Origin of the sequence: Corynebacterium wankanglinii (assembly GCF_013601005.1) — a bacterium.
Lineage (GTDB): Bacteria > Actinomycetota > Actinomycetes > Mycobacteriales > Mycobacteriaceae > Corynebacterium > Corynebacterium wankanglinii.
Genome location: NZ_JABFED010000003.1, coordinates 112,016 through 169,347, shown reverse-complemented (window position 1 = coordinate 169,347; position 57,332 = coordinate 112,016). Strand labels below are relative to the sequence as shown.

Genomic DNA, 57,332 nt, shown 5'->3' with positions numbered 1-57,332 from the left:
GGTGAGGATCGAGCCGAGGCCGACATTGCCGCCGGCGTAAATGGCGAAGTTCACGGCGGCGAACGCGATGATGACCGCCAGGGTGATACCCGTCTTCGTCACCACGTCGTCCACTGTCATCGGGCGGGAGTGATCGATGTCGGGCAACTGCCCGGGCAGTGTGGCGGTCTGGCCAGCCTGGTAGCCGTAGCCGTTGTTCGCCTCCGCCTGCGGCAGGTTGCGTAGAACGGGGTTAGTGCTTCTCACGACGCACAGTTCCTTTCCAAATTTTGTATACCGTCATTGTCGGACCCGATTGTGTACCTGGGCCCAAAGACTTCACCGTCTATAACGCTACCGCCCCCGAAAAGGTTCCCACCTCTGAGATTACGGGCCGGCGTCGGCGATATGGTGGGCCCATGGGAGTGTTCGATAGCGTGCGGCGCGGCCCCCGCACCGGCGGAGACGCGGTGCGCGAGCACATCACGCAGACGACAGGCAGCGACGACGCATACGTGTTCTCGTACCGCAGCCTCGACGTTCACGCTTACGTGCTGGATCAGCCGGCCCCGCACGTCCTCTACATCACCTTCGGCAAATCCCGCGTGTCCTCGTCCCAGCCCTCAGCAGGAACGCAAGCGGAGCTGACCATGCGGGTGCCAGGATCCCCGGCGCTGCCGGACCAATGGCCCGCAGACCTCCTCGCCCGTGCCGCGCGCGACGAGATCGAACCAGGCCACTATCTCTCCCTGGAGCACCCTCGAGGAACGCTGACGGGGTTTGTGTTTGTCACCGATCCGATTCTCGGGGTGCTCGACGGCCCAACCGGGCTGATCCGCTTCACGTACGCCGTCGGCTTGGCTGGCGACGACGTGGAGCGCATGCTCTCGTGGGATCCCCTCAAGTTCGCGAAATTGGTAGGCGACCGAGTTCCGTTGGGCATGACCTCCACCAACAGGGATGCGTTGAGCGCGAATCCAGACGACCGCGCCTGGCTGGATCGGGTGGTGGGGGTCGAAGGCTCGTCGATAGGCGCGATGCACGCTCGCTACCTCGACGTGGATGCGGGCGGACGCGTGGACCTCGATCCGGCGGCCGCGCGGGCTCTAGTGCGAGCCGCACGGCATCGCCTGCTGCACCACCGACCCTTCGCCCTGCTCCGCGGCGACACGTGGCTGTTGCTGGACCCGCACTCCCCCACGACCGAGCTGGCGGACGACCACATCGTCGTCCCCGCGACTGAGGCTTTCGCCCACGAGATCCTTGCGGTATTCGACGCGATGCCGGGGACGTACCACCTACGCACCGCCCCGCTCGTGATCCGAGTGCTCGACCCGGCGTCCTAGACCCGACTACTTGAAGACGGTGCCCCACTCATCGCGCTTGTCAAGGAAAGCCTGCGCCTCGCGCTTCGCAGCCTCGAGGTCGTGGTTTGCGCCCCAGCCGCACTGCTTTTCGTTCGCGGCCGGAACCTCGTCGGCGTTGGTGATGTCGGTCAAGGTCTTCTCCACCAGATCCGCCACCTCAGCCTCCGACGGGTCGCCCGAAAGCATGAGATAGAAGCCGGTCTGGCAGCCCATCGGGCCGAAATCGATGACGTTGCTTGCGTGGTTTCGGGCGTGCTCTGCGAACATGTGCTCAAGCGAGTGCACCGCAGGCATTTCCAAGTGCTCGACGTTGGGCTGCTTGAAGCGGATGTCGTATTTCACCAACGTGTCGCCCGCGGGCAGCTCCTTGCGGTCCGCCAGGCGGATGAAAGGGGCGGATACCTTGGTGTGGTCGAGATTGAAGGATTCAACATTCATACGCTCAGTCATGGCTCCGACTGTACTGAAGGGAGGCAGACGTGCCCACTACCCCGAAAACACTGGTGTGGTTCCACGACGATTTGCGCGCCACCGACAACCCCGCCCTCGCATACGCCGCTTCTCGCTGCGAGGTTGCAGGTTTGCTTATCGACGACACCTCCGGCCCCCGCCCCCTCGGCCGGGCAGCGGCGTGGTGGCGGGAGCGCAGTATTGCGTCGCTTAGCGCAAAGCTCCCACTGATCCGCGAAACGGGCGACCCGCGCGAGATCGTGCCGCGGGTGGCACAGCAGCTCAACGCCGAGGTGGTGTGGAACCGCCGCTACGATGCAACCGAGCTCGACGCCGAAATCAAACGCAGGGTCGGCGCGCGCACCTTCCCCGGCTTTCTACTTGCGGAGCCGTGGGAAATCACCACGGGCTCCGGCACGCCGTACCGGGTGTTCACGCCGTTTTACAACGCGGTCCGGCAGCACCTCGTCGCGCACCCGCCAGAGCCGTTGGCCGCTCCCACGCTGCCGGGCGGACAAGCCTTCGACGCGCCGGAGGCCCCCGCGTGGGCCGCGGAACTAGACGCGCACAACACACCCGGGGAAGACGCGGCGCTCCAGCGCTTCCACGATTTTTTGGACGGGCTCGCCAACGGGCGCAGGTACGACAACAACGACCTCTCCCCCGGCGCGACCTCGGGGCTGAGCGCCCACCTGCGGTTCGGCGAGCCTTCCCCGGGCTACGTCTGGGCGGAGACGGCCTCGTTTGCAGAGCAGCACCCGGCGGCCGCATCGCACGCGTGGGCCTTCTTGCGCCAGGTGGTGTGGCGGGAGTTTGCCTGGCACCGCTACTACCACCTGCCGGACCTTGCCGTGCACAACGTCCGCGAGCAGTTCAACCACTTCGACTGGGCCTGGAGCGCACACGCGAAGCCCTGGGAGCACCCTCAAGCGTTTGCGGATCCCGCGATGGAGCCGGACGGCGATGCTGCACAGCATTTAGACCAGCTGGCGCAGTGGCAGCGTGGCGAGACGGGCGTGCCGCTGGTGGATGCCGGCATGCACGAGCTGTGGCGCACCGGCTCCATGCATAACCGAGTGCGGATGGTTGTGGGCTCCTGGCTGACGAAGAACCTGGGCATCCACTGGCGTCACGGTGAGGAATGGTTCTGGGACACGTTGGTCGATGCGGACACGGCATCGAACCCGTTCAACTGGCAGTGGGTGGCTGGATCGGGCGACGATGCTGCCCCGTACTTCCGCATCTTCAACCCGATCACGCAGCAGGAGAAGTTCGACCCTGCTGGCACGTACGTCTCGCGCTGGGCCCCGGAGGCCCTGTTGCCCAGCTACCCGGAGCCAATGGTGGATGTGAAAGCGTCACGCAAGATCGCTCTGGCTGCATACGACGACATCAAGGCCAGCAGGTAGGGTCGTCGGGGTGAAGTTCCTTTTGCGCAAGGTCGCGGTCACCGTTACCGCGTGTGCGGCCGCCATCGCAGGCGCCGCAATCCCCGCAGACGCCCAACCGGCCGGCAATGTCGTAGTGTTCGGCGATTCGTTCGCCTCCAACCCGGACCAGTATCGAGCCTCCCTCCTCAACATCGCCGGTAGCTCAGCCGGCTCCTCTGGCTCCTCTGCGCGGGTGCTCGACTCCTACCCCAGCCAGGCGGCCTGCCTGCAGGGCCCAGACAACTGGCCGCGCCAGCTTCAGGCTCGCACTGGTGTGAGCGTTTCGGATTGGTCGTGCACCGGACACAGATCCATCGATCTGCCCGGGCACGTCGACCACGCCATCCGCAGCGGGGATCTGAACGCAAGCACCCGGGCAGTCGCACTCAGCATCGGGATCAACGACCACTGGCGGCCTATCATCGATGCCCCCGGCACGCCTTACAACGTCGACGCGATCCGGAGCGCGTACTTCCGAAACATGAACGAGGCGGTTTCCAAGATTCGCGCGGCGGCCCCGCGGGCGAAGATCATCGTCCCGGGCATGCTCGCTATCACAGGCGGGCGCGACGGCGCGGTCTGCTTGCTGAACGTCGTGCCCAATATGCCTCTCGGCGTACCCGCCCCGCGGGTCCGGCAATGGGAACAGCGCACCCAGGACTACCAACGCGCCATGGCACACCAGGTGGGAGCAACCTTCATTGACATCCGGGCGCAGTCCGCCGGGCACAGCACCTGCGCCCGGGATGCGGACAGGTGGGTCGCCGGACTGATCGACACCACTACGCCCTCGTACAACATGGCACTGCACCCCTCCCGCGCCGGGTCCGCATTCGTCGCTGAACAGGTAGCTCGAGCACTGTGATCGAATTTTGCGGCGTATCCAAGACCTACGCGGGGACGCACACGCCTGCGGTGGAGGAGTTCTCCTACACCGTCGAGGAGGGCTCCACCACCGTTTTCGTTGGCCCGTCCGGCTGCGGCAAGACGACGCTGCTACGCATGGTCAACCGGATGGTCACGCCGACGTCCGGGCAGGTGCGCGTTCGCGGCAACGACGTCGCGGATGAAGACCCGGTTGAACTGCGCCGTTCCATCGGGTACGTGATGCAACACTCGGGCCTCATGCCGCACCGAACCGCGGTGGACAACGTGGCCGACATCGCCCGACTCGCCGGGGCGGGCAAGCGGCAAGCCCGCCAACGAGCCATGGAGATGCTCGAGCTTGTCAACCTTGACCCGGCACTGGCGGGCCGCTACCCCGGCGAGCTCTCCGGCGGCCAGGCACAGCGCGTCGGTGTCGCACGGGGCTTGGTCAACCGCCCGGACATCATCATGATGGACGAGCCGTTCGCCGCGGTGGATCCGGTTGTGCGCCGCAAGCTCCAAAACGAAATTCTGGCCATCCGCGACCGGCTCAGCACGACTGTGCTCATGGTCACCCACGACATCGACGAAGCGTTCAAGATGGGCGACCAGGTGCTGGTGCTGGGCGAGCATGCCGCGATAGAGCAAGCGGGCAGCCCAGAAGACATCATGGCCCACCCAGCCAACGCCCGGGTCAGAGACTTTGTCGGGCTCGACGGTCGCACACTCACCGTGGTTGACCGTGACGGCTCACGAGTACTTGTTGACGCGTCGGGCACTGTCAAAGGAATGCTGTCGTGAATTGGGGTTGGCTCGGCGCCAACAGCGGCCGGATTTTCCAGCTGGCTGGAGACCACCTGGTGATAGCGCTGCCTGCGGTTGCCATCGCGTTTTTCATCGCGGTACCGCTCGGGTGGCTCGCGCACCGCTCGGGCTCCGCACGGGAGGCGCTCGTGGTGCTGACCAGCTTGATTTACGTCGTGCCGTCTCTCGCTATGTTCATTCTGATGCCGCTGGTGTTGGGCACGTCAATCCTTTCGCCGCTGAACGTCGTAGCCGCCATGGTGTTCTACGGCATCGCGCTGATGGTGCGGTCGGCTGCGGACGCGTTTGACGCGGTGCCAAAGGACGTCCGCCAGTCTGCGAACGCGGCCGGGTACCCGCCGCTCAAGCGCGTCACCGCGGTGGAGCTTCCGCTGGCGGGGCCCGGCCTGCTCAGCGGCCTTCGGGTAGTGGCTGCCTCTACAATCAGTCTGGTTTCCGTGGGCGCACTCATCGGCGTGCAATCCTTAGGCACGCTGTTTACCGAGGGGTTCCAGCGGTCCTTTCCCACCGAAATCCTCGCTGGTCTGATCGGCACGATCGCGCTCGCTCTCATCGTCGATTCCGCCTTGGTGCTGCTCGGTCGCGTTGCCATGCCGTGGACGAAGGCGCGGTCCTAGCATGCAATTTCTCATCGACGCGCTGCGCTACCTCGCAGATCCCTCCAACTGGTCCGGCCCCGCGGGTCTCGGGGCGCGCATCACCCAACACCTCGGCTATACCGCGCTAGCGGTACTTGCGACCGCGCTCATCGCTGTCCCGTTGGGCATGTGGGTAGGGCACACAAAGTGCGGGGCACCCGTTGTCTTGGCGGCTGCTGGCGCGCTCCGAGCGCTGCCTGCGCTGGGGATGCTGACCTTCCTCGCCGTCGCTCTCCCCTTCGGCGTCACGGCGCCGCTCATCCCGGCTGTGATCACGCTGGTGCTTCTCGGCGTCGCTCCAATGGTGGCGGGCATTGTTGCAGGTTTTGATTCGGTGGATAGCCAGGTCGTGCTCTCCGCGCGGGCCGCAGGGTACAGCGAGCGCGACATTCTCACCCGCGTTGAATTGCCCCTCGGCGCACCAGTGATGATCGGCGGGCTCCGCTCCGCCGTGGTGCAAATCCTCGCCACCGCGACCGTGCTTGCGTTCATCGGCCTCGGGGGCCTTGGACGATTGCTTATCGACGGCCTCGCGGTCCAAGACTATCCCCGCATGGTCGCCGGCGCACTCGCCGTGACCGCGGTAGCGCTGGTCGTCGACGTGGTGCTCGCAGCCGCGCAACGTGCAGCCCGGCCGAAGTTGAGCTCGCGCAGCTAACATTGGTGTGCATGCATACGAAACGCATTACCCCAGCGCTCATCGCGGCCGCAGCTTTCACGCTTGCGGCTTGCGCGAGCGAGGATCCCACTGCCCCTGCGGGCGGTTCCGGTGATGCCCGCGACAAAACCGTCACCATCGGCACCGCGAACTTCCCAGAATCCGAAATCATTGGCCAGATATGGGCACAGGCGCTACGCGATGCCGGCTACGACGTCGACGTGAAGTCCGGCATCGGCTCGCGCGAGGTGTATCTTTCCGCCCTGCAGGACGGTGCGATCGACGTCGTTCCCGAGTACGCCGGCAACCTCACCCAGTTCTTCGGGGATCTGGAACAAGGCGCGGATGAAGCGAAGGTGCGGGACGCGCTCAACGACGTTTTGCCCGACACCCTGCAGGCCGGCGAGTTCAGCCCCGCGGAGTCGAAGGACGCGTACCGCGTCACCCGCGAGACCGCGGACGAGTACAAACTCTCCAGCATCGCGGATCTGTCCAAGCTGGACTCGGTGACCATCGCCGCCCCGCCGGAGTTTGCCGAGCGCCCCTATGGCCCGAAAGGGCTTACGGACGTCTACGGCATCGACGCCTCCACGGTCAGCGTCACCCCGATCTCCGACGGCGGTGGGCCGCTGACGGTGGCGGCACTGGTGCAGGGGACAGCGAACGTGGCCAACATCTTCACCACGTCGCCGGCCTTGCTGGACAACGGCGAAGAGGCCGACCTGGTCATCCTCGATGACCCAGAACACCTCATCCCGCCGCAAAACGTCGTGCCGGTTGTCCGCGCAGGCGAACTGCCGGACGGCGCACTCGACGTCATCAACAACATCGATGCGAAGCTGACCACGCAGGACCTCGTAGACATGAACCTACGCAACGTAGGCAAGGAACGGGCCGAACCGAAGCAAATCGCACAAGAATGGATGAATACACAATGAATTTTGTAGAGAAACTACTGGTCCCCCTCTTCGGCGGCGCGGGCGTGCTGCATTTTGCCAAGCCCGAGCCTTTCGACGGCATCGTGCCCGACGCGCTGCCCGGAAAGGCGCGCACCTACACCTACGTCTCCGGTGTCGCTGAACTCACCGCAGCCGCGCTGCTGGCGAATCCGAAGACGCGTGCAGCCGGCGGCACGTTCGCCGCGGCGCTGCTCGCGGCAGTGTGGCCCGCCAACTTCAATATGGCGTGGCAGTGGCGCGACAAGTCGTGGCCCATGAAGGCGCTGGCAATCGGCCGCCTCCCCTTGCAGGTGCCGCTCATCCAGGCCGCACTGCGGATGGGGCGTCGATGACGGAGGCTGCGACAGAGGCAACGGTAAAGGGCCCCCATCCGTATCAGACGAGGCCCGAATTGGTAGTTGTGCCCCCAGTCGGGCTCGAACCGACACTGGGCGGATTTTAAGTCCGCTGCCTCTGCCAATTGGGCTATAGGGGCGACGGGGATACATCGTACTTCCCCGGCGCCTCCGGGCGGGAATCGGCCGGCGATTTTCCGACGTGCGGTCCTTCTCCACCCGCCTTACACTTTCCGTGCAAATACTAAATTTTGCCTGAGCTGAGGCTCAGTTTCGTACACACTGCAAAGGTAGAGGCACGTGAACATTCAGCTCCCTCCCCCGCTTGACCAACTGATCAAAAACCTTAACTTCGAACAGATCATCGCAGCTGTCGCAAGCGCCTTCGTCGTAGGCGGTCTCATCGGCGGCGCAATCGGTGCCGCTGCGGGCGGAAGCTCGGAGGGCACTGGATCAAGCAGCCAGGCCGCTGCCCCGTCCACGACTGCCGCTGCCGTAAAAGGCCCCGTCTTGGAAGGCCGCGCGAAGCTCTCTGCGTTCTACCAAGCGCCTGGCCCGGACTCCGGCAAGGACGCTTTCGACGGCAACGGACAGACCCACCCGTTCAAGGGCCAGGTCATCCCGGGCTTTTCCGGCATGATCGAAAAGGGCGACGGTACCTTCTACGGCCTGCCGGACAACGGCTTCGGATCGAAGAAGAACTCTTCAGACTTTCTGCTGCGCATCTACACGGTGAAGCCGCATTGGGAGACCGCCGAGACCGCAAAGGACCCCAAGAACGTCGGTGGCATCGACGTGCTGGACTACCTCAGCCTGAAAGACCCGAACCACAAGATCTCCTGGGACATCGTCAATAACGACACGAAGGACCGTTTGCTCACCGGTGCCGACTTTGACCCGGAGTCCTTTGTCCAGGCCGCGGACGGCTCTTTCTGGATCGGTGAAGAATTTGGCCCCTACATCCTCCACGTGGACAATGACGGCACCCTGCTCGACGCACCGTACGCGTACCCGGGGGTGAAGAGCCCGTCCAACCCGACCCTCGGCGCTGGGGACACGCCAAACCTGCGCAATTCCAAGGGCTTTGAGGCGATGGCCACTGACGGACGATACCTCTACCCGATCTTCGAAGGCTACTTGGACAGCGCCACCGACAAGCGTGTGCGAGTGATCTCACAGTTCGACACCAAAACCGGTGAGTACACCGACAAGACCTGGAACTATCTCGCAGAGGGCGAGGACGCGCTCATAGGCGATGCGTTCCTTACCAAAGACGGGCGCCTGCTCGTGCTCGAGCGCGACGACTTCCGCGGCTCCGACGCCAAGCTGAAAAAGGTCTTCGAGGTCGAAGATTTTGCACACGCGGAGCCGGGCTCCACGCTGAGCAAGCAACTCATGGCTGACCTGCTCGACATTGCCAACCCGGGCAAGATCGGCATGGTTTCAGATGCCCGCGCGTACGGTGTTGGCGATCCGTTCCAGTTCGCGCTGCTCAGTGTCGAGACCATCGTCCAGCTCGACGACGGCCGCTACCTCACCGCGTTGGACAACAACTTCCCCGGCGACGACGGCCGCTACCGCGGCAAGCCGGATGACACCGAGATGATTATCTTCTCCGTGAAGTAGCCCGGTAAAGCGCAGGGGATTCGTGCCGGTACTCTTGCTCCCGCATCGCCGGAAATACTTGGACGGAGTTCTCACGTGACCAGGCAGTGGCTGTTCTTAGTTCCCTGCGCGCTCGGCGCACTCGGCCTGTTTCTCGCGCGCCGAGCCGGCGACGGTTCCGCCGGGTTCTACTGGGCCACCGCGTTTACCGCCGTGGTCTACGCGGTCGCGTGGTGGCTGTGGGGCAGCCGCACGGCGTTTGCGGGGCCCCGCAAGCTTCACGACGTCCTCCGGGGCGCCCTCATCGGCGTCGCGCTGGCGCTCGTATTCGTGCTGGGAGCCGTGGTGGTCAGCCGAATTCCTGCGCTCGCCGACCCGGCGGCGGAACTGTTGCAGACCCCAAACAAAGGCGGGTACTTCCTCACACTCCTGGTGCTCGTGGTCAACGGCATTGGCGAGGAGCTGATTTTCCGCGACGCGGTGCCGCGCCAGCTGCGCGCCATGGGCCAGTCGGTGGTGCAGGCCGGCGTGTGGTCCACGGTGATTTACTGCCTGGTCACGTGCGTGATGGGCGTGCCACTGCTGGTGTTTGCAGCGGCCATCCTCAGTGCGGTGACCTACGTCGAGGCGGTGAAGACCGGAAGGCTGTACTCCCCCATCGCGGTGCACCTGACCTGGAGCATCGGGATGCTGTTCATCCTGCCCCAGTTCTTCTAGGCACTACTCGCTGACCGAGAACACCTTCTTCTTCGGCTTCTCCTCCACAGCTGTCGAGCCCGCCACTGAAACCTTCGGCGCGTCCAGCATTTCGGTCATGAAGTCGGCCACCCACTGCAGCAGCTCCGTGTCGCGCAGGTTCGGTGCGTTCAGCGCGCGCTTGTTTCCGCCCTCACGCGGCATAGGAACCTGCAAGGTCTTTGCCGCTGCCCGGAAGTTCGCCCCCGGGAACAGCCGCTTCAGGCGGACCTGCTTAGAGTCCGGCAGTTCAACCGGGTGGAGTTTGATTCGGGTGCCCTGGGTGAGGATGTCGGACACGCCGACCTCCCGGGCCTGGTTGCGCAGCCGCGCCACCGCCATGAGGTGCTCAACCTCGGCGGGCAGCGCACCGAATCGGTCGACCATGTCGTCGGCGGCGGCGCGCAACGCGTCGTCGTCACGCGCCTCGGCGAGTTTGCGGTAGACCTCCAGGCGCAACCGCTCGGAGTTGATGTAGGTGTCCGGAATGTGCGCGTCCACCGGCAGATCGACGCGGATTTCCTTCGGGCCCTTGTCGGTGGCGTCGACGGGCTCGCCGCTCATCAGGCCCTTGAAGGTTTCCACGGCCTCGCTGACCAAGCGCACATACATGTCGAAGCCCACGCCGGCGATGTGACCGGACTGCTCCGCACCGAGCACGTTGCCGGCGCCGCGCATCTCCAAATCCTTTTGCGCCACGGCGATACCAGAGCCCAGGTCGTTGTTCTGTGCGATGGTGGCCAGTCGGTCGTAGGAAGTCTCCGTGAGCGTTTTGTCCTTCGGGTACAAAAAGTACGCGTAGGCGCGCTCGCGGGAGCGGCCCACACGCCCGCGCAGCTGGTGAAGCTGGCTGAGGCCCATGTTTTGGGCGTTTTCCACGATCAGGGTGTTGGCGTTGGCGATGTCCAGGCCCGTTTCCACGATGGTGGTGCACACCATCACGTCGTAGTCGCGGTTCCAGAATCCCTGTACCGTTTGCTCGAGGACCTGCTCGCTCATCTGGCCGTGGGCGACCACAATGCGGGCCTCGGGAACAAGCTCCCGAAGCTGGCGGGCAGTTTTCTCGATATCAGAGACTTTGTTGTGGATGTAAAAGACCTGGCCGTCGCGCAGCAGCTCGCGGCGGATCGCGGCGGCGACCTGCTTGTCCTCCTGCGGGCCGACATACGTCAGCACCGGGTGGCGGTCCTCCGGCGCGGTGGTAATCGACGTCATCTCACGGATGCCGGTCAACGACATCTCCAGGGTGCGCGGGATCGGCGTTGCGGTCATAGTGAGCACGTCCACGTGCGACTTTAGGGCCTTGATGTGCTCCTTGTGCTCCACGCCGAAGCGCTGCTCCTCGTCCACGATGATCAAGCCGAGGTTCTTCCACTGCACACCCGTCTGCAGCAGGCGGTGAGTGCCAATGACCACGTCGACCGAACCATCCGCCAGCCCCGCCATGATCTTCTTCGAATCAGCGGCGGAGGTGAAGCGGGACAGCTCGCGCACGGTCACGCCGAAGCCATCCATGCGCTGGTTGAACGTGGAGAAGTGCTGCTGAGCTAGCAGCGTCGTGGGCACGAGCACGGCAACCTGTTTGCCGTCCTGCACCGCCTTGAACGCGGCGCGCACAGCCACCTCAGTTTTGCCGAAGCCCACGTCGCCCACGATCACGCGGTCCATCGGCGTCGGCTTTTCCATGTCCGCTTTCACGGCTTCGATAGCGGTGAGCTGGTCCTCCGTCTCCACGAACGGGAAGGCGTCTTCCATCTCGTGCTGCCACGGCGTATCCGGCGCGAACGCGTGGCCCGGCGCGGCTTGGCGCTTGGCGTAGAGCTCCACCAGCTCGCCGGCGATCTCACGCACCGCGGCGCGCGCCTTGCGCTTGGTGGATTTCCAGTCCGAGCCGCCCATTTTGCTAAGCGACGGCTTCTCGCCCCCGGTGTACTTGCTCAACAGGTCCAGCGATTCCATGGGCACCCACAGCTGGTCCCCGGGCTGGCCGCGCTTGGCCGGCTGGTACTCCAGCACGATGTACTCGCGGCGTGAAGCTTCGTCGCCGGCTTTGACGGTGCGCTCCGCCATCTTCACAAACTTGCCGATGCCATGGGTGTCGTGTACCACGAAGTCGCCGGGCTGCAGCGCCAGCGGGTCGACCCGGTTGCGGCGGCGCGGAGCTCGTCGTTTAGCGCCTGCGATGTCGCCCACGCGGTTACCGGTGACGTCCGTTTCTGTGACCACCACAAGGTTCGGCCCGCCAAAGACGAGGCCCGCGTGCGACAGGGCCTGGTAGAGAGTGACCGCGCCCTCGACAGGTTCGAGTCCCGGTGTGGCCACGCGCGCGGAGATGCCGTGCTCGCGCAGCCGCTCAGCCATGCGGTCGATCGTGCCCTTCGCGGGGGCGACGAACGCCGCCTTGCCGTGGTTTTGCCCGATGTGCAATTTCAGCGTGGCGTAGAGCTGCTCGATCTCTTTCGGGTCGCCCTTGGGCGCGGGTGCCGCCTCGAACTCCAGCGGCAGGGTTGCCGCTTCGTCGGCGGTGAACATGCCGGGCGGCGCGAACGTCCACCAAGCGTTGCCGGCCTTGTGCGCCGAGATTTCCAGCGATTCGTAGGAGCGGTAGGACGACGCGGAGACGTCCAGGCCTTCCACCGCCACGGGGCCCTCCGCGCCCATGGCGGCCGCCTCCCAACCGGCCTCGAGGAATTCGCGGTCGGTGGCTTCCAAGTCCGCGATGCGGGCGCGAACCTTCTCCGGGTTGGTTACCAAGACGATGGAGCCTGCAGGCATGAGCTCAGGCAGGACCGCATACTGCGTATCCGTCAGCGCCGGGATGAGCGCCTCCATCCCGTCCGCCGGCTGCTTCTCCGAAATACGGGTGAGCAGCGAGGTCAGGGTGGGATTCGAGGGGAACTTTCTCACGAGCTCGTCGGCTTTGGCGGCCACGGTATCGTCGATAAGCAACTGCCTCGCGGGGTGCAGCTCGACGGCTCTGACCTCTTCGATAGTGCGCTGGTCCGCGACCGCGAACGAGCGGATGTCGGTGACCTCGTCGCCCCAGAACTCGATGCGCACTGGGTTTTGCGCGGTGGTCGGGAACACGTCGATGATGCCGCCGCGGGTAGCGAACTCGCCGCGCGAGGCCACCATGTCCACATGGTTGTAGGCGAAGTGGACGAGCATCTCCGTCAGCGCCTCAAAGTCCTGCTCCTGGTCCACGGCAACCTGGATCGGCTCCACCGCCGGCAAGACCGGCTGGCACACCGCGCGCGCCGCGGCGACAACCACCCGTGGCATATCCCACAGCACCTTCGACCGGCGGCCCACAATATCCGCGGCCGGTGAGAGGCGCTCGTGCGGCAACGTCTCGTACGCCGGGAACTGCGCGACCTTCTCCTCACCGAGGATGGCCTTGAGCTCCGCCGCCAGATCCTCCGACTCATGGCCCGTAGCCGTGACCAGCAACAACGGAGCCTCTCGGGCAATAGCGCCCGCAGCCCACGAGCGGGTCTGGTCAATGCCAGTCACGTGCAGCGAATCCTCGCCCACATGGGTGACAAGACCCTTCAACTTCGGATCCGTCAGCGCCGCAGTGAGCAGTCCGCCGAGAACGGGAGGGGTGCTTTCAGTCATGTCCTTTTACACTTCCTTTTCTGCGGACACCGCGGTTCCTTGCGGCGAAGGGTCTCCTGCGAACACTCGTGGCTGCGCCTCCATCCCCCGCAACCCGTTCCAGCACAAGTTGGAAATGTGCGCCGCGACAGTGTGCTTGTCCGGGGTGCGCTCATCCAGCCACCACAGCGCCGAGTTGGAGACAGTGCCAACAAGCGCCTGACCGTACAGCCCCGCCATCGCCTCGTCGAGTCCGCGGTGCTTAAACGCTTCTGCCAGCAGGTGGGACACCTCCGCCGTAACACGGTTCAAGATCGTGGAGTACGTCCTGCCCTCCCCCGGCAGCTGACCGTGGGCGAGAATGATGAACCCATCCGTTTCCTCCTCCACGTACGTGAGCAGGGCGTGCACACCACGCTCGATGCGCTCGCGCCACGGGCCGGTCTGGATGTTCGACGTAATCGTGCGTTCCAGCCGCGCCATCTCCAGCCGCACAACCTCCTGGTACAGGCCCTCCTTGCTGCCGAAGTGCTCGTACACCACCGGCTTGGACACCCCGGCGCGCGCCGCGATCTCCTCCATGGTTACGCCGTCGAAACCCCGTTCTGCGAATGCTTGGCGCCCCACTCCGACCAATTGGTCTCTGCGTTGGGGTGCTGTCATCCGCGTTCGAGCCATGCGCCCTAGCTTAGAGCGTCGGTTTCACCACCCCGTCTTTGGCAGCACACGGGTCTGGTCTACAATCAGCCTTGCTGTTCCCCATGGTGTAATCGGCAACACTACGGTTTTTGGTACCGTCATTCTAGGTTCGAGTCCTGGTGGGGAAGCTTTTTTATTGGAGGGGTACATGAAACGCCACGTTGCTTGGCTTCTGTCGTGCGGTTTGCTCGTGGGGTGCGCATCTACGCCTCCGCCTATCGACGAACCTTCGGCCCACCCCCACACCACAACCCCCACCGCCCAACCGGGTTCTGCAGCCGCAGCCGCAGCCGACAGCACATCCGCTGGTGGCGCTTCAACTAGCAGCACCACGCCTGCCGCTTTTCACTTCAAGAGCGGCACCCTCGAAATCGGCGACTTTGACCCCTACGCCCTCGGCGACAACCTTTTCGACCCCTGCACCGAGATCTCCCCCGAGGAATTCGCTGCCGCCGGCTTCGAAAACGTGGAGCCGATCCCCGAGGAGTACGCGGGACTGGCGCGGGGTATCAAGGTTTGCGATGTTTCGAAACATGACGATGTTCCTAGTGAGGGTTTCAGCAACAACAATGCGAATCAAAAGATCATCGAATCCCAAACATCCCTGATTACAAACTTCCGCTCCGAAAGGGTCCCCGAGATTTTCGTCTTCGGGCCGAAGAGTGGTCATAGCTCTAGCTGTTACGCCCAACTGGATACCCCACGTGGCGGTATTGTGTCTCAGGTTGCTGGATGGGACGGCGTTCACAGTCAAGAGCGGACTTGTGAGATTGCAGTTCGGAATCTGGAGGAACTTCTTTTGACTCATTCAAGATAAGGCTGTCCATTTCAGTGGACAATCCCTTTTCTCAGCGCAAGACCCCAGATACCGTCGTAGGCAGAAAACAACAATTTGGGGGCCTAATGCAATTGTTTCTTGATTCCGATGCTGTGAATACAGCGATTGATCAGCTACGCGCAGTAACTATTCGCTTATCTAAGGGTGTTCGAGCTGAAAATTTGTACTCCCTCTCCACCTTCTCCACCGCCAGCGGCCTGGATGAAGCTGGCGAGCGGCTCAGTCCGATCGGGGATGAACGCGCACCGGAAGCGAACCAGGCGATTGCGCTGTATCTCAAGCACACAGCCGATAACCTCTGGTTGGCGTTGACTAACACGCAGCAAACCGACGAATCGTTCTCGGGGATGATGGGGTCGATGCTGTCACCGCTGCGTAACACTGCAGCTACTCTCACTCCGCTGTACTCCGCTGGCTTCCAGCAGCTGAAAACTGCCGACCCGAAAACGAACACCTTTGACAACGCGGCCGTGTCGGGGGCGTCCGAGTCTTCACTTTTGTCAGCAGACCGCAAGCTCTCATCGACCGACACCGCGCTGGCGTATTCGGCGTCAGAATTCTGGACGGCTAACGCGCGGCTTATCGAGGACGCGATGGAGGAGCTCAACGGCGTCCATCATTCGTTGAGTTCATCGGCTGACACCATCTGGATCGCGGAAGCGATGAAAAAGGTCACTCAGATCCAAAACGCCGGTCTGGAATATGTGGCAAATTCACGCTCGTTGGCTAACCACACCGAAGCACTCGGCATGGCGGCAGATGCGGAAAGGATGATCGCGTCTGCTGCAGCGTCGGCCTATTTGGCCGCGGAAGACCCAGAGGTGAAAGCGCTCATCGAGTCCGACTATCTGTCCTCGTATGGTTCCCGGATGACGGGCAGCCTCAGCTCGGCGATCCCCAGCTTCAACCGCTTGCTCCCCGACGCGGGAGCGCTCCCCACGCTTCCGTATGCGAGTACGGATGTCCCCACACCAGCTGCTACCTCGTTCGAGCCAACGCCCCTGCCCGCGGGACTCCGGGACGCACTGACGCAGCGCGGACTCGGCGACCTAGCCCACGCGAAAACTCCCGCAGAGGTCATCCACCAATTCGGTCGCCCAACACCGGAGACGTTCGAGCGCATCGCTGCAGGTGCAGCGCCGACCCAGGCCGCTTCCGCGGTTTTGGCACCGCCAGCGCCAACGGCAGCAGGCAGCTTTGCTGTGAACGGGCCCGGAGCCGCTGCTTCTCCCTTCACCCCCGCCCCCATCGGCGGGTTCAGCCAACCGGCCGGTGGTGGAAGCACCACGGGAGCGGCCACCGCAATAGGAGCACCAGGTCTCGCACACCCAGGCAACGTTTCCTCTGGCAGAGCCGCTACCGGCGTCGGCGCCGCAGCAAGCCGCACCCCAGGTTCGGTATCCGCCTCGGGAACTGGCGGGGGATCTCGGTCGGGAACGGGTTTTGGCAACAGGTCGCAGACAGGTGTGGGCGCGGGCACGGTCAACACGGGCGCTGCACCTGGGGCCGGACGCGGTGGCGGCACTGTTGCAGGCGGCTTGGGAACCCCGCGCGGCGGTGCCCTCGTGGGTAGCGCAGCGGGGGCGGGAATGACTGGCGGCGGGATGAACCCGGCTCGACCAGGCTTTAGCGGTGCCGGATTCGGCAGCGCTGCGAACACCGGTTCCGGGCCGGGCTTAGGCGCAGGCTCAGGCGCTACCGGCGGGTCCGGCAACATCGGTGCCCACGGCGCTGGTACGGGCGCCGGAGTTGGAGCGGGTGCCCACGGTGCAGGCTCGTCGGGTACCAGTGGCACGTACGCTGCGGCCGGGACTGCCGGTGGAAATGCACAGAACGGCCAGGGAGTACGCGGAGGCGCCGTTGCGGCTGGCCCAATGGGAGCTGCGGGTGCAAACCGGAGCCGCGGGCGGGACAAGTCCAGTGCGAAGGTCCGCACCGTCACTAGCGCGGTGGAGCGAGACGGCAACCTCAAGGCACTGCTCGGCGACGCGCCGCTGCTGCTACCTTCCGTGATCGGCCACAACGTCCGCGGCTAAAACGCGCAAAAGAAGGCGCCCCGGTGCTGACATGCACCAGGGCGCGGACGTAGGGCTGGCGCCTATTCGCCGTGGATGTTCGGCAGTTTGAGGTTGGGCTCCTGACCCGGCTCAACCACCACGAACTGGCCCATCATGCCGGAGTCCTCGTGGTTGAGCATGTGGCAGTGGTACATGTACGCAAGGGTCGGATCCGGGTAGTAGCCGATGTCTACCAGCAGCGTCACGGTTGCCAGCGGCGGCACCTCAATTGTGTCGTGCCAGCCTGCAGTGAACTCCACCTCGCCGTTTTCCACGCCCTGGACTGCGAATCGCGCGTTGTGCACGTGGAAGTTGTGCAGCATGTCGTCGTTCTCGTTCGTCACATGCCAGATCTCCGGGCCCTTGTGGTCGACGGCGAAGTCCACACGCGTCATGTCCATGGATTTGCCGTTGATTTCCATGTTCTTCATCCGGAACTCGCGCTCCACTCCGGTGGGCTGGGGCAGCTCGAACGGCACGAGCTTATCCGCCAGCGCGGGCGAGGCGGGAGCATCCTCAGCCGGGGCAACGATCTCCAGCAGGTCGAACACGTCGGTGGCACCGAACGTTTCGGCGGTGTCCTTATCGGGCAGCCCACCCCAGTTGGGCAGCTTGTCGTCGCGCAGCGTGAGGTCCTTGCCCGGCTCGAGGTCGACCACGATCTCAACTCGCTCGCCGGGGCTGAGCAGCACGCCGTCGACTTCGACCGGGGATTCCAGGAAGCCCTGGTCCGTTGCCACCACGTGGAACGGCGCGCCCAGGGTGAGGTAACGGAAGCGCAGTACCGCGCCGTTGAGCACGCGCAGACGTACGCGGCGGGTGGTGGCCTCGAAACGGGGCTTGGTAATGCCGTTGATCAGCGGGGTGTCGCCGACCCAGCCGCTTTCCTCGTCGAGCTGGCCGTCTTCGGTGAAGTTGGCGTCGCCGATGATCACGGGGATGTCATCCACGCCGTAGTCGTTTGGCAGGCCGGGGAAGACGGAATCGTCGTCGTCAAGCACGATGCCACCGGCGAGCCCGCGGTAGGCGTGCAGCGCCGACTTCTCGTGCGGGTGCGGGTGGTACCAGCAGGTCGCGGCAGCCTGATCGACGGTCCACGACGGCGACCACGACTCGCCCGGATCGAACATCAGGGCCGGTCCGCCGTCTGCCGTGGCTGGCAGGTGCAGGCCGTGCCAGTGCACGACGGTCGCCTCCGGCAGCTCGTTGTGTACGGTCATGTCGATCTGCTCGCCGCGGCGCATGTACAGCGTGGGCCCGAGCCAGGGGCCGTTGAAACCCCAGGTCTTGGTCATCGTCCCAGGCACGATCTCAAACTCACCCTCCTGCGCGGTGAGTTCGAAGCGCCGAGTGTTGCCGTCAAGCTCGCCTTCGTACAGCGGCGGAATGGGCAGGGGCCGAGCCTCCGCATCAGCGCCACGTGGTTCGGGCTGGGTTGAGCACGCCGTTGCGCCAGATGCAGCAGCGGCGGCCGCTACCGCCAACACGGATCCTTTGAAAAACGTTCGTCTGCTCATCTTCATTGCGCCTCCAGGTTCGCTGATCATCCCTTTCGACCCTACTATCCGAACCATGCATAACGAGGAACACAATGCACGCCGCTTCATCTGGTCGAACGGTTTGCAAAACATCGGCGACCAGATCGTCGCCCCCAAGACCGTGCTGCCATGGCTATTCAACGCGGCCAGCGTGCCTGCAGTTCTGACATCGTTCCTCGTGCCAATCCGCGAATCCGGCTCAATGCTGCCGCAGGCGTTTTTGAGCCCGTGGGTGACTTCTCAACGCTCGCGCAAGCGCGTGTGGCTCATCGGGTCGTGGGGTCAAGCGCTCGCCGCGGCGCTGATCGCGGTGAGCGCCCTGCTTCTCGACGGAGCTTCGCTCGGCGCCGCCGTCCTCATCCTGTTGGCCGCCCATGCGTTATTCCGCTCCCTGTGCTCGCTTGCCGGCAAGGATGTGCAGGGCCGCACCATTTCCAAGGGCCGTCGCGGCGACATCACCGGACGCGCCACTGCCCTGGCCGGAGGCTTCACCCTGGCGATCGGCCTGATCCTTTCCTTCTTGCCCAATAACTTGCCCCAGTGGGCGATCGCGGCGCTCCTCGCGGTGGGCGCGTCCACATGGGCGCTAGCCGCGCTTGTCTTCAACGGCATCGACGAGCCGGAGGCAGAACCAGAAAATAAGGACGGGCAGAATCTGCGGGAGATGTGGGCGTTGGTCAAAAGCGACCACGACCTGCAGCGCTTCTTGATGGTGCGCTCGCTCATGTTGGTCACGGCTTTGTCCACCCCGTTCATCGTGGTCATGGCCGGCAACGAGGGCGCGGATTTGACGGGCCTGGGCGCCTTCGTCATTGCCTCGGGCGGCGCGTCCCTGCTGGGCGGGAGGATTTCAGGAAAGCTGTCCGACAAGTCGTCGAAACGCACGATGGCGTGGGCCGCGGGAGTGGCCTCCACCGTTATCGTTCTGCTTGTCCTCAGCGCCCGTATGGCTTCCAGCGGCGTGAACGCATGGGTGATGCCGCTGGGGTTCTTCCTGGTCAACTTGGCACACACTGCGGTTCGCGTGAGCCGCAAGACGTATCTGGTGGATATGGCGGACGGCGACAAGCGCACGATGGTCACAGGCGCTTCCAACACGGTTATGGGCGTGGTGCTCCTTGTTGTCGGCGCTATTTCGTCGGCTATTTCCGTCCTTGGCCCCCAGGCCGCGCTGCTGTTTCTCGCCGTCGTGGGCTACGCCGGTGTGGTCGGCGCGCGGAACCTGAAAGAAGTCTCGGCCGCCAGCTCCTAAGCGTTATGCTGGTTACCGACAAATCCGCAACTCCCAAGGAGCATTCGAGTGCCTACCCACTTCGAACGTGCCGTTGTCGTGCTCGCGGCCGGCGCAGGAACACGCATGAAGTCCGACCGCCAGAAAACGCTGCACGAAATCGGCGGCCGCAGCCTGCTGTCCCACTCCCTCCACGCAGCAGCCGGTGTGCACCCGGAGCACTTGGTCGCGGTGGTGGGCCACCAGCGCGATCAGGTGGCACCTGCGGTTGAGCAGATCGCCGAGCAGATGCACGTGGAGATCCGCCAGGCCGTCCAGGAGGAGCAAAACGGCACCGGCCACGCGGTGCAGGTGGGTCTGTCCGCCATCCCGGATTTCGACGGCACCGTGGTGGTCACCAACGGCGACGTGCCGCTGCTCACGCCGGAGACGCTGCAGGCGCTCGTGGAGCAGCACGAGGCGGAGCGCGCCGCGGTGACGGTGCTCTCGCTCGAGTTCGACAACCCCACCGGCTACGGGCGCATCATCCGCGGCGAGGCGGGCGACGTGCTCGAGATCGTGGAGGAAAAGGACGCTACCGACGAGCAGCGCAAGGTCCGCGAGGTCAACTCGGGCGTGTTCGCATTCGACGCGGCGGTATTGCGCAACGCACTCGAACGCGTCACCCCGGATAACGCCCAAGGCGAGTTCTACATCACCGACGTGCTGGGCATTGCGCGGGGCGACGGTCTACGGGTCACTGCGTTTACGGCCCCCGACGCCCGCGAACTGGCGGGCGTGAACGACCGGGTGCAGTTAGCGGAGGCAGGCAAGGAGCTCAATCGGAGGCTCGTGGAGAAGGCGATGCGGAACGGCGCAACCGTCATCGATCCTGCAACGACCTGGATCGGTGTCGAGGTGGAGATTGGCCGCGACGTGGTCATCCACCCGAACACGCAGCTGTGGGGCTCTTCCGTCATCGGCGACGGTGCACAGATCGGGCCGGACACTACGCTGACCGACATGGAGGTTGGCGCCCGCGCCAAGGTTGTTCGCACCCAGGGCGAGCTCGGCGTCATCGGTGAAGAAGCCACGGTGGGCCCGTTCACCTACATCCGCCCGGGCACCGAACTCGGTGCCCGTGGCAAGCTCGGCGGCTTTGTCGAGGCGAAGAACGCGAAGATCGGCGAGGGTTCCAAGGTGCCACACCTGACCTATATCGGCGATGCGACTGTGGGCAAACACTCCAACATCGGCGCAAGCTCCGTGTTTGCTAACTACGACGGCATTAACAAGCACCACACCACCATCGGCGACTACTGCCGCACCGGCTCCGACACCATGTTTGTCGCACCCGTGACCATCGGTGATGGGGCCTACACCGGCGCGGGTACAGTGGTCACCGAAGATGTGCCGCCGGGCGCGCTCGCCATCAAGGAGGGCCGCCAGCGCAACATTGACGGCTGGGTGGAAGAACGCCGCCCGGGCACGGAAGCGGCCGAGGCAGCAAAGGCAGCGAAGGCCGGCAACAACGCGAAGCGAGAGGGTTAATACATGACTGGTTACTCCACCGAAAGCCACAAAGACCTCAAGGTCTTCACAGGCCGCGCCCACCCGGAGCTCGCGGAGGCAGTAGCGAAAGAGCTCGGCATCGAGCTCGTGCCCACCACCGCACGCGACTTCGCCAACGGCGAGATTTTCATCCGCTTCGAAGAGTCCGTCCGCGGCGCCGACTGCTTTGTCATGCAGTCCCACGCCCAGCCGCTGAACAAGTGGTTGATGGAGCAGCTGATCATGATCGACGCGCTCAAGCGCGGCTCCGCGAAGCGCATCACCGCGATCCTGCCGTTCTACCCCTACGCCCGCCAAGACAAGAAGCACCGCGGCCGCGAGCCGATCTCTGCCCGCCTCATCGCGGACCTGCTCACCACCGCCGGTGCGGACCGCATCGTGTCTGTGGACCTGCACACCGACCAAATCCAGGGCTTTTTCGACGGCCCGGTGGATCACATGCACGCCATGCCGATCTTGGTGGACTACATCAAGTCGAAGTACCCGCTGGACAACCTCTGCGTGGTCTCCCCCGACGCTGGCCGCGTGAAAACGGCCGAAAAGTGGGCCAACGCGCTCGGCGACGCACCCATGGCGTTCGTGCACAAGACCCGCGACATCGATGCCGCGAATAAGGTTGTGTCCAACCGCGTCGTCGGTGAGGTCGAAGGCAAGGACTGCATTCTTCTCGACGACATGATCGACACCGGCGGCACCATCGCCGGCGCTGTGGGCGTGCTGAAAGAAGCCGGCGCGAAGTCCGTTGTCATCGCCTGCACCCACGGCGTGTTCTCGAACCCGGCCCGCGAGCGCCTCTCCGAGTGCGGCGCGGAGGAAGTCATCACGACCGATACCTTGCCGCAAAACACCGAGGGCTGGACCAACCTCACGGTGCTCTCCATTGCCCCACTGTTGGCCAAGACCATTCGCGAGATCTTCGAGAATGGCTCCGTGACCACCCTGTTCGAAGGCCAGGCATAAGTCGCAATATCGCGACAGCCGCGACAGCCGGGGCAGCTCCACCGCTGCCCCGGCTGTCGCGCATACGTGAAGGACGCACATGCACGACCGCTACGCACCGTCGGTGGAATTCACCCCCGACCTCGAACACGCGAAAGCCATGTTCGACAACGACGCCACTCTGGAGTACCTCGGCGCGACGATCACGCGGCTGGAGCCGGGCCTAGCGGAAGGCGAATTTACCGTTGAGGCCAGGCACGCCAACGGCTTCGGCGTCTGCCAGGGCGGTGTGTTGTTCACGTTCGCCGACGCGCTGTTCGGCGGCGCCGCCAACTCCCGCCGCACCGACCCGACAGTTAGCGCACAGTCCGAAATGATCTACCTCGCCCCCGCCAAAGTCGGCCGCACCATCCGGGGCGTGGCCCGCGAGCGCCACACGTGGGGGCGTAACGGCCTTTCGGACGTCACGCTTTACGACGGCGATACCGCCATCGCCGAATTCCGGGGCATGTCCCGCACCACCACCCGACCACCGACAGGAAACTAACGTGAGCCTGCAGGAACAGGGCCTCAATCGAGGCGTGAAGAGTAGGCAATTGATGATGATTGCCTTTGGCTCGTCGATAGGCACGGGCTTGTTTTTGGGCTCCGCGGGCTCGATCCAGTACGCGGGCCCGGCGGTGTTGATCTCTTTCGCCATCGTCGGTGCGGTCGTGTACTTCCTCATGCGAATGCTCGGGGAGATGGCGGTGGAGCACCCTGTCTCCGGCTCCTTCGCGGCGTACTCGCGCGAATACATCTCCCCCGTTGCCGGCTTTATTACTGGCTGGAATTGGTGGTTTACCACCGTCGTTGTGGGCATGCTGGAGCTCACCGCCATGGGTACGTTTCTTGACTACTGGTTTCCCGGGCTTCCGCACTGGGTCACCGCGCTGGTGACCCTGCTGTTGGTGGTGGGGCTCAACGTGCTGAACGTCCGCGTGTTCGCGGAGACCGAATACTGGCTGTCCTTGGTCAAGGTGGCCGCGCTGGTGCTCATGATCGTGCTGGGGTTCGCTCTTGTGACGGGCCTCGGGCCTGAACCGGCGATCGGCTTTGCCAACATCACCGAGCACGGCGGGTTCATGCCGAACGGACTGTCCGGCGTGCTCTTCGCACTGGTGGCCGTGACGTTTACGTTTGGCGGCATCATGTCCATCGGCACCGCGGCCGGCGAAGCGGACAACCCGGAAACTGCCATCCCGCGTGCGGTGAACTCGGTGGTCTGGCGCATCCTGGTGTTCTACCTGGGCGGCATCGGCACGATTCTCCTCCTCGCGCCGTGGAACGAGCAGGAGGCGAGCGAAAGCCCGTTCATTCGCGTGCTCACCGGCGTCGGGTTCGGACCAGCTGCGACGGCCCTCAACGTGGTCATTGTGGTAGCCGTGTTCTCCGTGCTCAACACGATGACTTATTCGGGTGCGCGCATGCTGCGCGACCTCGCCCGCAACGGCCAAGCACCTCGCGTCTTCGCCGAGACTAGCGCGAAGGGCCTGCCCACCAAGGCGTTGCTTTTCGACGCCGCGCTCATGGGCATCGTCGTCATCTTGAACTTCTTCTTTGAGGGCAAAATTTTCGCGGTCTTGCTGGCCATCATCGTGGGCACCGAACTCATCACCTGGGCAGGCATCTGCATTTCCCACCTGAACTTCCGCAAACGCGAGACGAGTGCGACCTTTCCAGCTCCGTTCTACCCAGTGGCAAATTGGGTGTGCATCGCGTTTTTCATCCTCGTCCTCGTGCTCATGGGTATTCTTCCGGAATACCGCATGGGCCTTGCCACGCTGACCGGCTGGATCATCGTCCTCGGTCTCATTTCACTGACCACGCAACGCAGGAGCCGCGCATGATCCGACCCGACCTTGAGTCGCTGCCAGCCTATGTTCCAGGTGCTCGCAATGAGCGCGCGATCAAACTTTCCTCCAACGAATGTGCGGAGGAGCCGCTGCCGTCTGTGCAGGAGGCAATGTCGCGCGCATTAGCCACCATGAACCGCTACCCGGATATGGGTGCGGTAGAGCTGCGCGCGGCACTTGCCCGGCACTTGGGGGTGGACGAGGCGCAAGTCGCTGTTGGCACCGGGTCTTCAGCCCTGTGCCAGCAGTTGGTCACTGCTGCCGCCGGCCCGGGGGACGAAGTGGTGTTCCCCTGGCGCAGCTTTGAGGCCTACCCCATCTTTGCCCAGATCGCCGGGGCGACGCCGGTAGCGGTGCCGCTGACCGCGGATCACCGCGTGGACCTACCCGCACTTGCAGCCGCCGTCACACAGGACACGAAGCTGGTCTTCGTGTGCAACCCGAACAATCCGACAAGCACCACCGTCACGGACGCGGAGTTCGCGGCGTTCATGGCGTCGGTCCCGGAGGACGTGCTCGTCGCTCTCGACGAGGCGTATTTCGAGTACAACCGTGCCGCCGACACGCCTGTCGCCACCGACGTGATCACCCGCTACCCCAATGTGGTGGGGCTTCGCACCTTCTCCAAGGCGTACGGGCTCGCCGGCGCGCGCGTGGGCTACGCGTTCGGGCCGCGCGCCATTATCGAGGCGCTGAACAAGGTCGCCGTGCCGTTCTCCGTGAGCTCAGTGGCGCAGGTCGCGGCGCTCGCCTCCCTGGATGCGCAGGACGAGCTGCACGCTCGTGTCGACGCCACGGTGGCCGAGCGGAGCCGCGTCGTCGAGAAGCTTGGGCTCTCGGAATCCCAAGCCAACTTCGTGTGGCTGCCCAGGGAGGGACAGGACCTAGCGGACAGACTGGCGGCAGAAGGCGTGCTCGTGCGCGTGTTCCCCGAAGGCATCCGCGTGACAGTCACAAACGCCGAGGAAACCGACGCACTGCTGGAGGCTTGGGATCGTGCGCAATGAACGACGCCGCGTCATCGCGGCAACCACCGTCGGCACGGCGATCGAGTGGTACGACTACTTCCTGTACGCCGCCGTCGCCGGCTTGGTGTTTAACAAGATCATGTTCGGCCCGCTCGGTCCGGCTGCGGCGACGATCGCCAGCTTCCTCACCGTCGGGCTTTCGTTCCTCTTCCGCCCGCTGGGCGCTGTACTCGCCGGCCACTTCGGCGACCGGTTGGGGCGGCGCGGCGTGCTTATGGTCACGCTGTTCACCATGGGCACCGCCACCGCGCTGATCGGCCTGTTGCCCACGTATGAGACAGCCGGATGGATTGCACCGGCCGCGCTGGTGGTGCTGCGCATCTTGCAGGGCACTTCCGCCGGCGGGGAATGGGGCTCGGCAGTGCTGCTGGCTGTGGAGCACGCACCGGTGAACAAACGCGGCCTCTACGGCGCCGGCCCCCAGGTCGGTGTCCCGGCGGGCCTCCTGCTTTCCTCAGGTGTGCTGGCGCTAATGACCGTGATCGCCCCCGGAGACGCTTTCCTGCAGTGGGGCTGGCGCGTGCCGTTTTTGCTCTCCATCGGCCTGACGGTTTTGGGCTGGTGGATCCGCACGGGCGTAGATGAGTCGCCGGTTGTTGAAGAGATGCGGGAGGTTGGGGCGCGCAACCCGGTCGGCTCCCTATTCCGCAACCATGCCGGTCTTGTACTGGCCGCAGCACTCATCTTCGCCGCCAACGGCACGGTGGGATACATGACCACCGGGGGCTACATCCAGAACTACGTCACCGACCCGGCGGGGCTCGCGCTGGAGCGCGGCGACATCCTCTGGGCCGTCACCGCCTCCGCCGCCGTGTGGCTGTGCACCACCGCGTTCGCGGGCTGGGTGTCGGACTACATCGGGCGCACGCGGACTCTTGCTATCGGGTTTGTGGTGCAGGCCGCCGGAGTGGCGGCACTGTTCCCGCTGGTGAACACGGGTTCCCTTCCGAAGATCACCACGGCGCTGATATTCCTCACCGTCGGCCTGGGGCTGACCTACGGTGAAATCGGCGCGTTCTACGCCGAGCTGTTTCCCGCCTCCATCCGTGCATCTGGTGCATCAATTTCCTACGCTCTCGGGGCAATTTTGGGCGGTGCGTTTGCGCCCACCATCGCCGCCGCACTGCGCGAGGCGACGGGCGGCACCGCCGCTATCACCGTGTACTTGATGGCGGCAACGCTGGTCGGCCTCGTCGTCACGCTTCTGGTGCGGGACCGGCGCGGGATACCGCTCGGCCACGAACACGAGGAGTTGCAGGCCACCGGGCATTTTGTGTGGCAGGACCGCCCTGTTACCCTGTAGCAGTCTCGGCGAGGGCTTTCGGGCCGTTATCGACGCGATTTGAGATCCTTTTGCGATCACTCGACGAGCACGCATCCGTTCAGTGGTCGCAGGCCCGGCCTGTGGCCCTTCACAGAAGAAGGAGTACACCATGGCTATTACCCCCACCGTTATCAAGGGTGAGCGTCGCGAGGAGTTCGGCAAGGGCTCCGCACGCCGTCTGCGCCGCGACGGCAAGATCCCGGGTGTCCTGTACGAAAAGGGCATCGACAATGTCCACTTCGCGGTCGACCGCATCGAGATGACCGCAGTCGTGCGTAACGACGGCACAAACGCCATCGTTGAGCTGGAGCTCGACGGCGAGAAGCTGCTCGCCATGGTCAAGCACATCGACCAGAACGTGCTGACCCTCGAGATCGACCACATCGACCTGTTCGGCATCAAGCGCGGCGAAAAGGTCACCGTCGAGGTCCCGGTTGTCACCGAGGGCGAGGCAGCTCCGGAAGCGGTTGTGCTGCAGGAGGCCGACGTGGTGGAGATCGAGATCGACGCCCTGTCCATCCCGGACGAGCTCACCATCTCCATCGAGGGCAAGGAGATCGGCGACACGCTGTACGCGTCCGACCTCCAGCTGCCGGCCGGCGCGGAGCTCATCTCCGACCCGGAGACCCTGCTGGTCAACGTCACCTACCAGGAGGTCGACGAAGACCTCGAGGCCGCTGCAGAGGAAGCCGAGGAGGGCGGCGCTGAGGCTGGCGCTGACGCCGACGCAACCGTCGAGATCGCAGACGGCGGCGAGGGCGACGAGGGCGAAAACCAGTAAATCCCTGCCCCCAACGGCCACAGGTGCCTCACCTGTGGCCGTTGTTTTATGCCGGTTATCCTCGTACGCGTGACTATTTTGATCGTCGGCTTGGGCAACCCCGGCCCGCAGTACGCCGCCACGCGCCATAACGCCGGCGTGTTCGTAGTCGAGGAGCTGCTGGGCCGCGCCACACCGATGCCCGCCCAGCTTGCAGCTCACAAGCGCACCAACACGGAGATCGCAGAGCTTGCGAAGGGGCGTTTGCTTGCCGACGACCATGCGGTCCTCGCCCGCACCCGGTCCTTCATGAATCTCTCCGGCGGCCCGGTGAAGGCATTGATGGATTACTTCAGCGTCAAACCCGAAGACCTCTACGTGGTCCACGACGAACTGGACTTGGAGCTCGGCGAGGTCAAGCTGCGCCGCGGCGGCGGCGACCACGGCCACAACGGGCTGAAGTCCGTCACCAAGTCGCTCGGCGGCAAGCCCTACAACAAGGTGGCGGTGGGGATCGGCCGCCCGCCCGGGCGCATGGCGCCGGCGGATTACGTGCTCAAACCATTCAGCGCGAAGGAACAGGTAGACCTGGCTATCGCGGCCGCGGACGCGGCTGACGAGATCTTGCGCGCGATAGGCTAGCGGCCATGAAGCTTGCCACGATCAGGACCGGAGACACCACCACTGCTGCACGCCTTATCGACGACGACAGGGCGGTGAAGCTCAGGGCGGAAGACGTGGGCGAGCTATTGCGCTGTGGCAGCTTCGACGAGGGCGAAGAATTCACCTTCGCAAAGGAGGACCTGGCACCCGTGATCCCGCGGCCCGGCAAGATCATCTGCGTCGGGCTGAACTACGCCAAGCACATTGCGGAGATGGGCCACGAGCGGCCGGATGTGCCCGCCTTGTTCATCAAGTACCCGGAAGCGCTGATCGGCCCTTACGACGACGCCGAGGTGCCCGGCTTCAACGCCGACACCCTGGATTTCGAGGGCGAGCTGGCCGTGATCATCGGCGCTCGGGCCCGCCACGTCAACGAAGCAGACGCGGCAGACTACATCGCGGGCTACGCCGTGATCAACGACTACACCCAGCGTCACTACCAAAAGCGCACGCAGCAGTGGCACCAGGGCAAGTCCCTGGAGAAGACCGCCGGGTTCGGCCCGTGGTTGGACACCGAATGGCAACCGTGCCCGGCGCTCACGACCACGCTCAACGGCGAGGTCATGCAGCATGCCCCCACCGACGACCTGGTGTTCACCCCGGCGAAGCTGGTGGAGTTCATCTCACACCTCTACCCGCTCGAGCCGGGCGATGTGATCGCCACCGGCACCCCGGACGGTGTCGGCCACGCCCGGGACCCGAAGCGCTACCTGCGCGACGGCGACACAGTGCGCGTTGAGATCGAGGGCCTCGGCGCGATCGAGAACACCACCCGCGTGGTCTAGCGGGCATGCCCCCGAGCGCCGATACTGCCTCCCAAATACGCTTCGATCTCTGCCGCCGGTGCGGCCATGAGCTCGCCGCGATCTGCCCCGACGAGGCAGTAGTCGTTGTCCTTGGTCATCGGGCGCAGGTAGGGGTAGGTGGGCGGCAAGTCCGGGTGGGCGCGGGTGAACTCGGTTTCCACCCCGCTCGCCCACCGTCCGGAAAACGCCCGCGAGACCACAGCGGGCGCACTTGAGCGCAGCAGCTCGCGGTTGCGCGGGCTCGTGCCCGCTTCATCCGCCAGCAGGAACGCGGTGCCGCACGCAACGGGCACATCTAGCTTGGCCACGTCCTCCGGCCCCCGCACCCCTCCCGCGGCGATCACCAGCCCGTTCACGAGCGCTAGCAGTGCTTCCAATGCACGTTGGTCCGGCTCGTTGTGTTGGTTCCACGTGCCGCGGTGCCCTCCGGCGCGCGGGCCTTGGACGATCACACCGTCGACTCCCCTGCGCTGCGCCTCTGCGATTTCGGCCGGGCTGGTTACCGTCGCCCATGCCTCAGAACCGACGGTATGCAGCTGGGCGATTTCGGCCTCGCTGAAACATCCGAACGTGGACGACACCACGGCAGGTGCGGCGTCAAGCACAAGGGCAAACTTCTCGGCGTAATCGGACACCACGTCCGGGACTTCGGTGCCGAGGCGGCGGGCGACCGTGAGGACGTCGTCAGGCAGAGGTTCAGGCTGCGGCACAAACAGGTTGGCGCCGAACGGCGGCTCGCTTTCCGCGAGCCAGGCGCGGGCCTGCGCCACGGTGCAGGTACCCAGCGCGATGAACCCGAACTGGACGGCGTTGACGAGCGCGGGCGTGGAGGGCCCACCGGCCATGGGTGCTGCGATCACACTAGGAAAGTCCATGGCTAGAGTATGCGCCATGTTCGGATTCTTCAGGCGCAAACGCACCCCGCAACTCCAGGCGGATTGGCTCGTGGTGGGCTTGGGCAACCCCGGCGCCAAATACGCTGCCACCAGGCATAACGTGGGCTACGTGGCGCTCGGCGAGCTAGCCGGCGGGCTGCAACCTGTACCGGGAATCAAAGCCCGCGTGCAGGTGCGTGACGGGGTGGCGTACGCGCGGTCGACGACGTACATGAACACCACCGGCGAAGCTGTCGGGCCGCTAGCCAAGCAGCTCGGCGTGGCGCCCGACCACATCATCGTCATCCACGACGAGCTGGATCTCCCAGCGGGGACGATGCGGGTCAAGCTCGGCGGGAACGAGAACGGCCACAACGGGCTGAAGTCAATCACCGAGCACCTGGGCACGCGCGACTACCTGCGGGTGCGAATCGGCATCGGGCGGCCACCGAAAGGGGTGACGGTGCCGGATTGGGTGCTTGGGCCGGTCGAAGGCGAGGTCCCGGTGGGAACCGCGGCGCAGGCGGTGCGCCTGCTCATCACAGACGGGCTGCAGAAGGCGCAGAACGTCATCCACGCGCGCTAGCTGGCGGCCTCTTCAAGATCGCTGAGCAGACGCAAGAGTGCTGCATGTTGGCGCTCGCGCGGGGCGAACGACCCGCCCTCGACGTCGTCGCCGAAGATGTGGAGCGCCACCTGGTTGCGGATGTCCACCATGGACAGGTTTGCCACAATCTGGCGCCAGTGCTCCACCGCGCGCACGCCGCCCTCGCCGCCGTAGCTGACAAACGCGACGGGCTTGCCGGCCCACTCCCCGTACAGCGAATCGAAGGCGTTTTTCATCGTCCCCGGCACGGAATGGTTGTACTCGGGGGTGACAAAGACGTAGCCGTCGCACGCATCCACAGCCTCGGACCAGCGGGCCACCACCGGGTCGTCGTACTGCTTGTTGGCGGCGCCCGACACAGTCTCTGCCACCAGGTGAGGAACGTTGAAATCCGCGAGGTCGAGCAGGCGGTACTGCACGTCGCGCTCGCCTGCGGCTTCGATCACCCAGGAAGCTACACTCTCGCCGATGCGTCCGCTACGGACCGAACCGAGGAACACTCCGATTGTTGTCATAGACACGACTGTACTTGGCCGAAGGTGCGTCGATAAGCTAGCTGCTCATGAGCACCGTTTCCGAGGCCTCCCGCCGCCGCACTTTCGCCGTCATCGCCCACCCGGACGCCGGTAAGTCGACGATCACCGAGGCGCTGGCATTGCACGCCCACGTGATTTCGGAGGCTGGCGCGGTGCACGGCAAGGGCAACCGCAAGTCCACGGTGTCGGACTGGATGGAAATGGAAAAGGAACGCGGCATCTCGGTCGCGTCCTCCGCGCTACAGTTCGAGTACGCACCAGACGCTCACGAGGGCGAGCCGTACGTGATCAACCTGGTGGACACCCCGGGCCACGCGGACTTCTCCGAGGACACCTACCGCGTGCTCTCCGCCGTCGACGCTGCAGTCATGCTTATCGACGCAGCCAAGGGCCTTGAGCCCCAAACCCTGAAACTCTTCCGCGTCTGCAAAGCGCGCGGGCTACCCATTGTCACCGTGATTAACAAGTGGGACCGCGTGGGCCGCGAGCCGCTCGAGCTTGTGGACGAGATTGTCACCGAAATCGACCTCCAACCCACCCCGCTGTACTGGCCGGTAGGCGAGGCGGGCGACTTCCGCGGCCTGGCCCACGTCGACGCCGAAGGCTCAATCGACGGGTACGTGCACTTCACCCGCACCGCCGGCGGCTCCACCATCGCGCCCGAAGAGCACTACAGCGTTGACGAGGCCGCCGCGAAAGAAGGCGACGTGTGGGACACCGCCGTCGAGGAGGCGGAGCTGCTGCTCGAAGACGGCGCGGTGCACGACCAGCAGCTGTTCGAGCAGTGCATCACCTCCCCCATCATCTTCGCCTCCGCGATGCTGAACTTCGGCGTGCACCAGATTCTGGACACGCTGTGTGCCATCGCGCCCGCGCCGGAGGGACGCGCGTCCGACCCCAAGGCCGTTGAGGCGTCCACCACGGCGATGGAGGAGCAGCGCGAAGTGGGCGACGACTTCTCCGGCGTGGTGTTCAAGGTGCAGGCCGGCATGGACAAAAACCACCGGGACACACTCGCGTTCATGCGCGTGGTCTCCGGCGAGTTCGACCGCGGCATGCAGGTCACTCACGCGCAATCCGGACGCAGCTTTTCCACGAAGTACGCGCTAACCGTGTTCGGCCGCAACCGCGACACCGTGGACACCGCGTACCCGGGCGACATCATCGGCCTGGTCAACGCGGGTGCGCTCGCGCCCGGCGACACGATCTACGCCGGCAAGAAGGTGCAGTTCCCGCCGATGCCCCAGTTCGCGCCGGAGCACTTCCGCACCCTGCGTGCGAAGTCGCTGGGCAAGTACAAGCAGTTCCGCAAGGCGCTGGACCAGCTGGACGCCGAGGGCGTTGTGCAGATTCTGCGCAACGACCTGCGCGGCGACGCCGCCCCGGTCATGGCGGCCGTGGGCCCCATGCAGTTCGAGGTCATGCAGGCACGCATGGAAAACGAGTACAACGTCGAGACCGTCACCGAGCCGATCCCTTACTCCGTTGCCCGGCGCACCGACGCTGAGTCCGCCCCCGAGCTTGGCCGTCAGCGCGGCGTGGAGATTTTCACCCGCACCGACGGCGAACGTATCGCCCTATTCGGCGACAAGTGGAAGCTCGCCTTCGTGGAAAAAGAGCACCCGGAGCTGACCATCGAGCCACTCATCGCAGACTAGCGCTTCGCGGTGAGGAACTCGCGCATCGCGGGCCAGTCGCGCTCCACCTGCGCCTGGCCGGCCGCGTAGTTCGCCCACAGTTTCTCCGCGTTGAGCTCGGTGGACTCCACTCCCATCGCGTCGGGAAAGAAGATGTAGGCGTTGCCGGCGTCGGCTTCTTCGATAAGCGACTGTTTCGCGGCGTTATAAATGCCCGGCCGGGCAACCATCGCGTCGGCGACCTTGGGCGTATTGCGCAACATGCGGCGTATCGCGCGCTCGCGTTTTTGCGGTCCTTTGACGTAGTCGCGGGGGCGGGTGAGCACCGCGAGGAAACGGGTGTAGCCGGCAGCGCGGGCGGCGTCGATAAGCAACCCGCCCGAGGTGCCCAGCGCACCGTCTACGTACGGCACCCCGTCGATCTCGCGCATCTTCATCAAAATCGGCAGCGTCGACGAGGCCCGCGCGGCAAGGGCGACGTCCTCCAAGGTGCGCAGGTCATCACGGTTAAACGCCACCGTCTCCCCCGTGTCGGCGCGCACCGCCTCAACGTGGACCTCCTCGGTGGTCCGGGTAAACGCGTCGAAGTCGAACGGCAGGACGTCCTCGGATTGCTCGTACGCCCATTCGCCGTTGATCAGGCCCTTGCCTCGCACCACAGAGCGCCAGCCGCCGAACTTGGGGTTGCCCACAAACTCCGTGAACGCGTTTTCAGAGCGTCACGTGTCGCGGGAGGCGAGGTTCAGCGCATGGACCGAGCCTGCGGAAATGCCGCCGACCCAGCCGAACTGGACCTCTTCCGCGATGAGCTTTTCCACCACGGGGGCGGTGTAGGAGTTGCGGGTACCTCCGCCTTCGAAGATGAGGGCGGTGTCGCGGGCGTCAATCATGCGTGCGAGCCTACGCGCACGGTCTCTCCAATCGCGTTCCAGGCGACCTCCGCAAATTCGGCCGCGTCGAGGCTCCCGCAGCCCTCGGGCATGTGCCCCCAGTACTCGGCGCCGGTGACCTCGGGCAGCTCCTCGACGTTTAAGCGGGTGGGCAGGTCGGGGACCTCAGGCATGGCGCCGCCGATGATCCCGAGCACGTCCAGGCCCCTCGCGCGGGCTTGCTCGCAGGTCAGCTCGGCGAGATTCAGGCTGCCCAGCCCGAGCGAAGTCACCACTACGAGCGGTGCGCCGAGGGCGCTCGCGATGTCGGCGAGGGTGTAGTCGTCCGCAAGCCGTACCAGCAGCCCGCCGGCACCTTCTACCAGCACAACGCGATCCGGGGCGTTGAGGCTGCGGATCCATCCGGTGACTTCGTTCAGGCTCGGGGTCTGGATGCCCGCCCGCCGCGCGGCGAGGTTCGGCGCGAGGGGCTCGGGGTAGCGCCACCGCTCGAACGTTGCAATGCCAGCAAGCTTGGCGACGGCTGACGCGTCCCCCTGCCCCGGCGCCTCCCCCGTCTGAATCGGCTTGGCGGCCACCACGTCGATGCCGCGGCGGCGAAGCACGCTGGCTATGGCGGCGGTGGCCACCGTCTTGCCCACATCTGTGTTTGTGCCGGTAACTGCGACGATCATTTCGCGCCCTCCTCCGTTGCTGTTTGTGTTGCTGCACGCGCGGCCGCGGCGATCCCCCGGCAGATCTGGGCGATGTCCTCGTCGGTGCAGATGTACGGCGGCATGGTGTAGATGAGCCGGCCGAAGGGGCGGACCCACACGCCCTCGGCCATCGCGGCCTCGGTTGTTGCGCGCATAGGCACGTCAGCGTCCATCTCGACCACGCCGATGGCACCGAGCACTCGCACATCCGCTACACCCGGTAGATCCGCAAGTGGGCGCAGGCCGCGCTCGAGTTGCGTTTCGATCCGGCCCACTTGGTCGCGCCAGGTACCCTCCGCCACCATCGCGACAGACTCCGCGGCGACGGCGCACGCCAGCGGGTTCGCCATGAACGTCGGGCCGTGCATCAGAGCCTGCGGCTGCATCCCGCGCGCGATCTCTTCGGTGGCCAGGGTGGCGGCGAGTGTGACAAACCCGCCGGTCATCGCCTTGCCTATGCACATGATGTCCGGCACGACCCCGTTGTCCAGGGTGGTGAACAGCTGGCCGGTGCGGCCAAACCCGGTGGCGATTTCGTCGGCGATGAGGGGGATGCCGGAGGCGTCGCAAAGCTTGCGTAGCCCAGCAACGAGCTCGGGGTCGTGGAAGCGCATCCCGCCAGCACCTTGCACTACGGGCTCGACGATCACGCCGGCGATCTCGGGGGTAATCAGCCGAGCGAATTGCTCGAGGTAGGCGTCTCGCTCGCGCTCCGACGCACCGCGGATTGGCGGGGCGGGCGCAAAGACCTGAGGTTTGAGCGCGTCACCCCACATCGCGTGCATGCCGCCTTCCGGGTCGCAGACGCTCATGGTGGCGAACGTGTCGCCGTGGTACCCGGACCGCCAGGTTAAGAATGTGGTGCGCTCTGGGTGGCCTTGACCGATGGCGTACTGCAGCGCCATCTTCATCGCCACCTCCACTGACACCGAGCCAGAGTCGGAGAAGAACACTTGGGAGAACGCGCCGCCGGTGAGTTCCAGCAGCCGCTGGGTCAGCGTAGCCGCGGGCTCGTGGGTGAGCCCGCCGAACATGACGTGGCTCATTGTGGCGATCTGTTTTTCGGCGGCCGCGACCAGCCGCGGGTTGGAGTGCCCGTGGATGACGGCCCACCAGGACGACATGGCGTCGATCAGCACGCGGCCGTCGTGAAGCGTAATGCGCGGCCCGGAGGCGTAAGCGACGGGGTACGTGAACTGCCCCGGCTCGGCGTACGGGTGCCAGATGTGGGCCGCGTCGATTGCGGCGATCTCGCGTTGGTCCATAGTTCATGGACGTTAGCAGCTCACGCCACGTTTTGAACGGTGTTCAGGCCTACGGGGTGAGTGCGCCCCCGGTCACCGCGAGGGTCTCGCCCGAGATGTAGGACGCGGCCTCGGAAGCCAGGAAAACGTACGCGCCGGCGAGCTCCGCTGGCTGGCCCGGGCGGCCGATATCGGAATCCTGCGCGAAGTTGTCCACCACCTCTTTCGGCTGCCCCTCCGCCGGCTGGATAACTGTCCAGATCGGGCCCGGCGCGACGGCATTGACGCGGATGCCCTTGGATGGCAGCAGCTCACCGGAAAGGCCCTTGGCCAAGTTGTTGAAGGCAGCCTTGGTCATGGCGTAATCCAGCAGTTCTTTCGACGGGCTGTACGCCTGGATCGACGTGGAGAAGATGATGGACGACCCCGGTTCCATGTGCTTGACCGCCTCTTTGGTCACCCGGAACGCGGAGTAGATGTTGGTTTTCATCGTGGCGTCGAAGTCTTCATCGGAAATGTTCAGCAGGCCGTCGTTCCACACCTGGCGCGACGCGTTGTTGACCAAAATGTCAATGCCTCCGAGGCCGTCGACGGTCTTCTGCACCGCCGCGACACAGTTTTCGCGCTCCCGTAGATCGCCCGGGATCGCCACGGCCTTTCGCCCGGCGTCCTCGATGAGCTTCACAATGCGGTCGGCGTCCTCCTGCTCCTCCGGCAGGTAGGCGATAGCGACGTCTGCGCCCTCGCGGGCAAACGCGACGGCGGTCGCTGCGCCGATGCCGGAATCACCCCCGGTAATGAGGGCGCGACGCCCCTCGAGTTTGCCGGAGCCGACGTAGGAATCCTGGCCCAGGTCAGGCTCGGTGGCCATCTTCACGTCCAGGCCGGGATTGTCCTGGCGCGGCTCGGAGGGAAATTCGGACTGGTATTTCGTGCGTGGATCAATGAGTGCCATGGCGCCACCCTACCGGCACCGTTGTGATCAACCGTCCAGAATTTCGTCGGCCGCGCGGTCGGTCCACCGGCGCAGCTGCAGGCGCCACGCCGCACCGTCATTGGACCGCGGCGGGGCCTGAATGCACCGGCGTGAGTCGAATCCTGCCTGCAGCTCCTTGGCACGCAGCACCTCGGCGTCGATCTTCACCCCCATGAGCAGCACCACGTTCATTGTCCACACGAGCACCAGCACTGCCAGGACGGTTCCAAACGCGCCGTAGGTGCTGCGCACCCCCACAAGCCGGAGGTACCAGCCGAAGCCCACCCAGAGCATGCTGGCAACCGCGAGCGCGAGCGCGGAACCGAGCGTGAGCACCCGGAAGCGTCCCGGGCGCACGTTCGGTGTGAAGTGGTAGAGCACGCTGACCAGGGCAACAGCCACCACGGCAATCACCGGCCCGCGCAGGTAATCCCACACTGGCAGGAAGATCGAGGTGAGGTACTCCAGCTCGTCCTCCAGCTGCAGCGGGCGCGCAACCGGTCCAAGGACGGCGGTGACGATGCCGTCGGTAAGCAGCGCGCCCAAGATGATCACCACCGCGCCGATGACAAGCACGAGGGTGACCAGCCACATCGTCGCCCACGTCACCACGATCGGGCGGCCCTCGACACGCCCGTACATGAGATTCGCGTTGCGCGAAAACGAGCGCACGTAGCCTGAGGCGGACAACAGCGAGATCACCACTGACACCACAAGGGCGATTGTGCTTTGCGACGGCGTCCCGACAATCGTCATCAGCAACCTCAACGCGTCCTCTTGGAGTTCCGCCGGCACGTACGTCTGGATCAGGTCCGCGAGCAGCGAGTCCGGCGCATCTTCCATGCGCGGCAGAAGCAGGCTGAAAATGGAGTACGCGGCCAGAAGCATCGGTGCTACAGATAGCAGCGTGTAATAGGTCATCGCCGCCGCGCGGTCCACCATGCCGTCGTTAGAGAAGTCCGCGAAGATACGCCGCAACACCGATTTCCACCCCGCTTTGGTCAGCCGGTTGCCACGGCCTAGCGGGGATTCGTAGTCGTGCGGGGTGACCACCACGTCGCCGGTGCCGTACGGCATGACCAGCTCCGCGCGGTAAGTGGTGCCGTCAGCCATCGCTCAACGCCGTCGGCGCGCCGAGGTTGTCGCCAATGCACTGGCCGTGGAGCACCCCGCGGGCGCGCGACATAAGTTCCATACCGGTCAACCTTATACACTCGGCTGCCATGGGACTTCTTAGCCGCGCACGCCAGCTCCTCGGCCTCGGGCACACGCCTCTGGTGGATTTTCCGGAGCAGTTCGAACCCGTGGACGTGGATAGGCTGCAGGTGCACACAGCGAAACTCTCCCCCGACACGGAGGAGAAGATGGTGATTGTGACCACCACACCAAAGGCACTGGAGCGCATCGCGGCCGGGGGCGCCGTACAACTGCGCCACCCAGGCGAGCGCGACGTGACGTTCGTGCCCGTGGGGCGGGATGCGGTGCCGGTGCTGGACCCCAAGCTCGGGTGGCTCATCCCCGTCAGCCCGGCGACCGCATCCGAGCTGGCAGCGCTGCCAAAAGGCCCAGGCGAGCACGAGTTGCGTTCGCTGCACCTGGGCCTGATTATTCAGCCACTGAACCTGCCCTAGACCAACCCGATCCAGTTCCAGTACGTCGCCGACAGCAACAGGATAAGCACGTAGCCCACAATGGTCAGCGGGATACCCGTGCGCAGGAACTGCTTTGAGGTAAACGCGCCCGTGCCGTAGGCGAGCATGTTCTGCGGCGCGGAGACCGGAAGCAAGAAGCCGAAGCAGATCACAAACTGCTGGATGATCACAAACCCGATACCGTTGTTCGGCACATCAAGCGTGGCGGCGAGTGCGATAAACACCGGGATGAGTGCGGACGCCAGCGAGGTCGCGGATGCAAAGCCCAAGTGGATCAGGATATTGAACAGGCTCACCAGGGCGATGGTTGCCAGGATCGGCATCGACGCCAGACCGATAGCACCGAACGTGGACTCAGACAGCCAGGTCGCCGCGCCCGTGTCCAGCAGGAATTTGCCCAGCGAGATGCCGGCGGCGAATACAACCAGGGTTCCCCAGTTGATGTGCTCTTGGGCGTACTTCCAGTCCATCACGCCGATGCCAGGTGTGAGCATGATGCCGACGGCGACGATGGTGATGGTGGCGGAGCTAATCGGGTGCACAATGCCCTCCGTCGCCCAGAACAGGAGCAGCGCAACGGCGATGGCGGTGAGGCGCTTCTCGGCGCCGGTCATGGGGCCCATTTCAGCCAGCTGCTTCTCGACGAGCTCACGCCCGCCCTCAATCGCCTCAGCCTCCGGCTTGATGGCCCAGCGCATGATGAAAAACAGCGCAATCGACATCAAAATCGACCACGGGGCGGCCCACAGGAACCACTGCCCCCAAGAGACGGTTTGATCCAGCTGGTCTTCGATGAAACCGACCGCCACCAGGTTCTGCGCTGCGGCGGTCTTGATGCCCACGTTCCAAATAGACACGGCTTGCGTCGCCGTAATCACCAGCAGCGCCGCCAGCTTCGATTCCTTGGCCAGGCCGAACGCGGCCACCATGCCCATAAGGATCGGCACCACGGCACCGGCACGCGCGGTCGCGGACGGCACGAAGAAGGCCAGGATGATGGAGATGACAATGGCACCGATGACGATGTTGGAGACCTTTTCACCCGCCATTTTCAGCACATAGAGCGCGAGCCTGCGGTGCAATCCGGTCGCCTGCATGGCCGTGGCCAGCGCGAGCGCCGCCGCGACGAGGGCCACCGCGGACGACGAGAACCCGCTCATCGCGATGCTCAAGCCTTTCGACGCACCAACGGCCTCCCCCGTCTCCGGGTCAGTGGCGAACGTGAGCATGATGGCAATAAGCCCGACAATCATCACCGCGCTAACGGGGTATGACACCGCCTCGGTCACCCACATGATCACCGCGAATGCGAGCATGCCCAGCGCGATCTTCGCCGGCATGGCAAGGCCCGCAATCGGGATGAGCAGCACCGCTGCCAGCGCTACAAACGCCGCGATGAACGCGAGAACCTTGCCGGTGGTTTTCTCCTCCCCCGCCGGTTGTCTGTCTTGCGTTGTCACGGGTGTTGCCGCCGTGGTCACGATGCTCCTCCTCGATTCGGTTGTCTTAACTCCGACGGTAGTCCTGCCTATAACGCCTGCAAAATGGGACAAGCGTACGGTGAGCCGAAGGTGCGTCGATAGGCAGGCGTAGCATCGGCACCATGAACTTGAGCTCGCAGCTGACCTACAACATGCACCACGGCGCGGAGGATCTGCGCATTCTGCTGACCACCGACATCACCAACAACTTCCTTCCGCAGTCCTGGCAGGCTTCGCTGCGCGACCTCAGCTTCTCGGTGGTCGGCCTGTGGGATTCGGTCGTGCGCGGCATTTCGGTGCTGACCTAGACGCCCGAACGGCCCCGGGGACCGGATCCCCGGGGCCGTTCTCTCGCGGTGATTTCCTGTCGCCCAGCGTCAACCGGAAGGTCTCTGGGCGCCAAGGCGGGGGGGATCGGTTTGCGAGGCGTCCCCTCTCCATATACGGAGGGTGAAAATGGCCCTGAGCTGGAAGTATAAAGAGTATAAAAGGCGTTTTCTGTATAAGGAGTATAAAGAGTATAAAAGCTTGGAGGTGCACATGCAGAACCCATTCATCCCCACATTCGGCGTTTCTCCCGTTGTGCTCGGCGGTGATGACAGTCTCATCCGCGACTTCGGCGCCGGCCTCGACGGTGGTCCGGGCGATCCTCGACGCACCTTGCTCATCTCCGGCCCTCGCGGCATTGGCAAGACGGTCGCGCTCAATGAGTTAGAGGACGAAGCCGCAAGACACGGCTGGGTCGTTCTACGCGCTCAGCCCTACGATCTCATCAGCCCGCTCGTCGCTTCCGTTATCCCCAAGACTCTCTCGTCTCTGCGGCAGAAGAATCCCGACCGCCGCAGAATCACTGGCGTAAATATCGCGGGCATCGGCGGGTTTTCCACCGAAACCCCATCCAGCGAGAAGCCCGAACCCTCGTTGATCGGTTCACTCAACGCACTCTGCGACGCGCTTCCGCAAGGCTCTGGCGCGCTGCTGACATTGGACGAAGTCCAAAGCGTCGATTCGAAGGAGCTGTGGCAGCTCACCGCCGCAGTGCAGGATCTACGCAGAGATGGGCGCGACGTCGCCTTCGCGGCCGCTGGGTTACCTGACGGGGTTGCAACGCTGCTCCAGCACCCAGGCACCACCTTTCTCCGCCGCGCTCAGCACACCGTGCTCGCCCCAATGACACCAACTGAGACGCTTACGGTGCTTGAGGAGACCGCGCTGCAGGGCGCGGTCCACATCCCGGCCGATGTATTGCACGATGCCGCAGCGCTCACACGGGGCTACCCCTTCCTGATCCAGCTCCTCGGCTACCACCTGTTCGAGCGCGCAATCCGCAGGGACCAGCTCGTCTCACACGACGATCTCGGGGCGGTAACCCCGGACGTATTGAGAACACTGGGAGACCTCATTCACCAGCCTGCGCTCTTACACCTTCCCACCGCCGAGCTTGAATACCTCGAGGCAATGGCCGAAGTCCAGGACGGCCAACAAGCTGTGCCAAGCGCTGCCATCGCGCAACGATTAGGCAAGAGCCTGCAGCAGGTGTCGATGGTGCGGCAGAAACTCATCGACCGCGAGTTGATCTATTCCCCTCGCCGGGGTGCGCTCAATTTTGTCATCCCCCACATGGGCTCCCACCTCAAGCAGCGCGCCACTCGCGACACCGGTTGGGACTAGCGGACCAAACGCAAATATTGCACATACTGCGCAACTTTGCATACAGTGTGCAACATGTCTGAATTCCTCTACCGGCTAGGCAGCTGGTCCTACAAAAAAGTCTGGCCATTTTTGGCCATATGGCTCATTCTTTTGGGCGCCCTTGGCTTCGGCGCTGCGAACTTTGCCAAGTCCCCCAGTCCGACATTTTCCATGCCTGACATGGACTCCACCGTTACGCAGGAGGAGATGAACGAGCGCTTCGGCACCGACGAGGACGCGATGAGCGTGCCCAGCGGCACCGTCGTGATCAAGGCGCCGGAGAGCAAGACGCTGAAAGACCCGGAGGTGATGGCCGAGGTCGACGCCATGCTCGACGAGCTGAAGGCCACCGGCAATTTCCGCAATCCGGACGCGATTGTCAACCCGGTGCTCGCCGCCGGTGGGATGGCCAAACAGATGGGCGAAGCCAAGGCGGCCCAGGGCATGCCGCAGGAGCAAATCGAGGCTGACCTCGCGGCGTTGTCTCCTCTGAGCCCGGATGCAACCACCGGCACCGTCAGCGTCACGTTCACCGAGGACAACGTGATGGACATTCCGGCGGAGACGCTCGACGAGGTCGAGAGCATCCTCGACCGTTACGACGGTTCCGACCTCACCGTGAAGTACAACGGCAACGCGTTCACCAGCGCGGGAAAGATGGACGGCACCTCCGAGCTGATCGGCATGGCCGTGGCCGCGCTTGTGCTGCTGGTGACATTCGGCTCCCTTGTCGCGGCCGGTCTGCCGCTGATCAGCGCCGTGATCGGTGTCGGCGTGGGCATCCTCGGCGTCCAGTTGGGCACCCTGTTCACGGATTCCATCTCTGACATGACGCCGACGCTGGCCTCCATGATCGGGCTCGCCGTAGGCATCGATTACTCCCTGTTCATCGTGGCGCGATTCCGCAACGAGCTGATCTCGTCGTCCGGCCTCAACGACCTGTCGCCGAAGGAACTGGCGCGTGAACTGAAGAAGATGAGCAAGGCTCAGCGCGCGCACGCGATGGGCATGGCACTGGGCACCGCTGGCGGATCCGTCGTCTTCGCAGGCACGACAGTGCTGATCGCACTTGCCGCCCTGTCGATCATCCGCATCCCGTTCCTCACCACCATGGCGCTCGCCGCGGCGGCGACCGTCGCCATCGCTGTGCTTGTCGCACTGACGTTCCTGCCTTCGCTGCTCGGGCTGCTGGGCACCCGCGCGTTCGCGATCCGCATTCCCGGCCCGAAGGTGCCGGATCCCGAAGACGAGAAACCGACCATGGGACTTCTGTGGGCGCGCCAGATTCGCGCTCGCCCATGGCTCAACCTCATCGCCGGCGTGCTGCTGTTGGGCATCCTGGCCATCCCCGCCGCCAACCTGCGTCTGGCCATGCCCACCGACGGCACCGCGAAGCTGGGGTCGCCGCAGCGTGAAGCGTACGAGCTTATCGACGCCGCCTTCGGCCACGGCCGCAACGCCCCCATGATCGCGTACGTGGACACGGCAGACGTGGCAGAGCAGGACCGCATGGGCGCGTACCAGACGCTGCTGCAGGACTTCGCCGGCACTGAAGGCGTGGTCAACGCGCAGATCGTGCAGACCACCGAGAACTTCGACGCGGCACAGATCCTCATTACGCCGAACTCCGGCGCCACCGACCAGGCCACCACAGACACCCTGGAGCGCCTGCGCGAATTCAAGCAGCCGTTCGAGGACGAAACCGGCGCCACGTTCGGCATCACCGGCATCACGCCGATCTTCGACGACATCTCCCAGATGCTGTCCGACGTGCTCGTGCCCTACATCGCCATCGTCTTAGGCCTCGCATTCATCGTGCTCATGCTCGTGTTCCGCTCCCTGTGGGTGCCGCTGATCGCCGCACTCGGCTTCGGGCTGTCCATGGCCGCGACCTTCGGCGTGACCGTGGCCATCTTCCAGGAGGGCATGTTCGGTCTGATCGAGGACCCGCAGCCGCTGCTGTCCTTCCTGCCCATCATGCTCATCGGCCTGACCTTCGGCCTGGCCATGGACTACCAGGTGTTCTTGGTCACCCGCATGCGCGAAGGCTACGTCTCCCGCGGCAAGACCGCCGGCAACGCGGTGGCCAACGGCTACAAGCACGGTGCGCGCGTGGTCACCGCGGCCGCGCTGATCATGATCTCGGTGTTTGCGGCGTTCGTGCTCATCGACGAGCCGTTCATCAAGGCCATGGGCTTCGCGCTCGCCGCAGGCGTGCTTATCGACGCCTTCGTGGTCCGCATGACCCTGATCCCGGCCACGATGTACATTCTGGGCGATCGCGCCTGGAAGATCCCCGGACGGCTGGACAAGGCGCTGCCGAACCTGGATATCGAGGGCGAGAAGCTGCACCACAAGGAAACTCCGAGCGCTGAGCCGGTTACGGTGCAGCCATGAGTCTGCGCGAGGAGAAGAAGGCGGCGACCCGCCGCGCCATTTCGGAGGCGGCCGCGGCGCTGCTGCTTGAAGAGGGCGCCGCGGCCGCGACGGTCGCGCGTGTGTCCGAGCGGGCGGGTGTGTCCGCCAGGACCTTCCACAACTACTTCGCCGACATCGACGAAGCGTTGGAAGAGTTTCTGCGCAAGGTCTTCGCCACCATCGCCGAGCAGATTGCTGCACTTCCGGGCGAGCTCTCCGCGGCCGAAGTCATCGAGGCGATCATCATCGACGCGCTCAACGAAGACGGCTTCGAGCTCTACTCAGCCTCGACGCTCGTACTCATCGGGGATCGCGCCCGCGCAGAGTCCGCGGCACCCCCCACCGAGGAAACAATGCGGGAGTTCGCGTCGCCGTTGGTCGAAGCGATCCGTTCCCGCACACCGGGCGCGTCAGCCTTCGACGCCGAGGTACTTCTCAACACCTACGGCATCGCCGGAGCCACCGCTGTCAGGGCCTACCTGGCACTGCCGGAGCCCCGCACGCCCGACGACGGCCGCGCGTTGGTCCGCCGAGCGTTCGAGGTGCTGCGCGACATGCGCTAGCCGCGTTTGATGCTGGTGATCTTCTTGCCGCGGGCCAGCTCGTCCACGAGCAGGTCCATCTGGCGGATCTTCTGCATCAGCTCGTCCTCGACCTCCTCGACGCGGACGCCGCACACCTTGCCGGTGATCAACTCGGCGTTCGGGGTCAGCGCAACGCCGCCGAAGAAATCGCGCAGCGTCTGCTCCGACTCCGCCGCGGCCTGCAACTCGCCGGCATCAAGGCCGGTAAACTAGCCCAGCACGTCGTCCAGCTCCTCGCGCGTGTGCCCTTTACGCTCCACTTTGGCCAGGTAATTGCGGTAAATGTCGCCGAACGGGTAGCCGTAGACCCGCTCCAGCTTCGCTTGTTCATCCACGGCCCACAGCCTATCGCCCCGCCCGGTTCCATCGCCGATGCGCATTTTCATGTACACGTCGGCTCTTGTGCGGGGGCGTGGGCGGCTTTAGTGTCGTCGATAAGCGGGAGCAAGGGGGCTCCCGAACGACACCTTGGGGGATGCACCATGACCTTTGCCACCTACGAGCTGTACTACCTGGACACCTACGACCAGGAGGCGGCGGACCTCATCGATGACTTTGACTACGACGAAGACGAGATCGCGTACGAGCTGGACAGCGACTACGTCATCGACAACGGCCTGCGCGTCTGCGTGATCGTCCACGACCTGGACACGCATGAGGTCGAGCTCGCCATGCTCCAGCCCGGCAGCCCGCAGGCGCCCGGCTGGTACACGGGCGAGGACGCCGCGAATGTCGTCGCCGAGCTCGGCCGTATCCTCGTCGCACTCGATGACAAAACGGTGAAGATCACCGAACCGCAGGACCCCGCATTCGCGCTCAAGCGCGGCGCGGCGTTCCAGGCGGAGGACATGTCCACCGCCACCTTGGCCATGGTGCAAGATTCGCAGGACAACGCGCTCTACACCACGTTCTGCATCGAGTTCCGTCCAAACGTGAACGCCGATCTCACGTTCCCGGTCGCGGTGTTCGCGTTCGATCCGCGCGTTGGGCGGCTTTCGGGGCACATGCTTATCGACGACAATCCGTTCGCCCCGCCCTCCTTCAACCGCGCACAAAAGAAAATTGTGGCGCACAGGATCAATGAGATCTTGGAGTCCATCCACGCCGCCATGCGCGAGGAGCGCATGATCAGCCCGTTTAAGAACCTGGGTCCGCAGTTCCGGTCGGAAGGGTTGCCGTCGTTCGAGGCGGTGGACACCCACCACGCCATCGACCAGGCGTTGGAGTATCTGGAGGGGTGGTGGGCGGAGCGGGCGTCGTAAAGCGGGGGCTTACTAGACCGCCATTTCGGGCGGGGCGACCTTGAACCCGCGGGTGATCTTGGCCAGGATGCCCACGCCGACGGCGAGCCAGATGGCACCGATGAGCAGGGCCGTGCCGTCGAGCTGCGTCATCAGGAACACCGCCACCAACGCGCCGAGCGCCGGAACCACGAGGTAGCTGACGGGGTTGAGGTGCTCGCCGCGGTGCTGGCGCCAGTAGAAGATGACGGACAGGTTCACCATGGCAAACCCGATGAACGCGCCGAAATTGATAAAGGAGGTGGACGTCTCCACCGACATAAAGATGCCGATCAGACCGACGGCTCCAGTGAGGACGGTGTTGAAGACCGGGGTCTGCCACTTCTTGTCTATCTGCCCGAAGAACCTGCGCGGCAGCACGTTGTCGCGCCCCATGGCGTAGAGCAGGCGGGTCGCGCCCCACTGGCACGTGAGGCCGGAGGCGAACTCGCCGATGATCACGCCCGCGATAAAGATGGCGCCGAAGAGCGGGCCGCCGATCTGGGCGACGACGTCCACTGCGGCGGTATCCGGATTGTCAAAGAACGGGTCCGGGTGCACGAGCTGCGCGAAGAAGGCCAGGCCAACGAAGATGACGCCGCCGAGCGCCGCGACCAGCATGACCGCGCGCGGGATGCGCTTCTGTGGCTCGTGGGTCTCCTCCGTCAGTGTGGTCACGGCGTCGAAGCCCAGGAACGAGTACGCGGCAATCGCTGCGGCGGAGATGGCGCCGAAGTTGGTGTGCTCGCCGTAGAACGGATGCAAGCTGAAACCGTTGCCCTCGGGGCCCGCAATCTGGCCGACGGAGAGGATGACAAAGAAGATGATGATCAGAAACAGCAGCGCCATGAGGATGAGGTTGGCGCGGTCCGCCACCTTCACGCCCAGGATGTTCAGCACCGAGGTGATCACCACGAACAGGCCCACGCACGCCCACAGCGGCAGCGCGGGCACTGCCTCGTGCAGATAGTTGGCGCCGATGAGCCACACCACCAGCGGCAGGAACATGTAATCCAGCAAGATCGCCCACCCGGAGAGGAAACCCACCTTCGGCCCGATGGCCTTGCGGGCATAGGTGTAGGCGGAGCCGGACACCGGATAGGCGCGGGCCATCTTGCCGTAGCTGGACGCGGTGAGCAGCATGGCGAACGTGGCCAAAAGGTACGCGCCGGCGGCCGCGCCCAGCGAGTTTTCGGAGATCACGCCGAAGATGGCCAGTAGCTCCAGCGGGGCCATGTAGGCCAAGCCAAAGACGACGAGGGACGGGGTGCGCAGGGCGCGTTTGAGTTCCGCAGGAACGGCGGGTGTTTCCATGTATCAGCTCGGTTCTACAGGAAGGGAGCAAAAATGACAGTGGAAATCTACACCTGCTTCCGACACCACACCTAGTGGTGGGTGAAGGGGCGAAGCTCGTCGTTAAGCACACGCCCCGTACCTGCTAGAACGGCGACGGAATCAGCCCCTGGCTCTGCGCCCACCCGAAGCCTGCAGCCCCCAGGCCGATAAGCCCCAGCAGCACACCGATCACGATCGCAACCGGCGACGCCGAGCTGCCGGAGGGCTCGTTGCTTGGCGACGGCTTCGCCGGCACCGGCGCCGGTTTCGCCGACACAGTCGGCGTGTTCACTGGAGCGGCCTTGAGGCGCTCGCGTGCAAACGCCTTCAAAGACTCGTCGGCGTCGGAGGCGAGGACCTCAGCCAGCACCTTGTCCATCTCGGCGCGGGAGTACTGCAGCGCGGAAACCTTGAACGTGTCGGCGAAAACCTGAGCGCCCTCGGAATTGAACACGGTGATGTTGATGGGCACCACCGGGTTGTCAATGAATACGGCCGGGGAAACCTCAATGTCCACAGGGGTAATGAAGTTCGAGTTGCCCTTGGCAAAGTAGTCGTCTCTGAACTCGCCGGCGCCGTAGTCGGCGACCACGGTGAAGGTGTCGTCGGTGGAGCCGAGGTTTCGTAGCTCGCCCTTGATCACGTTGTTGGGGGCCTGGGTGACAATGCCGTTGTCGTTGTCCAGGTAGCGCGCCAGGCTGAAACCGACCTTTCCGTCGTTCTTACCCGAGGCAGCTGCGGCGGTGATGAGCTCGTCCACCTCGGCGCGCTCCTCATCCGCGCGGACGTCGGGCGCTTCAGCGGCACCGTCGAAATCCCGCACACCCTTGCCGATGTAGTCGGTCTTAAACAACAGGTTGTCCCAGTCCGAGGGGATGACGTAATCGAACGTGGAGTCCGCCGGCTTGTACACGGATGTATCGACCCGGTTGGGAATGCGCTCGCTCGCGCGCGTCTCCGCCGCGGAGAAGTCAAACTCGGAGAACTGGTACGCGTAGCTCATCGTGGATTTGTAGTTGCTGAGCCAGTCGTATCCCGGGCGGTCGAACCCGTCGGATGGGTCGTTCGTGTTCACGTAGTGCACGTAACGCTGCGCGGTGTTGTCGGGCAGTTCGCGGCCCCAGTGCGCAAGGCCGAGGGTGTGGCCGAACTCGTGGAGGATGGTGTTGCGCAGCAGCTCGTCACTGTTGGTCACGTCGCCGGAGACGAAAAAGGTGGAGCCGTTGACCTGACCCAGACCGGTCACATTCTTCTTTGCGCCGTGGTCGAAGCGGGTGCCAATCACGGCGTTGCGGAACACCGCGCGCCGGGGGCCGAGCAGTGACTCTGCCTGCTCCTCAAGCTTTTCGGCCTTTCCCCAGTCGTCGAGGCCGCCGAAGTACTCGGCTTCGTACTGCAATGTTTCACCACCCTTGCGTTCCTTCGCCGTCGCGCTCGCCATGGAATCGCTGACGTAGGTCTTGCCAGCGTCGATGTGCAAGTTGATGCCGTTGTCGTCGAAGAGCGCCTCCAGTTCCTTAAACATGGAGGTGTTCGGCGCGTAGTTTTTCGTGTTCGCGTTGGCGCACTCGGCGAACTCCGCGAAGCCTTCCACTGAGGCCGCGAAGCGCTCTTTACGGTCACAGCCGAGCGTCTTCCACTCGGATTCCATCCAGTTGACTTGGAGGAACAGATCTTTGCGGTCCGGGTCAACACCCCAGCGGTGGATGGGCAGCGCTGTGCCGTCTTCAAGCACGATGCCGTTGGTCTCCCACGAGTCGCGCAAGCCATCACCGTCGCTATCCAGCACGGAATCCTGCGGGGTGATGTCCACGGTCATACTGGCGCTCATTCGCGTACCTGGGTCCAGCGTGCGGTCCCAGCTCGCGGCCTGATGCTTGGCGCCGTCGCCAGCTGCCGCAAGCGCAGAGGCCTGGGTGGCGCCCGCCCCCATGGCATCCGGGTCGGCGAACGTCACGTTGGTTATGTAGCCGCCCGCCTTCGGCTCGACGGTAATGCGATTGCCTTGCCGGTTCGCGCGCAGACCCGCAGCTACCGGCAGCGCGTTGGCGAGTTCGACGCTGACGTCGCCAGGAGCCTGACCGGTGTTGTGCACCGTTACTGTCGCGTCCACCCGGCCGCCGTCGATGCGGTAGGTGCGGGTGATGAGAAAGTTGGTCTGCCGTTGGGTGTACACCAGCACGTCGGCGGTGCCGTCAGTGGAAACCTGCGGCTTGACAAACAGCTCCGGAACCGCAGCGTCGCCGTTGGTACGCACCGCAATCGAGGTAGCAAACTGGTGGTTGTCCGCCTGAGACGCAGGGTGGGAGTAGTCAAAGCGGCCGCCTCCACGAGGTGTGATGGAGCCGTTGATGAACGGCTCTGTTGCACTGGAGCGGTTCACCGTTGCGTCGGGCTGCTCGGGGGCGAGAGTGACCGCGGCCTGCGCGGGCACTGCCGTCACGGCGAGCGCAGCGCACAGTGTCACTGCCAGTGATTTTTTCAAAGTCTTCATCTCTGTGTCCCGTTGTTAAAAGCCGAATCGTTGAAGTTGCGCCCTGATGGCGTCTTGGTTGACAAACGCGGCGAACCCGATGCCGGCCAGCGCGGCTAAGGCGCCGAGCACGACCGCGATCCAGCCGCCCACGGACGAGCCGCTCTCCTGCACAGGCGGCGTGGTGCCCGTTGCGGTCACCGGGTATTCCACGACCTTCTTGGAGCCGTCCGGGAACGTCACCTCCACCGGCACCGTGAGCACGGTGCCCGGCGGAACGGCCGCGTTGGCCTCCACCGTGAGCTCGCCGGTTGCGGGGTTGTACTGCACGTTCCAACCGTTGCGGTCGAACGGCAGAAGCTTCGCGCCCGGCGGAAGCCCGGTGCGGATCACGGCGCTGCCGCCTACCTCAACCGTGGCTGCGGTAGCGCGCGGGGCAAACCGCACCGCTTCGGATGTGGCTGTAATCCGCGCGGCGATTTCCTCTGTACTGCCGTCTGGGTATCGCACGCGCACCGTCGTGGTGTACGGCTCGTCCAGCTGCGCATCGTTGGGCAGGCTCACCTTCAGCGTGCCGTTTTGCCTATCGACGTCAACGCTTCGCAATCCCCCGTCATCCACGAGCGCGAACGTGGTGCCTTCCGGCACGGCACCGGTAAGCGCCACAGCGGTGGTGGCGCCCGGCGCGGCCGCAGTGTCCGCGTAGGAAAGGGTGTGTTTGGAGGAGAGGGCGGAGCTCGTCGATAGGCGAACGCTCGCGGTGAGCCGCGTAAACGAGCCGTCGGCGAAGTACGCCACCACCGGCACATCCACCGTGGTCCCCTGCCCTGGCGCGAACACCCGCAGGTTGCCCGTGTACTCGTCGACAACGGCCATCCAGTCGCCGAGGGGTTTGCTCCGGTCCACCTCAAAGGTGGTGTTGGGAGGAAGCACGGCTGCGCCGGTGCGCAGCACGGTCACCGCTTCGTTCGGGCGGACCGACAGGCCGTCTTCGTAGCCGAGCTTGGTTGTATAAGCCAGGAGCGGATCACCGATTTCGATCTCGGCGGAGTAGGTGCCCACGGAGCCGTCGGGGAACGTCACTGTCACAGCGATCCTGCGCGTGCCCGGTGCGGCACCAGCCGGTGGGGTGAAAGTCAGGCGGCCGTTGCCGTCGACGCGCACCCAGTCGCTTACCGCCGGGTCAACACTGAAGCGGGTGCCCTCGGGCAGGCGCCGGTCGGCGTAGGTGAACGGTCCGTCCGTGACCGTCGCGCGCGGCCGGCCAGCCTGGCGCGTGGCACCGGCGGGCACCGGGATAACCGGGAAACGCACAGCGTATTGCTCACTCATGGGTGTAGGGTCGGCGACCTCGACGGTGATGACGTGCGTCTCACCCGTTACGTCCGTAACCTTCACGCGGTACTCGCCCGGTTCGGCATTGCGCGGTGGCCTTGCGACGAGCGTTCCGTCCCCCTCCACCGAAATCCAGCTCTCCGCGGCGGGAATCTGCGTGGTTGTCCCATCCGGCTCGATGCGGGTGACACCGGATGTACGGAAGTTGGCTTCCTGGGAAAGGCCGCCTGAGCGAGTTGGCACGCTCACGCGGGTCTCCCCCGGCTTCACCACAACGCGGTCCCAGTCGAAGCGCGCTGGAACCGGTCTGAGGACGAGCGCGGGCAGGTTGGTCGTCTCCCCGGCCCGGACAGAAACTGACGGCACCACCATGTCGGCGTACAAGGGCGGTGCGGCCACCGTCACCGTGTACTCACCCGGCGTCACGTTGCCGACCCGCACCCTGCCATCTGTGCCGACCGTAACGTTGCGCGTGGCACCGCGTGCGTCTGACAAAGTCACCGTGGCGCCTACGACAGGATCGCCGTAGCCGTCGACGACGATTCCCTCCACAGCGCCCACCTGCGGTGCTGGCCGAGTCGTAGTCGGCGTAGGTCTCTGCGTCGTCGTGGTCGTCGTAGGCCTAGTGGACGTCGGGTTCGTTGACCTCGTCGTGGTCGGCGTAGGTCTCTGCGTCGGCGTAGTCGGCACCGGCCGAGTGGATGTCGTCGTAGTTGAGGTGGGCTTCTGCGTCGTCGTAGTCGGCACCGGCCGAGTGGACGTCGGCGGGGTTGTCTTCGTCGTGGTCGGGGTGGCCGACGTTGTCGGCGTAGGCGTCGGTTCGGCCTCCAAGGCGAAATTGGCGTCATCGACCCCGTTTACTTGAACATCCCTTTCCAGGGCTTCAGGGCGTATGAAACCCGCCGGCACGTCGACGACCTCGACGCTGGTCAATCCGGTGGGTATACCGGTAATTGCGTAGTTTCCCTGCGCGTCGGTGATGTTGCTACGGCCCCCAGCCTGCACCACCACGTTACGGACACCATCGCCCGCGGGATCGGTCACCCGGCCAGACACCGCACCAAACTGCGGCTTGGTCTCCACCGTGATGTCGTTGATTCGGTTGTCGCGCTGATCGCTCACCGGCACGCCGCGAAGGGTTTCGCCACGGGTGCGCTCGGTGCCGCCGATCACCACTTCGTGGGTGCCAACCGGCACCTTAGACACGGTAAAGTTTCCTTTTTCATCCGTGACCGCGTAGCGACCCGCGACGGTGACCTTGGCGTTTGCGACGGGGGCACCGGAGGCGTCGATAAGCTTGCCGCTCACGGAGATCGGATATACCTCAAAGTCTGGGGCTGCGAGGCCCTCAGCTGCTTGCCACGTCTTCGGTTCGGGGGTGGCAAAACCGGCTGGCGGGACGACGGAGATTTCCATCGTGCCGGAGGGCGAAGTCATGGCGATCTCGTAGGATCCGTCCGCTTGCACCGGAGACGAGAACGTCTCTGCGCCTTGGCGGATTTTCACCTGCGTCTGCCTGTACTCGTCCTCGGTCGCCTCGTGGATGGTCACCACACCGCGGATATCGGCGTTAACGGTGGGTCGTGTAAACCGCGCTCCACCCCCGCGTAACGGTGTGGGATAGCTCGCACCCATCCCCGGCGCGAAGAGCGCAAGGCGCTCGTTCTGGCCGACCTCCACTCCCGGGAGCTCGTAGGTTATGCGGATTGTGGGGTGGCCGGATGTGGACGTGCCCTGGGTGCGGTAGGCCTTCACGTCGTATGAAGCGAGGACTTGCGTCCTCCTCATGTGGTCCACGCGGTAGTCGGCCACTTCGGGGATCCTTGTGAACACCGGGTCCCCCACTGGAGCTTCTTCGCGGGGGTTGGTGCTGTCGGCGGGAACGAAGTCGATGCTCACCGTCCGCACCGTCATCGGCGATTGGAAGAACACGGACGCTTCCCAATCGCCCCGCGCGTTCTGTACAGCACCGAAGTTGATGCCGGGTTGTTGCGTTGGGGCGACCTGTGCGTGCGCGACGTCGATCGGCCCAAGCGGCCCAAGCGGCACGGCAGCCACGCCGCCAGCGAGAGCCAACACCGTCGCGGTTGCGGTGATCCGCTTGACACCGTTGCGACGGGTAACGGGCGGACGGGTCATGCGAACTCCCAACTTCTTCGACGCTCTGGCACTGCGAAAACACAGGAAACGCTAGCACTGAATTGTATGCCCTACCCTATTTTGATTCGCCCTGGGGGAGCCTCGCCCAGCGAAGGCTCCGCGACACCGGTAGCGTATGCGGAAATGCGCTTGAGGAAAGGTGTGCTGTAGTGAAAATTGCGGTTTTGGGCGGCGACGGTTTTTGCGGCTGGCCCGCGTCCCTCCACCTTTCGGACCTCGGCCACGAGGTCACCATTGTGGACAACCTGTCGCGCCGGCGTATCGACGAGGAGCTGGGTGCGGAGTCGCTGACGCCGATCGCATCTATCGACGATCGCCTGTCGGCCTGGCGCGACGTCTCCGGCAAGGAGATCCGCTTCGACAACATCGACGTGGCCCAGGACTACGACGCGCTGCTGGCTTTTTTGAAGGACTTCCAGCCCGACACGGTGATCCACTTCGCTGAGCAGCGCGCCGCGCCGTACTCCATGAAGAACCCCCGCAATAAGCGCTACACCGTGGACAATAACGTCAACGCCACCCACAACCTGCTCACCGCGATCGTGGAGTCCGGCCAGGACATCCACGTCGTGCACCTCGGCACGATGGGCGTGTACGGCTACGGCACCGCGGGCATGAAGATCCCGGAGGGCTACCTGGATATCCAGGTAGACGCGGGCGAAAACGGGATCGTCGAGCAGCAGATCCTCTACCCCACCAACCCGGGCTCGGTCTACCACATGACCAAGGTGCTGGACCAGCACCTGTTCGCCTACTACGCCAAGAACGACGAGCTGCGCATCACCGACCTGCACCAGGGCATTATCTGGGGCACGAACACCCCGCAGACGATTCGGGACGAGCGCTTGGTCAACCGCTTCGATTACGACGGCGACTACGGCACCGTGCTCAACCGTTTCCTCATGCAGGCGGCGATCGGCTACCCGCTGACCGTGCACGGCACCGGCGGGCAGACGCGTGCGTTCATCCACATCCGCGACATGGCGCGCTGCATCCAGTTGGCGGTGGAAAACCCGCCGGCGCGCGGTGAGCGCGTGAAGATCTTCAACCAGATGACGGAGACGCACAGGGTGCGGGATCTGGCGGAGCTCGTCGCAAAGATCGCGGACGCGGAGGTGCAGATGGTGCCCAACCCGCGCAAGGAGTCCGCAGAGAACGAACTCCACGTGGTCAACGATGCTTTCCTGGACCTCGGCCTGGAGCCGACGAAGCTGGAAGAAGGCCTCCTGGTGGAGGTCGAGGAGGTGGCGAAGAAGTACGCCGACCGCGCGGACCGCTCGAAGATCCCGGCGCGCTCGCTGTGGACCGCCGCGCAGTCCGCCGGCGTGCCGCAGGGCGAGAAGTAGATGCGCATCGCGCTCCTCACCGAGGTTTTCCTGCCCAAAATCGACGGCGTGGTCACCCGCACCACCCGCCATCTCGACCAACTGGCGGCGCTGGGCCACGAGGTGCTCATCTTCGCCCCCGGCAACCCCCCGGCGGAGTACGCGGGCTTTGAGGTCGTGCCCATCCCATCGCGCGACCTGAAGGTCTACCCGGAGGTCAAACACGGCATGATGGGGCCGCGCGCGTTTCGCCGCCTGCGCGAGTTCAACCCGGAGATCGTCCACGCCGTCAACCCAATCTGGACGGCTGGCTGGTCCACCCTCGTCGCCGCGCGCCGCTACCCCGTCATCGCGTCGTTCCACACGGACGTGCCAGAGTACTGCCTCAAGCTGGGCATTCCGTGGGTGAAGCCAATTGCGAAGTGGGGGATGCGCACCTTTCACGGCCGCGCCGGGGTCAACTTAGTTACCTCGGGCCCGATGATGGACAAGGCCGCCGAGTATGGCATTCCCAACGTGCGGCTGTGGCCCAAAGCCGTGGACACCGAGCGCTTCACCCCCGCCGCCCGCACGCGCGAGATGCGCACCCGCCTCGGCGGCGACGGCCCCCTCGTGTTGTTTGTCGGCCGCATCTCCGCCGAGAAATCAGTCGACCGCTGCGTCCCCATCATGGAAGAAGTCCGCGCCCGCGTCCCCGGCGCGCGCATCGCGTTCGTGGGCGAAGGCCCGCTTTACGACGAGCTCCGCTCCCATGCCCCCGACTGGGCCAACTTCACCGGGTACTTGTCCGGCGACGACCTTGCCGCCGCGTATGCCTCCGGCGACGCGTTGCTGTTCCCCTCCACCACGGAAACCCTGGGCTTTGCCGCGCTGGAGGCGTTCGCGTCCGGGCTGCCGGTGGTGGCGGCGAACGCGGGCGGCCTGCCGTTCGTGGTCGCAGACGGTGAAACCGGGTTCCTGGTGGACCCGGACGCCCCCGACGCCGCCTGGGCCGACCCCATCGTGCGCCTGCTCACTGACCCCGACACGAATGCCGGCATGGCGCGGGCAGCCCGCGCGGAAGCGGAGCGCTGGACGTGGCGCGCCTCCACCGAGACGGTGCTGGGCTACTACGACGAGGTCATTCGAAGCGCAAGACGGTGACCTCGGCGGTCTCCCCGCCCGCGTACTCGCGGGTCTCGGCGCTCCCGCGCACCGTCGCCGCCGGGTCGACCTCCTGGTACGGCTCCACCCCCGGCCCGCAGGCGTCGACTTTGCGCGGGTCGAACCACTCGATCTCCGCACGCCCACCTGCTATCACCCCGATGCCGGAGGCCGTCTCCCAGGCCTGGATGTCATCGTCAATGCCGGGCACGTCGCCCGGGTCAAAGCCGAGGCGCTGCGCTTCGGCCTTGTCCGTGTACGGGCAAAACACGTAAGCCCGCTCCACCCCCGGCCCCGCCACGTCCGCGACGGTGAAGTCCCCGGCCAGCGCGGCGTCTTGCAGCCCCATTTCTGTTCCGTGCGCGCCGCAGCCAGCCAGCGCGAACACGCTGACTGCGGCGGCGAGCTTACGGCGCATGACCATAGCTACTGGATCTCAGCCGGATCCTTGCGCTCCGGGAACACGCGCGGGCGCACGCCTGCGATGTCCTCCACAACACGCACGACCTGGTGGGAGTAGCCGTACTCGTTGTCGTACCAGACGTAGAGCACGAGGTGGTTGCCAGAGGCGATGGTGGCCAGGCCGTCCACCACGGACGCGTGGGTGGTGCCGAGCAGGTCAGTGGAAACGACCTCCGGCGAGTTGATGTAATCGATCTGCTGGCGCAGGTTGGAGTGGGTGGACACGCGGCGCAGGAAGGTGTTCACCTCGTCCTTTTCCACCTCCTTTTCCAGGTCCAGGTTCAGCACTGCCATGGACACGTCTGGGGTGGGCACGCGGATGGCGTTACCGGTGAGCTTGCCCTCGAACTCCGGCAGCGCCTTGGATACGGCCTTTGCCGCGCCGGTCTCAGTGAGCACCATGTTCAGGCCGGCGGCGCGGCCGCGGCGGTTGCCCTTGTGGAAGTTGTCTGCCAGGTTCTGGTCGTTGGTGTAGGAGTGGACGGTCTCTACGTGGCCGTGCTTGACACCGTAACGGTCGTTGATCACCTTCAGCACCGGGGTGATGCCGTTGGTGGTGCAGGACGCGGCGGAGAGCACGCGCTCCTCGCCGATCATGTCCTCGTTGATGCCGTAGACGATGTTCGGGATGTCGCCCTTGCCCGGCGCGGTGAGCAGGACGCGGTCCACGCCCTTGGACTCCAGGTGCTTGGACAGGCCGTCGCGGTCGCGCCACGCGCCGGTGTTGTCCACCACGATGGCGTTGTCGATGCCGTAGGAGGTGTAGTCGATCTCGCCCGGGTTGTTGGCGTAGATCATCTGGATCGGGGTGCCGTTGGCCCAGATGATCTCGTTGTCCTCGTCCACGGTGATGGTGCCGTTGAACGGGCCGTGCACCGAGTCACGGCGCAAAAGCGAAGCGCGCTTGATGATGTCGATGTCGCCCTTCTTGCGCACCACGACGGCGCGCAGGCGCACGCCGCCGTACATCGCCTCGCGGGCGATGAGGATGCGGGCCAGCAGGCGACCGATACGCCCGAAGCCGTAGAGCACGACATCGCGCGCTTCCAGGGAAGAAGATGTGCCGATAACGTCGGCGAGCTCGCGGTCGAGGAAGGCGCGCAGGTCCTGCTCGTCGGAGTGCTTGTACTCCTTGGCCAAACGCCCCAGGTCGATGGAGGCGGTACCCAGGTCCATCTCCACGAGTTCCTTGAGAATCGGCAGCGTCTCGTCGAGCGCCAGCTCCTTCTCATCGATGCGGCGGGCGTAGCGGTGGGCCTTAATGATGTCGATATCGGTCACACCCACCAGCAGGCGGCCGTAGACCGAGGTCACTGCGTTGTGCTCGCGGTGCAGGCGGCTGATCAGTGGCAGCATTTCCTGAGCGAGTGTGAGCTTGTGGTTCCATTCGTCGCGGGGGTTCATCGTTTCGGTCAACGTCGCTCCTTCAGCATGTGGGAATCGGGGGCAATTTTCTCGCCCTTAACCGCCCCCTTACTCTAGCGCCTGCGCGAACCCGCCGGGCAAGGATCCCCTAGCGTGTGTTCACTTTAATTTCATCTCGGAGGTTTAGCCTCGGCAGTGGCCTTGTCCCCCCCCGTAAGGAGCCCGCTCCCCATGTCCATATTTTCCCGTCGAGCTGTATGCGTAGTCGCAGCTGCGTCTGTAGCTGTCAGCAACGTTGCGGCTGCCAGCGCCGATACCGCGACGTACTATTCCACAAAGCAGCCCTACTTCCCTGCCGGAACCATCGACAGTTACAGCAAAGCCCCCGAAGGT

The 57,332-nt window shown here is 64.7% G+C and carries 52 protein-coding genes, 1 tRNA gene and 1 pseudogene (2 of these 54 running past the window's edge); 33 read left to right on the top strand and 21 right to left on the bottom strand.

The genetic code is table 11. From position 1 onward, the window contains the following. A protein-coding gene (locus HMA55_RS06225) for a Bax inhibitor-1/YccA family protein (protein ID WP_181192210.1) crosses the window boundary here: on the bottom strand, positions 1-246 show its 5' end (the start). It extends 570 nt beyond the left edge of the window; only the first 246 of its 816 coding nucleotides appear in the window; it begins with the start codon at positions 244-246; the stop codon falls past the left edge of the window. Positions 247-398: 152 nt separating this feature from the next. On the opposite strand from HMA55_RS06225, the gene HMA55_RS06220 reads away from it, so the two are divergent. After that, positions 399-1,325 carry a suppressor of fused domain protein gene (locus HMA55_RS06220; protein ID WP_181192209.1) on the top strand — a complete coding sequence of 309 codons (927 nt, stop codon included), beginning with the start codon at positions 399-401 and terminating at the stop codon, positions 1,323-1,325. 6 nt (positions 1,326-1,331) lie between these two features. On the opposite strand, the gene HMA55_RS06215 is transcribed toward HMA55_RS06220, so the two are convergent. Further along, positions 1,332-1,796 carry an S-ribosylhomocysteine lyase gene (locus HMA55_RS06215; protein ID WP_181192208.1) on the bottom strand — a complete coding sequence of 155 codons (465 nt, stop codon included), beginning with the start codon at positions 1,794-1,796 and terminating at the stop codon, positions 1,332-1,334. A 29-nt stretch (positions 1,797-1,825) separates the two neighbouring features. Here HMA55_RS06215 and HMA55_RS06210 point away from each other — a divergent pair, with 29 nt between their 5' ends. The 7 genes from HMA55_RS06210 to HMA55_RS06180 are packed head-to-tail and all read left to right on the top strand — an operon-like array spanning position 1,826 to position 7,505. Further along, positions 1,826-3,205: a cryptochrome/photolyase family protein gene (locus HMA55_RS06210; RefSeq protein WP_181192207.1), complete on the top strand. Its 1,380-nt coding sequence runs from the start codon at positions 1,826-1,828 to the stop codon at positions 3,203-3,205. Between the two features lie 10 nt (positions 3,206-3,215). Continuing rightward, positions 3,216-4,091, top strand: a complete 876-nt coding sequence (locus tag HMA55_RS06205) for a GDSL-type esterase/lipase family protein (RefSeq protein WP_181192206.1) — start codon at positions 3,216-3,218, stop codon at positions 4,089-4,091. After that, on the top strand, positions 4,088-4,894 hold the full coding sequence (locus tag HMA55_RS06200; protein WP_181192205.1) for an ABC transporter ATP-binding protein: 807 nt from the start codon (positions 4,088-4,090) through the stop codon (positions 4,892-4,894). Before HMA55_RS06205 ends, HMA55_RS06200 begins: the two co-directional genes overlap by 4 nt. Next, entirely contained in the window at positions 4,891-5,535 is a 645-nt protein-coding gene (locus tag HMA55_RS06195; RefSeq protein ID WP_181192204.1) for an ABC transporter permease, read from the top strand. Before HMA55_RS06200 ends, HMA55_RS06195 begins: the two co-directional genes overlap by 4 nt. A 1-nt stretch (position 5,536) precedes the next feature. Next, complete coding sequence (locus tag HMA55_RS06190; RefSeq protein WP_181192203.1) at positions 5,537-6,214, top strand: ABC transporter permease; 678 nt, start codon at positions 5,537-5,539, stop codon at positions 6,212-6,214. A gap of 11 nt (positions 6,215-6,225) precedes the next feature. Continuing rightward, positions 6,226-7,152, top strand: a complete 927-nt coding sequence (locus HMA55_RS06185) for an ABC transporter substrate-binding protein (protein ID WP_181192202.1) — start codon at positions 6,226-6,228, stop codon at positions 7,150-7,152. Next, a complete protein-coding gene (locus HMA55_RS06180; protein ID WP_181192201.1) occupies positions 7,149-7,505 on the top strand; it encodes a DoxX family protein in 357 nt (118 codons plus the stop codon). Before HMA55_RS06185 ends, HMA55_RS06180 begins: the two co-directional genes overlap by 4 nt. A 69-nt stretch (positions 7,506-7,574) precedes the next feature. Here HMA55_RS06180 and HMA55_RS06175 read toward each other — a convergent pair. Beyond that, a tRNA-Leu gene (locus tag HMA55_RS06175) sits at positions 7,575-7,648 on the bottom strand. Between the two features lie 160 nt (positions 7,649-7,808). Here HMA55_RS06175 and HMA55_RS06170 point away from each other — a divergent pair. Next, complete coding sequence (locus tag HMA55_RS06170) at positions 7,809-9,134, top strand: esterase-like activity of phytase family protein (protein WP_181192200.1); 1,326 nt, start codon at positions 7,809-7,811, stop codon at positions 9,132-9,134. Positions 9,135-9,209: 75 nt separating this feature from the next. Further along, positions 9,210-9,830, top strand: a complete 621-nt coding sequence (locus HMA55_RS06165; RefSeq protein WP_181192199.1) for a CPBP family intramembrane glutamic endopeptidase — start codon at positions 9,210-9,212, stop codon at positions 9,828-9,830. A 3-nt stretch (positions 9,831-9,833) separates the two neighbouring features. On the opposite strand, the gene mfd is transcribed toward HMA55_RS06165, so the two are convergent. Further along, positions 9,834-13,466: a transcription-repair coupling factor gene (gene mfd, locus HMA55_RS06160; RefSeq protein WP_181192198.1), complete on the bottom strand. Its 3,633-nt coding sequence runs from the start codon at positions 13,464-13,466 to the stop codon at positions 9,834-9,836. Positions 13,467-13,472: 6 nt separating this feature from the next. Continuing rightward, the gene (locus HMA55_RS06155) at positions 13,473-14,123 is read right to left on the bottom strand and encodes a TetR/AcrR family transcriptional regulator (RefSeq protein ID WP_181192197.1); all 651 of its coding nucleotides are present in this window, start codon (positions 14,121-14,123) and stop codon (positions 13,473-13,475) included. Positions 14,124-14,292: 169 nt separating this feature from the next. On the opposite strand from HMA55_RS06155, the gene HMA55_RS06150 reads away from it, so the two are divergent. Next, positions 14,293-14,961: a DUF3558 domain-containing protein gene (locus HMA55_RS06150; RefSeq protein ID WP_181192196.1), complete on the top strand. Its 669-nt coding sequence runs from the start codon at positions 14,293-14,295 to the stop codon at positions 14,959-14,961. A 182-nt stretch (positions 14,962-15,143) separates the two neighbouring features. After that, positions 15,144-17,018: a hypothetical protein gene (locus tag HMA55_RS06145; protein WP_181192195.1), complete on the top strand. Its 1,875-nt coding sequence runs from the start codon at positions 15,144-15,146 to the stop codon at positions 17,016-17,018. Between the two features lie 62 nt (positions 17,019-17,080). Here the strand turns inward: HMA55_RS06145 and HMA55_RS06140 are convergent, their stop codons facing one another. Next, positions 17,081-18,556 (bottom strand): multicopper oxidase family protein, encoded by a 1,476-nt coding sequence (locus HMA55_RS06140; RefSeq protein ID WP_181192194.1) that lies wholly within the window; start codon positions 18,554-18,556, stop codon positions 17,081-17,083. A gap of 55 nt (positions 18,557-18,611) precedes the next feature. Here HMA55_RS06140 and HMA55_RS06135 point away from each other — a divergent pair, with 55 nt between their 5' ends. The 10 genes from HMA55_RS06135 (at position 18,612) to HMA55_RS06090 (ending at position 28,753) form a co-directional block, all read left to right on the top strand. Continuing rightward, positions 18,612-19,829 (top strand): MFS transporter, encoded by a 1,218-nt coding sequence (locus HMA55_RS06135; RefSeq protein ID WP_181192193.1) that lies wholly within the window; start codon positions 18,612-18,614, stop codon positions 19,827-19,829. Positions 19,830-19,877: 48 nt separating this feature from the next. After that, positions 19,878-21,338: a bifunctional UDP-N-acetylglucosamine diphosphorylase/glucosamine-1-phosphate N-acetyltransferase GlmU gene (gene glmU / locus HMA55_RS06130; RefSeq protein ID WP_181192192.1), complete on the top strand. Its 1,461-nt coding sequence runs from the start codon at positions 19,878-19,880 to the stop codon at positions 21,336-21,338. Positions 21,339-21,341: 3 nt separating this feature from the next. Next, positions 21,342-22,319 carry a ribose-phosphate diphosphokinase gene (locus HMA55_RS06125; RefSeq protein WP_181192191.1) on the top strand — a complete coding sequence of 326 codons (978 nt, stop codon included), beginning with the start codon at positions 21,342-21,344 and terminating at the stop codon, positions 22,317-22,319. A 79-nt stretch (positions 22,320-22,398) separates the two neighbouring features. Next, a complete protein-coding gene (locus HMA55_RS06120; RefSeq protein WP_181192190.1) occupies positions 22,399-22,845 on the top strand; it encodes a hotdog fold thioesterase in 447 nt (148 codons plus the stop codon). Positions 22,846-22,897: 52 nt separating this feature from the next. Then, positions 22,898-24,187, top strand: coding sequence for an amino acid permease (locus HMA55_RS06115; protein ID WP_181192189.1), 1,290 nt, complete (start codon positions 22,898-22,900; stop codon positions 24,185-24,187). After that, the gene (gene hisC / locus HMA55_RS06110; protein WP_181192188.1) at positions 24,184-25,200 is read left to right on the top strand and encodes a histidinol-phosphate transaminase; all 1,017 of its coding nucleotides are present in this window, start codon (positions 24,184-24,186) and stop codon (positions 25,198-25,200) included. The genes HMA55_RS06115 and hisC overlap by 4 nt, the downstream gene beginning before the upstream one ends. Further along, positions 25,190-26,524 (top strand): MFS transporter, encoded by a 1,335-nt coding sequence (locus HMA55_RS06105; RefSeq protein WP_257802428.1) that lies wholly within the window; start codon positions 25,190-25,192, stop codon positions 26,522-26,524. The genes hisC and HMA55_RS06105 overlap by 11 nt, the downstream gene beginning before the upstream one ends. A 130-nt stretch (positions 26,525-26,654) precedes the next feature. After that, positions 26,655-27,326 (top strand): 50S ribosomal protein L25/general stress protein Ctc, encoded by a 672-nt coding sequence (locus HMA55_RS06100; RefSeq protein ID WP_181192187.1) that lies wholly within the window; start codon positions 26,655-26,657, stop codon positions 27,324-27,326. 48 nt (positions 27,327-27,374) lie between these two features. Then, on the top strand, positions 27,375-27,947 hold the full coding sequence (gene pth / locus HMA55_RS06095) for an aminoacyl-tRNA hydrolase (protein WP_181192186.1): 573 nt from the start codon (positions 27,375-27,377) through the stop codon (positions 27,945-27,947). Positions 27,948-27,952: 5 nt separating this feature from the next. Beyond that, positions 27,953-28,753, top strand: a complete 801-nt coding sequence (locus HMA55_RS06090; RefSeq protein WP_181192185.1) for a fumarylacetoacetate hydrolase family protein — start codon at positions 27,953-27,955, stop codon at positions 28,751-28,753. On the opposite strand, the gene HMA55_RS06085 is transcribed toward HMA55_RS06090, so the two are convergent. Next, on the bottom strand, positions 28,750-29,649 hold the full coding sequence (locus HMA55_RS06085) for an NAD(P)H-dependent flavin oxidoreductase (protein ID WP_181192184.1): 900 nt from the start codon (positions 29,647-29,649) through the stop codon (positions 28,750-28,752). The genes HMA55_RS06090 and HMA55_RS06085 overlap by 4 nt on opposite strands. 16 nt (positions 29,650-29,665) lie before the next feature. Between HMA55_RS06085 and pth (HMA55_RS06080) the strand changes: the two genes are divergently transcribed. Beyond that, positions 29,666-30,235 (top strand): aminoacyl-tRNA hydrolase, encoded by a 570-nt coding sequence (gene pth / locus HMA55_RS06080; RefSeq protein ID WP_308239982.1) that lies wholly within the window; start codon positions 29,666-29,668, stop codon positions 30,233-30,235. Here pth (HMA55_RS06080) and HMA55_RS06075 read toward each other — a convergent pair. Next, the gene (locus tag HMA55_RS06075) at positions 30,232-30,771 is read right to left on the bottom strand and encodes an NADPH-dependent FMN reductase (protein ID WP_181192182.1); all 540 of its coding nucleotides are present in this window, start codon (positions 30,769-30,771) and stop codon (positions 30,232-30,234) included. The genes pth (HMA55_RS06080) and HMA55_RS06075 overlap by 4 nt on opposite strands. Positions 30,772-30,818: 47 nt before the next feature. Here HMA55_RS06075 and HMA55_RS06070 point away from each other — a divergent pair, with 47 nt between their 5' ends. Beyond that, the gene (locus tag HMA55_RS06070) at positions 30,819-32,450 is read left to right on the top strand and encodes a peptide chain release factor 3 (RefSeq protein WP_181192181.1); all 1,632 of its coding nucleotides are present in this window, start codon (positions 30,819-30,821) and stop codon (positions 32,448-32,450) included. Here HMA55_RS06070 and HMA55_RS06065 read toward each other — a convergent pair. From HMA55_RS06065 to HMA55_RS06045, 6 genes are read right to left on the bottom strand one after another with little or no spacing between them, the layout of a single operon-like run. Then, positions 32,447-33,121: a patatin-like phospholipase family protein gene (locus tag HMA55_RS06065; RefSeq protein ID WP_308239983.1), complete on the bottom strand. Its 675-nt coding sequence runs from the start codon at positions 33,119-33,121 to the stop codon at positions 32,447-32,449. The genes HMA55_RS06070 and HMA55_RS06065 overlap by 4 nt on opposite strands. Positions 33,122-33,148: 27 nt before the next feature. Beyond that, entirely contained in the window at positions 33,149-33,319 is a 171-nt protein-coding gene (locus tag HMA55_RS11495) for a hypothetical protein (protein WP_308239984.1), read from the bottom strand. After that, the gene (gene bioD, locus HMA55_RS06060) at positions 33,316-33,993 is read right to left on the bottom strand and encodes a dethiobiotin synthase (protein ID WP_181192180.1); all 678 of its coding nucleotides are present in this window, start codon (positions 33,991-33,993) and stop codon (positions 33,316-33,318) included. The genes HMA55_RS11495 and bioD overlap by 4 nt, the downstream gene beginning before the upstream one ends. Next, a complete protein-coding gene (locus tag HMA55_RS06055) occupies positions 33,990-35,279 on the bottom strand; it encodes an adenosylmethionine--8-amino-7-oxononanoate transaminase (RefSeq protein ID WP_181192179.1) in 1,290 nt (429 codons plus the stop codon). Before HMA55_RS06055 ends, bioD begins: the two co-directional genes overlap by 4 nt. Before the next feature lie 49 nt (positions 35,280-35,328). Beyond that, positions 35,329-36,213, bottom strand: coding sequence for an SDR family oxidoreductase (locus HMA55_RS06050; RefSeq protein WP_181192178.1), 885 nt, complete (start codon positions 36,211-36,213; stop codon positions 35,329-35,331). 27 nt (positions 36,214-36,240) lie between these two features. Further along, positions 36,241-37,347 (bottom strand): YihY/virulence factor BrkB family protein, encoded by a 1,107-nt coding sequence (locus HMA55_RS06045; protein WP_181192177.1) that lies wholly within the window; start codon positions 37,345-37,347, stop codon positions 36,241-36,243. Between the two features lie 110 nt (positions 37,348-37,457). On the opposite strand from HMA55_RS06045, the gene HMA55_RS06040 reads away from it, so the two are divergent. Further along, positions 37,458-37,865, top strand: coding sequence for a hypothetical protein (locus HMA55_RS06040; protein ID WP_181192176.1), 408 nt, complete (start codon positions 37,458-37,460; stop codon positions 37,863-37,865). Here the strand turns inward: HMA55_RS06040 and HMA55_RS06035 are convergent. Further along, positions 37,862-39,367, bottom strand: a complete 1,506-nt coding sequence (locus HMA55_RS06035; protein ID WP_257802431.1) for an SLC13 family permease — start codon at positions 39,365-39,367, stop codon at positions 37,862-37,864. The genes HMA55_RS06040 and HMA55_RS06035 overlap by 4 nt on opposite strands. 122 nt (positions 39,368-39,489) lie before the next feature. Here HMA55_RS06035 and HMA55_RS06030 point away from each other — a divergent pair, with 122 nt between their 5' ends. From HMA55_RS06030 to HMA55_RS06015, 4 genes are all read left to right on the top strand, one after another. Further along, a complete protein-coding gene (locus HMA55_RS06030) occupies positions 39,490-39,675 on the top strand; it encodes a hypothetical protein (protein WP_181192175.1) in 186 nt (61 codons plus the stop codon). 232 nt (positions 39,676-39,907) lie between these two features. Continuing rightward, positions 39,908-41,038: an ATP-binding protein gene (locus HMA55_RS06025; protein WP_181192174.1), complete on the top strand. Its 1,131-nt coding sequence runs from the start codon at positions 39,908-39,910 to the stop codon at positions 41,036-41,038. Between the two features lie 54 nt (positions 41,039-41,092). Next, on the top strand, positions 41,093-43,456 hold the full coding sequence (locus tag HMA55_RS06020) for an MMPL family transporter (protein ID WP_181192173.1): 2,364 nt from the start codon (positions 41,093-41,095) through the stop codon (positions 43,454-43,456). After that, a complete protein-coding gene (locus HMA55_RS06015) occupies positions 43,453-44,040 on the top strand; it encodes a TetR/AcrR family transcriptional regulator (protein ID WP_181192172.1) in 588 nt (195 codons plus the stop codon). Before HMA55_RS06020 ends, HMA55_RS06015 begins: the two co-directional genes overlap by 4 nt. Here the strand turns inward: HMA55_RS06015 and HMA55_RS06010 are convergent. Continuing rightward, positions 44,037-44,378, bottom strand: a pseudogene (locus HMA55_RS06010) (DUF2200 family protein). The gene HMA55_RS06015 and the pseudogene HMA55_RS06010 overlap by 4 nt on opposite strands. A gap of 165 nt (positions 44,379-44,543) precedes the next feature. On the opposite strand from HMA55_RS06010, the gene HMA55_RS06005 reads away from it, so the two are divergent. Beyond that, entirely contained in the window at positions 44,544-45,323 is a 780-nt protein-coding gene (locus tag HMA55_RS06005) for a hypothetical protein (RefSeq protein ID WP_181192171.1), read from the top strand. 12 nt (positions 45,324-45,335) lie between these two features. Here the strand turns inward: HMA55_RS06005 and HMA55_RS06000 are convergent, their stop codons facing one another. The 3 genes from HMA55_RS06000 to HMA55_RS05990 form a co-directional block, all read right to left on the bottom strand. Further along, entirely contained in the window at positions 45,336-46,655 is a 1,320-nt protein-coding gene (locus HMA55_RS06000) for an APC family permease (RefSeq protein ID WP_181192170.1), read from the bottom strand. Positions 46,656-46,779: 124 nt separating this feature from the next. After that, a complete protein-coding gene (locus HMA55_RS05995) occupies positions 46,780-49,170 on the bottom strand; it encodes a M66 family metalloprotease (RefSeq protein WP_181192169.1) in 2,391 nt (796 codons plus the stop codon). Between the two features lie 15 nt (positions 49,171-49,185). Next, entirely contained in the window at positions 49,186-52,623 is a 3,438-nt protein-coding gene (locus HMA55_RS05990; RefSeq protein ID WP_181192168.1) for a Rib/alpha-like domain-containing protein, read from the bottom strand. A 170-nt stretch (positions 52,624-52,793) separates the two neighbouring features. Between HMA55_RS05990 and HMA55_RS05985 the strand changes: the two genes are divergently transcribed. Together HMA55_RS05985 and HMA55_RS05980 are read left to right on the top strand one after the other, a co-directional pair. Continuing rightward, the gene (locus tag HMA55_RS05985; RefSeq protein WP_181192167.1) at positions 52,794-53,990 is read left to right on the top strand and encodes an NAD-dependent epimerase/dehydratase family protein; all 1,197 of its coding nucleotides are present in this window, start codon (positions 52,794-52,796) and stop codon (positions 53,988-53,990) included. Next, positions 53,991-55,112: a glycosyltransferase family 4 protein gene (locus HMA55_RS05980; RefSeq protein WP_181192166.1), complete on the top strand. Its 1,122-nt coding sequence runs from the start codon at positions 53,991-53,993 to the stop codon at positions 55,110-55,112. Here the strand turns inward: HMA55_RS05980 and HMA55_RS05975 are convergent. Both HMA55_RS05975 and HMA55_RS05970 read right to left on the bottom strand, forming a co-directional pair. Then, on the bottom strand, positions 55,090-55,530 hold the full coding sequence (locus HMA55_RS05975) for a hypothetical protein (RefSeq protein WP_181192165.1): 441 nt from the start codon (positions 55,528-55,530) through the stop codon (positions 55,090-55,092). The genes HMA55_RS05980 and HMA55_RS05975 overlap by 23 nt on opposite strands. 8 nt (positions 55,531-55,538) lie before the next feature. Next, positions 55,539-56,978 carry a glyceraldehyde-3-phosphate dehydrogenase gene (locus tag HMA55_RS05970; protein ID WP_181192246.1) on the bottom strand — a complete coding sequence of 480 codons (1,440 nt, stop codon included), beginning with the start codon at positions 56,976-56,978 and terminating at the stop codon, positions 55,539-55,541. A 192-nt stretch (positions 56,979-57,170) separates the two neighbouring features. On the opposite strand from HMA55_RS05970, the gene HMA55_RS05965 reads away from it, so the two are divergent. Next, a protein-coding gene (locus HMA55_RS05965) for a histidine-type phosphatase (protein WP_181192164.1) crosses the window boundary here: on the top strand, positions 57,171-57,332 show its 5' portion. It continues 1,449 nt past the right edge of the window; only the first 162 of its 1,611 coding nucleotides appear in the window; it begins with the start codon at positions 57,171-57,173; the stop codon falls past the right edge of the window.

Bases quoted from the DNA above. Each gene is read 5' to 3' on its own strand.
- HMA55_RS06220 (WP_181192209.1), top strand. From the start codon at position 399: ATGGGAGTGTTCGATAGCGTGCGGCGCGGCCCCCGCACCGGCGGAGAC.
- HMA55_RS06215 (WP_181192208.1), bottom strand. From the start codon at position 1,796: ATGACTGAGCGTATGAATGTTGAATCCTTCAATCTCGACCACACCAAG.
- HMA55_RS06190 (WP_181192203.1), top strand. From the start codon at position 5,537: ATGCAATTTCTCATCGACGCGCTGCGCTACCTCGCAGATCCCTCCAAC.
- HMA55_RS06185 (WP_181192202.1), top strand. From the start codon at position 6,226: ATGCATACGAAACGCATTACCCCAGCGCTCATCGCGGCCGCAGCTTTC.
- HMA55_RS06180 (WP_181192201.1), top strand. From the start codon at position 7,149: ATGAATTTTGTAGAGAAACTACTGGTCCCCCTCTTCGGCGGCGCGGGC.
- mfd (WP_181192198.1), bottom strand. From the start codon at position 13,466: ATGACTGAAAGCACCCCTCCCGTTCTCGGCGGACTGCTCACTGCGGCG.
- HMA55_RS06155 (WP_181192197.1), bottom strand. From the start codon at position 14,123: ATGGCTCGAACGCGGATGACAGCACCCCAACGCAGAGACCAATTGGTC.
- HMA55_RS06150 (WP_181192196.1), top strand. From the start codon at position 14,293: ATGAAACGCCACGTTGCTTGGCTTCTGTCGTGCGGTTTGCTCGTGGGG.
- HMA55_RS06140 (WP_181192194.1), bottom strand. From the start codon at position 18,556: ATGAGCAGACGAACGTTTTTCAAAGGATCCGTGTTGGCGGTAGCGGCC.
- HMA55_RS06135 (WP_181192193.1), top strand. From the start codon at position 18,612: ATGCATAACGAGGAACACAATGCACGCCGCTTCATCTGGTCGAACGGT.
- HMA55_RS06125 (WP_181192191.1), top strand. From the start codon at position 21,342: ATGACTGGTTACTCCACCGAAAGCCACAAAGACCTCAAGGTCTTCACA.
- HMA55_RS06120 (WP_181192190.1), top strand. From the start codon at position 22,399: ATGCACGACCGCTACGCACCGTCGGTGGAATTCACCCCCGACCTCGAA.
- HMA55_RS06115 (WP_181192189.1), top strand. From the start codon at position 22,898: ATGATGATTGCCTTTGGCTCGTCGATAGGCACGGGCTTGTTTTTGGGC.
- hisC (WP_181192188.1), top strand. From the start codon at position 24,184: ATGATCCGACCCGACCTTGAGTCGCTGCCAGCCTATGTTCCAGGTGCT.
- HMA55_RS06100 (WP_181192187.1), top strand. From the start codon at position 26,655: ATGGCTATTACCCCCACCGTTATCAAGGGTGAGCGTCGCGAGGAGTTC.
- pth (WP_181192186.1), top strand. From the start codon at position 27,375: ATGCCGGTTATCCTCGTACGCGTGACTATTTTGATCGTCGGCTTGGGC.
- HMA55_RS06090 (WP_181192185.1), top strand. From the start codon at position 27,953: ATGAAGCTTGCCACGATCAGGACCGGAGACACCACCACTGCTGCACGC.
- HMA55_RS06085 (WP_181192184.1), bottom strand. From the start codon at position 29,649: ATGGACTTTCCTAGTGTGATCGCAGCACCCATGGCCGGTGGGCCCTCC.
- pth (WP_308239982.1), top strand. From the start codon at position 29,666: ATGTTCGGATTCTTCAGGCGCAAACGCACCCCGCAACTCCAGGCGGAT.
- HMA55_RS06075 (WP_181192182.1), bottom strand. From the start codon at position 30,771: ATGACAACAATCGGAGTGTTCCTCGGTTCGGTCCGTAGCGGACGCATC.
- HMA55_RS06070 (WP_181192181.1), top strand. From the start codon at position 30,819: ATGAGCACCGTTTCCGAGGCCTCCCGCCGCCGCACTTTCGCCGTCATC.
- HMA55_RS11495 (WP_308239984.1), bottom strand. From the start codon at position 33,319: ATGATTGACGCCCGCGACACCGCCCTCATCTTCGAAGGCGGAGGTACC.
- bioD (WP_181192180.1), bottom strand. From the start codon at position 33,993: ATGATCGTCGCAGTTACCGGCACAAACACAGATGTGGGCAAGACGGTG.
- HMA55_RS06055 (WP_181192179.1), bottom strand. From the start codon at position 35,279: ATGGACCAACGCGAGATCGCCGCAATCGACGCGGCCCACATCTGGCAC.
- HMA55_RS06050 (WP_181192178.1), bottom strand. From the start codon at position 36,213: ATGGCACTCATTGATCCACGCACGAAATACCAGTCCGAATTTCCCTCC.
- HMA55_RS06045 (WP_181192177.1), bottom strand. From the start codon at position 37,347: ATGGCTGACGGCACCACTTACCGCGCGGAGCTGGTCATGCCGTACGGC.
- HMA55_RS06040 (WP_181192176.1), top strand. From the start codon at position 37,458: ATGGGACTTCTTAGCCGCGCACGCCAGCTCCTCGGCCTCGGGCACACG.
- HMA55_RS06030 (WP_181192175.1), top strand. From the start codon at position 39,490: ATGAACTTGAGCTCGCAGCTGACCTACAACATGCACCACGGCGCGGAG.
- HMA55_RS06025 (WP_181192174.1), top strand. From the start codon at position 39,908: ATGCAGAACCCATTCATCCCCACATTCGGCGTTTCTCCCGTTGTGCTC.
- HMA55_RS06020 (WP_181192173.1), top strand. From the start codon at position 41,093: ATGTCTGAATTCCTCTACCGGCTAGGCAGCTGGTCCTACAAAAAAGTC.
- HMA55_RS06015 (WP_181192172.1), top strand. From the start codon at position 43,453: ATGAGTCTGCGCGAGGAGAAGAAGGCGGCGACCCGCCGCGCCATTTCG.
- HMA55_RS06005 (WP_181192171.1), top strand. From the start codon at position 44,544: ATGACCTTTGCCACCTACGAGCTGTACTACCTGGACACCTACGACCAG.
- HMA55_RS06000 (WP_181192170.1), bottom strand. From the start codon at position 46,655: ATGGAAACACCCGCCGTTCCTGCGGAACTCAAACGCGCCCTGCGCACC.
- HMA55_RS05995 (WP_181192169.1), bottom strand. From the start codon at position 49,170: ATGAAGACTTTGAAAAAATCACTGGCAGTGACACTGTGCGCTGCGCTC.
- HMA55_RS05990 (WP_181192168.1), bottom strand. From the start codon at position 52,623: ATGACCCGTCCGCCCGTTACCCGTCGCAACGGTGTCAAGCGGATCACC.
- HMA55_RS05980 (WP_181192166.1), top strand. From the start codon at position 53,991: ATGCGCATCGCGCTCCTCACCGAGGTTTTCCTGCCCAAAATCGACGGC.
- HMA55_RS05975 (WP_181192165.1), bottom strand. From the start codon at position 55,530: ATGCGCCGTAAGCTCGCCGCCGCAGTCAGCGTGTTCGCGCTGGCTGGC.
- HMA55_RS05970 (WP_181192246.1), bottom strand. From the start codon at position 56,978: ATGAACCCCCGCGACGAATGGAACCACAAGCTCACACTCGCTCAGGAA.